Raw genomic sequence first — 56401 nt, 5'->3', positions numbered from 1 at the left:
CGTGCGGGTCGTGGCCACCGGACGGGTCACCGTGCGCCCGCTCCAGCTCACGCGGCTGACCGACGAACTGGTGATCGTTCCCACGCTCTCGGCCGCGCTGGATCCCGCGTGACCGGCCAGAGCGGGTTCGAGGACCTGATCGACGCGTTGCGCGGCACTTTCGTCGGCAGCGACGGCGAGCCGGTCGAAGTGAAGACGCTCCGGTTGGCCGACGCTGAGCGGCGCCGGTTGGCCGGCGGTGACCCGGACGAGGGGCTGGCACTGGTCGTTCCCGGCGGCGTGCTGCTGGACGAGCTGCTGCCCGGCGTGCCGGTGTCCGCGGCCGTGGGCGTCCTCACCCGCGGAGAAGGTGTGCTGATGTTCGCCACCGACCCGGTCGGTGATCGCCACCGGGCTCTCGTGGAGGGGGCCGGCCTGGTGACCGGCCCGGTCGCCGGGCTGGTCCGGGAACTGCACGCCGAAGCGTCCGTTCTGGACCTGCTGCATTCGGTGGGACGGGAGCTGACCGCTCAGCTCGACCTCGACCGGCTGGTGCAGAAAGCGACCGACGCGGCCACGAAGGCGACCGGCGCCGAGTTCGGCGCGTTCTTCTACAACCTGGTCGACGAACTGGACGAGTCCTACACCCTGTACACGATTTCCGGGGTGCCGCGGGAGGCGTTTTCCCGGTTCCCGATGCCCCGCAACACCGCGGTGTTCGGCCCCACGTTCGACGGCGTCGGCACGGTCCGCAGCCCCGACATCACCCAGGATCCCCGGTTCGGCCGGAACGCGCCGTACCACGGGATGCCGGAAGGCCACCTGCCGGTGCGCAGCTACCTCGCCGTCCCGGTGATCAGCCCGACGACCGAAGAGGTGCTGGGCGGCTTCTTCTTCGGCCATCCACAGGCGGACCGGTTCACCGCACGACACGAGTTCCTCGCCGAGGGGCTTGCCCGGTACGCGGCCATCGCCCTCGACAACGCGCGGCTGTACGAACGGGAACGGATCCTCGCCACCGAGCTGTCCCGCAGCATGCTGCCGGTCGTTCCCGACGTCAGCGGGGCGGATGTGGTGACGCGGTACCTGCCGGCGACGACCGGAGACAAGATCGGTGGCGACTGGTTCGACGTCATCCCGCTGTCGTCGGGGGCCACCGCGTTCGTCATCGGCGACGTCGTCGGGCACGGGGTCACCGCCGCGACCATCATGGGGCAGATCCGTACCGCCATCCGGTCCTACGCCCTGCTGGAGCTGGCTCCGTCCGAGGTCCTGCGCAACGTTTCCCAGCTGGCCGCGGGGCTGTTCGATGCCAGCTTCGTCACGTGCTTCTACGCCGTGCACGATCCCGGCCGGCGCAATCTCACCTACGCCAACGCCGGCCACCTCCCCGCTGTCCTCATCGAGCCGCATGGAGAGGTTCAGCAGATCGGCGAAGCGCTGGCCCAGCCACTGGGCGTCGGCAGCGAATTCCCGCAACGGATGACGGCGTTCCCGCCCGGGGTCGACTTGGTGCTCTACACCGACGGCCTGGTAGAAAGCCGCACCCGGGACCTCACCGTCGGTATCGAATGGCTGCTGGAGGGAATCACCCGGGTACGCGAAGCGCCCGACCGGGAGACGGCGTGGGACGAGCTGATCTCCGAGCTCACCCTCGGCCGCCACGACGACGACATCGCGCTCATCCACGTCCACCGCCACCTCGACCCCCCGGCGGCCGAATTCCACCAACGCGCCGACGCCACCGTCGACCAGCTCGCCGGGCTGCGCAGCGGCTTGACCCAGTGGGCGGCGGGACTCGGCATGACCGTCGAGCGCCACGAGGACCTCGTCCTGGCCAGTTACGAGGCCATGTCCAACTCCGTCGAACACGCCTACCGCGACGATCCGCGGCCCGGCGCCGTCGAGGTGCACGGCGAACGTCACCGTGGCCAGGTGACGGTCACCGTCACCGATTACGGCACCTGGAAGCCCCGGGATGCCACCGACACCCTTCGAGGACGCGGCCTTTCGCTGATCGAAGCGTTGGCCGACCACACCTCGACCATCCACCGGGACAACGGCACCACCGTGATCCTGACCTGGACCATTGACGACGCACCCGAGGGTCCCGTTACCGGGTGATCAGGCGACCTCACTCGTACGGACTACGAACACCGAGACTGGGGAGTCCCGCGGTGAGGCGGACCGTGAAACCGGTGTCGTCGCGGTGGAGGGCGACGTGGGTGCAGATCTGGTGGGTGATCCACAGCCCGCGCCCGCCGACGTGGCGGTCGGCGGGGAGCAGGCCGGCGAACGGGTCGTCGGGGCCGGGGCCGGCGTCGTGCACGGTGACGACCATGTGCTCGGTGTCGGCCCAGATCCGCAGGTGAACCGGTGGGCGGCCGTGGCGTAGGGCGTTGGTGACGATTTCGCTCACCGCGAGCACGAGGTTCTCGATCTCCGCGGCGGGTAGGCCGGTCTTGTCGGCGTCCAGGACGGCCCGGCGGGCGGCCGAAGGGTGCGGATCGGTCAGCTCGAGCAGCGGCGCGGTGCGCTGGATCGGGGAGGGTGTCATCGGCCGCGGGCCGGTCAGGAAGGTCAGCGGGTCGACGTAGTCGGCGTTGGGGTGGTGCCCGCCGCCGGGGGTGGCGAGGAAGGGGTGTGTACGGGCGACGTCCTCGAGCACATGGGGCGGAGTGGTGCGGCTGTCGTAGGCGCACATGCTGCGCAAGGGGAACTCGTCGTAGGCGTGGTTCACCGCTGCTTCGTAGCGGGCCCACCAGTCCCAGGAAGTGTCGATCGCGGCGCCCGGCACTTCGCCGACGATCCGGATGCCCGACGCGCCGTCGGCGACGAGGCCGGTCATCAGGTCTCGGTAGGACTTGATCGCCGCGGCGGGCCGGGCGTAGAGATCACCGGTGGCCAGGAAATGCGTTCCCGCGGATGCGGGCAGTGCCGCGCGCACCAGTTCGGCCCGGTCCGGCTCCAGGGACACGATGGTCGGTTCGCCCGCGGTGAGGCCGGCGTTCAGGAACGGCACCACGACGGCGAGCAACTCGGCGTCGGAGGCGTAGCGGATGGCGGCGTGGTCGTAGCCCCGCTGCGCGGTGTTCATGTCGGTGCTCGTCACACGCGCTCCACCCGGACATTGGTCACGTTCAACAGTTCGAGGACGCGGGCCGGGGTGGACAGCGACGTCCGCAGGACGACCGTCGTGTCGTGGTCCTCGGCGTAGTCCGCCACCGCCAGCAGGCTGCGGTGGTCGATGAACCGCAGCCCCCGGGCATCGATGGCGACCGGTCCCTCGGCGGGCCGCAGATCGGCGCGCTCGAGCGCCAACGGCCACAGCCGGTGTGCCACCATGTCCAGCTCCCCGTCCAAGGCGGCGGCACTGTCGTCACGGGGGTGGCCGTGCAGGTGGAACGGCGTCGACCCTTCGTCGGCTCGGGGGTGCATGCAGGCCAGTTGCGCGACGGCGTCGTCGCCGAGCTCACCGCGGTCGTAGCCGCACATCGCCGACATCGGATGGGTGGCCATGTAGCGGTCGACCAGGTACTCGTAGCGGGTGAAGGCGTCCAGCTGGGCCGGAGTGCGCACCAGCCGGGTGGCGTCGGCGGCGACCCGCAGGCCGGTGTACCCCGCGGCCAGCGCCTCCTCGGTCGCCGCGGCGTAGAGCCGCACCTGCGCGGCCGGGTCGACCACGATGCCGGTGGTGTAGGTCGAGTCCAGCGACGCGATCTGCACCGCCCCGCTCCGCAGGCCCTCGTCGATCGGCCCGGCTGCCCGCAGCTGCGCGGCGAGGACTTCCGGGGCGCCGGGGGCGGCGTAGAGGACGCGCTCGCCCGCGGCGAGCCCCTCGGCCAGGAACTCGCAGGCCCGGACGACGAACTCCTGCGGCTGCCGATAGCCCCGGCACACATGGCCGCGGGCCGGAGGTGGCCCGCTTTCTTGCCCGGTCGGCATCTCCACCACGTCCCCGAGTTTACGTCGCGGACGTCGCGTCGCTGCTCGCAGCAGGTGGCGTTGGTGCCCGGCGCGGTGTCCGGTGGTCACACCGGGTCATCGGAGGTGCCGGCCGGTGAGGCGGTGTCGGTGTCGGCGCCGTAGTCGGCGTGGCGTTCGGTGCGGTCGGTGCCGTGCCAGTCCAGGCACAGCACGGTGGCGTCGTCCTGCAGGTGACCGCGGCAGGCGTGCGTAACCGCCCTGGTCGCCGCCCGGACAAGCTCTCGGGTGTGCAGTCCGGCGGTCTGGTGGATCAGCGCGGGCAGGTCGGCGTCGGCGGCGTCGCGTTCGAACATGCCGTCGGTGAGCAGCACCAGCCGGTCACCGGGGCGCAGGTCCAGCCGCTGCACCCGGTATCGGTACGGCCGGACGCCGAAGAGCAGGTCGGCCTCCACCTCGACCGGCTCGACCCCACCGTCGCGCAGCAGCAGCGGTGCGGGATGCCCGGCGTTCACCAGCTCGACGCCTCCGGTGTGCAGGTCCACGCGCAGCAGCAGCCCGGTCGCCAGTGACACCTCGTCGCCGTGGTCGAGCAGGGCCTGGTTGGCATGCTGCGCCTGCTCGGCCAGGTCGCGACCGGCGCGGCGGGCGCCGCGCAGCGCACCGACCAGCAGGGTTGCGGTCAGTGCCGAGGCCACGTCGTGGCCGGCGGCGTCGGTGATCGACAGGTGCAGGGTGTCGCGGTCCAGGGCGTAGTCATAGGTGTCGCCGCCGATGTCGTCGGCGGGCACCAGGGCCCCGGCGATGGTGAACTGGGCCGCCTCGCAGCAGGCCGCCGAGGGCAGCAGCTGGTGCTGGATCTCCGCGGCCAGGCTCATCGGGGTGGTGCGCCGGCCGGTGTGGTAGCGGTCGGTGAAGCGGCGATCGGTGACGATGACGTAGGCCAGCGCGTGCGCGGCCTGCCCCAGCTGGGCCAGCACTTCGTCGTCGCAGAAGGGCACGGTCGCTTCCAGGACACCGACGCAGTCGCCGCGGTTGGTCACCGGCAGCACTGCCCGCACCCCGCTGTCGTTGTGCTCCTGCCACGGCTGCTGGGTGCGCAGCACCTGCTCGTAGACGCTGTTCCGCAGATCGAAGGGCACGGGCTCGCGTCCGTCCGGGTCCTGAGCGGTCGAGGTCAGCCGCACCAGGTGTTCCTCGACGAGGTCGACCAGCAGGAAGGAGACGTCGAAGGCGCCCAGCCGCTTCGCCAGGTCGCGCGCGACGACCTCGACCGATTCCACGGGCGGGGCGGTCTCGGCGGCCGCCAGCACATCACCCGGTCCCAGCTTCCCACCGTCCACGGCAACCTCCGACCACTCGGGATCCACCCAACCACAACATCACACCCGACCGGACGGAGGACCGCCGGCGACTGACGAGCAGGTTGCCGAGGACCGCAAGCGCATCGTGCCGGATGCGGTTCCGTGCCGAATTGCTGTCCGGGGCGTCGCGAACCGCGACGAGCGATACAGTGAGCATTCGATCTTCGGCCCAGTCCCCGCCGCCAACAAGTCCGGCGGCAGGAGCCGATGTGGCGTTTTCGGTGAGCACCTACCGGGCGGGAAGCACAGTGCTGCAGCTCGACGTGCACGGTGAAGTGCTCGGCGCAGCGGCTGAAAGGCTGAAGGCGCTGGCCATGGACGCGATCATGATGACTCAGCTCGACACGTTCGTGATCGATCTCCATTACGCCACTGCCATCGACTTCGCCGGAATGCGCGCCTTGCTCGCCGGCTACACCACAGCGATCGAACACGGCACGCGCTACCGCGCTCTGCACACCCACGGTCCGGTCCGGGATGCACTGCGGGCCGCCGGAGTTCTCGGAGTGCTTGCCGACAGCGAGGATCTCGGTGCGCTACTGCTGGCCGTGGTTCACTCCGGTTGGTGCTCCGTCCGTGAACGTTGATCGGGTTGCCGTGCGCACCCGTGTCGACCGTCATCCGGTCGGTGACCACGTCGATGAGGCGGAGACCCCGGCCACCGGAAGCCGACGGGACGGCCGCGGGCTGGTTCCGGCGGGATACCGCACCCGGTATCGGTCACGGTGACCCGGACCGTGTCGCCGGCCCATTCCGCGTACAGCCGTGCCCAGCTCTTCGAGACTTGACCGTACTGAAGGATCGATCGGCGCGCCCACGCCGGGCGCGACAGCGGATGCGCCCGGCTCCGTGGCGGGGTGCTCGTGCGTGCGCGGTTCCGGAGTATGTCGCTGCACGCTCTACTCCTCCCTCGTACGCTTGTGCCATGTTCGGTTCTCGCGGTGTCCAGAGTGGACGGAACCATCACGTCCGCGGCCGGCGGGGAACAACGGTCAGCTGGGCAGTGAAATCGGGGGGAGAGCGTCGGCCGAGTGGGGCGTCCGGTTCTGCTGCCTCTTAACTGCTTCACCCGGCAGGCGGTATCCCGCTGGTGTCGGTGAGCAGGTTGGCGATCAAGCGGGCGGCGAGGTCGCGGAGTTTGATGTTGTCGTTCTGGGATTGGGCGACGAGTGCCTGGAAGGCTTCGTCGGCGGGGATGCGGCGCGCGCCCATGATGACGCCTTTGGCCTGCTCGATGACGCCCCGGGTCTCGAGGGCGGTCTGGAGTTGCTGGGCGAGGTCGCGGGCGTGGCGGTAGCGGGCGAAGACCCGTAGCCCGGCTTCGGCCGCCGCGGTGAACAGTTCCAGTAGCTGCTCGTCGAGGTCGGCGAAGCCGGTGGTGTCGGTGCTGTAGCAGTTGACGGCACCGGCGTGTTCGCCGTCGATGACGATCGGTGCGGACAGGAAGCTGCCCATCCCGGCGGCTGCGGCGTCGGCGGCGAAGCGGGGCCACCGGTCGGCGGCGGCGTCGATGGCCACCCGCGTCACCCTCCCCGATGTCGCCGCGTCCAGGCACGGCCCGGCGCCCAGCCGGTACTGGTCCCGGTCCAGCTCGACGCAGACGGTGCTGGTTCCGGCGGGGGTGTAGGGCTCGCCGCCGCGCAGCAAGGTGATCGTGGCCGCGTCCACGCCCGGCACCGCGCGGGTCACTTGTTCGCAGACCCGCTGCAGCAGGACCCGCAGGTCCTCTTCGTCGGTGAGGGCGGCGGTCAGCGCTTCCAGCGCGCCGGTGACTTCGTCCAGTACCTGCGCCCGCGGCTGCGCGTCCGGCCGGGGGCCTTCGGTGGTGGTCATGGTGTCTCTTTCGCCTCACGGTCCAGCTGATCCTGGACTGCCGGCAGGACGCTATCCGGACATGGGTGACGCTACGCCGAGCATCTCCGGCTGGCCAGGTTCCCGCTCCTGGCGCCGCTGCTCACGGCATGTCAGTGAGTCAGCGCGGACCGTGACAGTTCGGCACGGTCGGAGGCGGGGTGTCCCGGCCGGCGGAGTAGCGTTCACGGTGGGCCCGTGTTCAGCAGAGTGGACGAGCCCGCCTCACGGAAGGTGGTGGACGTCGCATGCCCGACGTCACGATGACCGGGCGGAGCCGGCCCGCCGGTGGCCCGGAACGGCAACCGTGCGGCCCACGAGGGGCCACCACCACGCCGAGATGACTTCCCCGCTCCGGCACCACGGCCGGGTGATCCGGGCCGCCCGCGGTGACGGCGGGGGTCCGGGATGCGCTGTAACTCCAGGACACGGTGCTTGTTTCGCGACTGCGAGAACGGAAGTACCGCAATGACCACGATCCCCGCCACCACCCCCCTCGAGCGAGGCGAATTCGCTGCCGTCGAGATCACCGGATCCGCCGGAGGGCCGGTGACGCTGAGCGCGCGGGGTGAGCTCGGCGCGGACGTCACCGACCGGTTCGCCGCCGCGGCCCGCGCCACCGCCGAGCGGGCCCGCACGGCGAGCGAGGTGATCGTCGACCTGACCGCGGTGACCTTCCTCTCGCTGGAGTCACTGACCGCGCTCGTGAAATTGGCGCGAGGCTGCGACGTCGCCGGGGTGCCGCTGCGGATGCACCCGTCCCCCATTGCGCGGTCGAAAATCCGGCAGACCGGCCTGGACACCCTGTTTCCCCTGTCGCCGTAGTGCTTGCCGACCCTCATCGGCCCGGGGCTGCCCACCCGGGGCAACGTGCACCCGACGTCCCGGTTCGCTGGACCGCGCGCCCTGGTCAGGTGGGCTGTCCCGAGGCCGGGCGGGTGGTATCGCGGAGCCAGCCGAGGAGCGTTGCGTAGACAGCATCGTCCCGGAGCAGGCCGAAGTGGTTCATCCCGCCGAGCCAGGCGATGTCGGCCTCTTCCGGCAGATCACCGGCGTTCACCGGCGTCACGAGGAGGTCGCCGAACAACCGCCCCCACGTGCTTCCCTGCGTGCGCGACAGCGTCGCGGACACGAACAGGCGGCGAACGCCTGCCGGGGGTGCGGGCTCCGGTGGGCGTTCGGTTCCGGGGCCGCCGGCCCACTGCCGGTGGTGCAGGTAGCCGTGCGCGAGGTCTTGGATCCCGTCGCTGCGCAGCGCGAGCAGCCAGGTGAGGGGAGCGGTCACGGGTGATTTGCCGAGCAGGTCCACGAACTGGGCGACGCGTCGTTCGAGGGGCGCGCCGCTGTGCGGTGTGCCGAGGCAGACCAGCCGGGTCACCCGGGAGAGCCAGGGCGGGTTTCGTTCTTGTGCTTGGTACAGCGCGCTTCGAGCGACCAGACCGCCCATGGAGTGTCCGATGAGGACGACGTCGGTGACCGGTACCGGCCACGCCGCGATCAGCCGAGACAGCAGGGCGGCGAGGTCGCGCCCGTTCTCGGAGACGTGGTGGCCGGTGTTGTACCGCACGTGGACAGGAGTGACGCCCAGGTCGTCGGCGAGCCGCGACCCGAAGTCGGCCCCCGGTGCGGGGCCGCGGAACCAGCTGCGTTCGGTTTCGACCAGCCCGTGCACGAAAACGGCCAAGCTGCCGGTCGCTCCGGGGAAGGCGGTGGCGAGCGACCGGGAGTCCACGCCGACCGGCTGCCGGTCGGACCGGACGGTCATCTCGGCGCCCGCGCCGTGGCCGGACGCGGGCAGGCGGGCTCCGAACAGCCCGTGGGTGATGCCGGTCATGCGGTGCCCGGCGGCGGACTCGACAACCGAACCGGTCCAGTAGTCCCGGGCGAGGAGGGCGGGAAGCCGGGGGATCGCCGCCGCCACGGCTGCCCATCCGGTCAGCCGGCTCAACGCCCGATCTGGTGTTTTCGGCATCTGCTTCCCTTGTGCGTCGTCGCCGCAGGACCGGCCGACCTCGGGAAGTGGCTACCCTTCGCGCAGCCTGCTACGCGGTGCCGCGGCGGCCGGCGGGGTGATCTGCGGCGCACCCCGGGTCCGGGGAAGCGGCGGTTGCTCAGGGGGTGACGCGGGACGGGCGGGTCCAGCGCGCGAGCAGGACGGTGGCGTCGTCCTGCAGCGTGCCGTTCTGGTGGTGGAGGACGGCTTTGGTGAGCCGGCGGGCGGTCTCGGGCGGTGGATTGCCCGCGGCGGCCTCGCGGCGCAGGAAATCCAGGAGCCGTGGTTCGCCGAAGAATTCCCCGGTGCTGTCGCGGGCCTCGGTGATGCCGTCGGTGTAGAGGAGCAGCCAGTCCTCCGTTTCCAGGAACTCCTCGCCGACTTCGAGGTCGCCCAAGCCGAGGCCGAGCGGGAGGCAGCGGCCGGCGGCCAAGGGCTTCACGATTTTCCCGCCGCGCATGACGAGGGGATGGGGATGGCCGGCGTTGAGGTAGCGCAACCGTCCCGTGGTGAGGTCGAGTTCGACGAGGACGGCGGTTGCGAACGCGGCGTCGCCGAAGTGGCCGCTGATGGTTTCGTCGATCAGCCGGGCTTGCTCGAACAGCCCGTGGCCGGCCCGGCGAGCGCTGCGGTAGGCGGACAACGCGGCGGCGGCGATCAGGCCGCTGCGCAGGTCGTGACCGACCGCGTCCAGCACCATGAGGCTCGCGGTGGTTTCGGACAGCGCGTAGTCGAAGGCGTCGCCGCTGACGCTGTCGCGAGGTTCGACGACACCCGTCACGACGAAACTGTCGACGCCGGCGGTCAACGGCGGCAACAGCGACCACACCAGCTCCGCGTTGACCGTCCGCCGGGTCCGCAGCCGGACCCGGTCCAGGTCGTCCCCGTACTGCGACATCAGGACGACCATGTGTCCGAGCAGCATGGACAGCCACCGGCACTGAACCCGCAAGCCCGGGTCGTACAACTCGTCCGCCTCGTCGACCTCGACCTCCAGGACGCCGAGGCGTTCCGCCCCGTCCAGCAGGGGCACCCACAAGCGAGGCCCGCTGGGTGACTCCGACGGGAGGATCTGGATCTGCCGGAACGCACGTCCCGCGAGCGTGGTGTCGACGTCGAGCTCCGTACGCTCCGGCACCGGTCGCTCCGGCGCGGCATCCGGGAGGGGGTGGAGGCACCGCTGGTCGTAGTCGACGAGGTAGACGCCGATCCGCACACCGAGCGCGGTGGCGGCGGTGCCCACCGCCTTGGGCAGCCGGTCGGGTGGAGCGAGTTCGGTGCCCTCCAACAGCCGCACCAAGGCAGCGAACGGCGCGCTTCTCGGGGTGCTGTCCCGGATCTGCCGGCTGAAACCGGCCCGGTGCGTCCAGGTCAGCTCGTCCAGGCGTTCGTTCACCGCGAGGGCGAGGGTGTCGCGTTCCAGTGGCGGCAAGTCGGTCAGTCCGTGCAAGTACGCGTCGATCTCGATGAAGCCGGCCTCGCCGCCCACCCCGAAGTAGCGCAGCCACAGGTCCTCGACGGACAGCTCGGCCCGCTTGAACGCCAGAGCCAGGCTGCGTTGCTGCTCAACCGCCCGGTCAACCGGATGGTCGTTTTTCACGGCCGTTCACCGTTGCTCACGGCCGGCGTCGCCGTACAGGGGCGGCTGGTCATCGCAGCCGTCGCACCGTGGACTGGGCCAGCCGCTCGGCGGTGTGGCGGAGGGTGGTGCGCTCTTGCCCGGCCAGCTGAGCCAGCGTCAGCAGTGCTGCGCGTTCGTCGACGCGGTCACGGGCCATGACAATGCCCTTGGCCAATTTGACGATCTCTCGGCCACGCAGCGCTTCAGCGACCTGGGCGCTGGCGCGTTCGGCGTCCTGCGTGGTCCGCAGGTTGCTGATGAGCATGGCCGCCTGGGACGCGAACATGGTGAGGAGGTGTTCCTCCCGCTCTCCGTAGGAATGCGGCGGAACGGCATAGACCTTCAGCGCACCCAGCGGCTTGGGCCCGGCCACCATCGGCGCACTCAACGCCGAGCGCAGCCCCAGCTCGGCCGCCGGTCGTGACCAGGCCGGCCACCGGTCATCCTGCGCAAGATCGTCGACTCTCACGACCATCCGATCCGCCCATGCGGTCAGGCACGGACCGTAACCCAGCTGGTACTGTAACGCGTCGGCCCGCTCGACCACCTCGTCCGTGGCGGCCGCGGTCACCCGCTCACCGTGGCGGTCCAGCAGGCTGATTCCCGCTCCGGTCGTTCCCGGCACCATCTCGACCGCCAGTGCGGTGACCAGCCTCAGAGCCGTGTCCACCTTCTCGGACGACAGCAACAGACCGGACATGCGCGCGAAGACCGCCGCCAGCCGGCCCGAGGTCAGCTCTTCGAGCACCGGCGCGTCACTCGACGGCTCACTCGCATGCGGAATATCCGAGGTCATCTCCGGGTGCCTCTCTCCGCGCTCGGTCTTGCCGGCCCAGGCAACCTGGCTACCCGATCTCCAGCCGTTCAACCGACGAACCCGAGGTAGCCGTACGAGCGCCTCGCGATCTTGCGCCCAGCCGGGTTCACCGGCCGCGCCCGCCGCCGGCACCAAGGTGGTTGAGCTCCGCGCCGGCTGGGCAGTATTCCTCCTGCGGGGCTGGTGTCATGCGGGTTACCGGCCGCCGGGCCGCGCCAAGCGGGGACGCCTCGGTCGAGACTCCCGCCGCGACCGTCCCGCTCCGCTCTGCCGTCCAGGCAGCCGGCTCCACAGGGAAGCACCGGCCTGCCCGGCTTCCCGCACCGACGAGAGGCCACCGCATCTTCGCCACCACCAGCCGGGCTGAGGTATCGCCCGCGCAGCACGTCCGCACCCACATCGCGGTCGCCACGACGACCGACCACGCCACCGTCGCCGTCAGCGGGGAGGTCGACCTCTCGGTCACCCCACGCCTACGGGACCTCCTGGCCGAGGAGCTGCAGCTCGAGCCCGCCGCGCTGGTCGTCGACCTCAGCGACGTCTCCTTCTGCTCCGCCGGCGGCCTGTCGGTCCTGCTCGACGCCGTGACCACCGCCCACGCCCGCGGAATCCCGTGCGCGATCATCGCCACCCACCCCGCCGTGCTCCGCCCCATCCGGCTCTTGCAGCTCGACCGCGTACTGCCCGTCCACCACGACCGCGCCGATGCCGAGGACTGGCTGTCGCTGCTGCACCGACTCCGCTGACCCGGCAACGACCGCACAGGGCCACCACGGGGCCGCCGTCACCCGATGACTCGCCCGGCGCCACGAGGGCCGTGGCCGGTCACGTGCGGTCCAACGCGGCCGAGAGCGTGGGACGGATCACCAGTTCGTCCGTCAGGCGCGCGAGTTCGAGCGGTCGCAACGTGATCCGCCCGGTGGCCACGACCCGTACTGCCGTCGACGCCGCGAGGCGATCGGCCCGCACCAGTTCCGTCATCCCCGTAGAGGCCAAGAAGCTGACCTCGGTCAAGTCGATGACCAACAGCGAGGGGGCCAGCCGCTGCACGCGGTCGATCAATCGGCGAAGCTTCGGCGCAACGGCCAGGTCCAGCGCTCCGGTCACCCGCAGAACGAACGCCTCACCCACCTTCTCGAGTGTCACCTCATTCGCCGAGCCCGCGCCGTCCGCCGGTGGCTCCTCGGTCCCTGCGCCATCTGCCTCGGACATGCCGCAATTCTGCCTCGGGCCGGCAGTAGGTGCTCGGCAGCCGGCGAATCCACCGCACCGTTTCGGCGGTCGGGCTGGGCTGCCACGCGCGGGCTGAGCCGCCGGTCAGCGGGTGGGCAGGTCGATGTCGGTGTGGCGATCGGCGAGCGTGCGGGCGAGTTCGGCCAGCTTGATGTTGAGGTCTTGCGACGCCCTTCGCAGGATGTCGAACGCTTCGTCCGCGGAGATGCCGCGCCGAACCATGATGATGCCCTTCGCCTGGCCGATCACGTCCCGGCTGTCGATCGCCGTGCGCAGGTGCGTGGCCTGCAGTTCCGCGCGGGTCACGGCGCCGGTGGCGGCCAGGGCGAGGGAAGCGTGGGTGGCCAGCAGGAGCAGCACGTCGCGGTCGGCCTCGTTCAACCCGTTGCGGGAGCGGGAGTAGACGTTGAGGGCGCCGTGGGATTCCCCGCTGGGTGGCCCGCTGATGAGCGCGGTCGCGAGGACGGAGCCGAGGCCGAGCGCTGACGCGGCCGGGGCCCAGCGGGACCAGCGGGGCTCATCGGTCAGGTCCGGGGCGATGGCCACCGCCGGGCCGCCGGGGACGGCGGCCTCGACGCACGGCCCTTCCCGGAACCGGTATTGCAGCCGGTCGAGTTCGACGGCGACTTCGCCGGTCTCCGCGGGTGTATGGAAGTGTCCGCCGGCGTCGAGCAGGGTGAAGCTGGCCAGGTCGGCGGCCGGGACCATCAGCGTGGTGGCTTCGAGCACGCGCTGCAGGATGTCCTCGACGGTGGCCGCGGCGAGCAGGCCGGCCGTCAGCTCGGCGAATTGGCGGGCCAAGGGTCCGGGCCCCGGTGGCTCGAGGTCCGCGACGAACGTCGCTTTGTCCAGCTGCCAGTCCTGCTCACTGCCCATTGCCGTTCTCCCTAGGGTCGCCCTGGAAGACAGCTGCCTTCTCAACCATCGCGACGACCAACTTAGCCTGCCGGACCGTCCGGCCGCTACGAGCCGGCGGCCGCCCGGCGGCGACCTCACAGCGGGAGGCGGGTTTCGAAGTGGGGTGGCCGGGTAACGAGGGGGTAGGTCCGGATCCTCCCGTACGGGCTCCTTCGGATCTAGACCCCGCTGGCTCCAAACAAGGGGCCGGCGGGGTCGTCGCCCCAACCGGCCACCTCAGCAGACGTTCGTCCACGCCGCCGCCGAGTACCGGCGCCTCGGTTGTGGACGGACGCTGGTGGCGGCCGCGGTGGCTCGTGTCCCGCCCTACCGGTGGACGGCGCCTTGTCGGCGTGGTCAGGGAAAGGTGACTGACCAGCCGGCGCCGCAGCAGGACTCGGCGATCAGGTGGGTGCCGGGCCGGGGCATGCCGGGCTCTCCGCGAGGGCGTGGTGGATCAGGTCGATGATGGTGCCAGCCGTCTTGCGCGGGTCGTCGGCGCAGTCGACGACCGGACAGGCCAGCCCTGATCGTGCAGGAAGGTCGTGGCCGCGAGATAGCCGTTGCTTTCGTGGAAGCTGCTCCCGGCGGTGCGCGCGAAGCGGCTGTGTCCGCCGCGGGCGCGTAGCCGCCGCTCGACATCCGCAGGCGGAGCGCTGAGCGCGCACACGAGATCTGGCCGGTAAGCGCCGTGGTTGAGCGCCCAGACGACGTCGAGCGGGATGTCATCGAGTCGTTGCAGGACCAGCGACGATGCCACGTATCGGTCGCAGAGTACGACCTTGCCCTCGGCGAGTGCCGGGAGTATTTCGGTGGTCCAGCTGGTGGTGCCGGTCGGCCGCGCAGAGGCAGGCCAGGCCATGTCGCGGTAGGTGTCGGTGCCGCGCCGGGCCAGCTCACCCAGAGGAGTCCGGGACGGTTGGACCGCAGCGTGCACGGCAACGCCATCGGCTTTGAGCAGGCCGGCGACCAGCTCGGTGATCGTGGTCTTCCCGACTCCGCCGGCTCCCTCGAAGGTCACCAGCGTGCCGGGCAGTCGCGTCGTCATGCGACGGCCAGCGGCAGCGGACGGTCCCCTCGGCAGTGACGGGGCACAGCTCGATGTCGACGTCGCCGATGTGGCCACCCGCGGCGACGACCGCGGCCGGGCACCCTTCCCGCAGGCGGATTCGAGGCTGCAGGATGTGCATGTCGGGTTCGCGCCGACCTTGAACCGGTCGTGGAACCGGTAGGCGTCGAGGCGGTCGGCGATGTCGCGGTCGGTGTTGGGGAAGCGGATGTGGGCGATGTCGAGGTCAGGCCCGTCGGACGGGGCGGTCAGCTCGAAGATCTCCTGCATGTGAATGGCCCGTCTTCGCCAGTTTCCGCTGCGACTTCACACCGCGGCCCATGCTTCCGAGCGGGTTGAGCAGGACGTACCGAGCGCCGTTTTTCGCGGGCGAATGCGCACAGGCGCACGTATTCGTCGTTGGCGGCGAGGCAGTTGGGGGTGCACAGCAACCCTTGCGGCAATCCAGCGGTGGTCGCTGCGACAACCGCCAGGGCGCGGCGGTCGGTCACCTGAAGCTTCCGCAGCAGAGAGGAGACATGACTTTCCACAGTGCGGACGGAGATGAACAGCCGGGCGCCGATCTCGGCGTTGGTCAGGTGTTCACCGAGCGCAGCGAGTACCTCGGCCTCCCGCGCGGAGATGCCCACCTCGGCAGGCACCTCCCGATTGGCCACGTTCGAATTGTCCCTCGTCGGCTTGAGTCTGTCAGCCGATCGCCAAAGGACGTCGGCGGATGCCTAGCGGCGCGACATGACTCAAGGTTGGTGCCAGGCCACCAACGTTCGCTGATCGAGCAACCCCAGGAAGGAGCGCTATGGCTGGATGTTCCGAAATCACGTCGTTCCCGCCCTGACGGCCCGTGCGGTGGGAAGCCGTCGGAACCGGCTCGCAGCCGTTCTCACCGTTCGTGTCGGTCGTAGTCGGGCCCCCCACCATCGCCGATTGCAGCAGCGCGCTTTTTACGGTACGTGCTCTGCGAGCGGCGCTACCGGGCACGATGGCACCCTTGCCTGTCCGGGGAGCACGTCGATGGCCCGGTGGCTTCTTCGGCCGGTGGTGCGCTGACGGGGACGCGGACGCCTCGTGTGCCGAACTCGGGCTGGCCGGCGATTTCCCGGTCCGGGGTGAGCGTGGCTCCTTCCGGTGTAGGTGATTCGCCGGTGCCCGAAGCTGAACGCGATCTGCCGTCGCGGCGGGAGTCGGTGGGGGTTCCCGGCCGTCATGGTCGTCTCCTCGTACGCTGGTGCGTTCCACTCGAGGGTGGAGCGGCGGGCGCGCCGAGGTCCGGGGCAGACCGAACAGCCTAGGCGCGCTACGCCGGTTACCGGAGAGACCCCAGATGAAGGATTCGATGACCGGCGACCGGGATGACCTGCTGGGCGGCCGATTCTCCCGTCACGGACCCGCGTGGCCGGCGGGCATCGGTGTTTCGGTGGGGTCGGTAGGCGTGGGAGCGTCGGGCTCGTCGCCGCCGCTGTCGAGGCGGAACGGCGGGTACCGGTCGGTCATCAGCGCGGCGTAGACCGCGACGCGCAGGCCCCAGCGTTGGATGCCGACGATGAAGTCGAACAGCGGGCGGGGGTAGTGGCCGGTGAACGTCAGGGTGATCGCGGCGATCAGGACGAGCAGGCCGACGAGGCTGCCGCCCCAGGCCCAGCTGCGGTCGTCGAGTCCCCACGCCGCGCCGGTCGCGCCGCCGATGAGGATCGCGAGGATGAGGTAGTGCGGGATGGCCAGCAGCCACCACTTGACCAGTACGAGCCCGCGGGAGAGCCGCTCGGGGTACTCGACGCTCAGGGTGGCGGGGTAGCCGGGTTCTTCGCGGAGGCTGAACGGCGGGTAGCGGTCGGTGCCGAGGACGCCGTAGCCGTAGTAGGTCACCCGCCAGCTCCAGCGCAGTACTCCGACGTTGAAGTCGAAGATCTTCCGCGGGTAGCGGCCGGTGATCAGGATGGCGAAGAACGCGACGATGCCGAGCACCCAGAACGCGGCCCACAGCACGATGAGCACCAGCACGTGCGGAACGAGGAGCAGCCATTTCACCAGCCACAACCCGCGTGACACCGGGGTGTCCAGCACTGCCCGGACGCGCACCGGGTAGGACCGGTCCGGCGTGCCGGGAGTTCGTGGATCCGTATGGACGGTTCCGTTCATGTCCTCGCCTCAAATCTGTACGATGTACAATAACTGTACGCTGTACAAATGCATACCGATACGGGCTGCCGGGAGGAAAAGTGGACAAAAAGGGCCGCCCGGGGCGCCGGCGGACTCTGAGTGAGCAAGACATCCTCGACGCGGCACTCGCCCTGCTCGCCGAAGGTGGTGCCGACGCGGTCACGATCCGGGGGATCGCGGCTCGGGTCGGTGTCGCCCCCAACGCGGTGTACACCTATTTTCCGGACAAGGCCGCGGTGGTGCGAGGTCTTGCGGAGCACCTGCTCGGCCGGGTCGACCACGACCGGTTCGCCGATCCGTCGCAGAGCTGGCGCGACCGCATCCGGGCCTTCGCCCTCGAACTGCGAGCCGAACTGCTGGCCCATCCGGGATCGGTGCACCTCATGCTCAGTCATCCACCCGACGGGCCCCACACGCAGGCCGTGCGCGAAACCCTGCTGGCCATCCTGGCCGACGCCGGCCTGGGGCGGGCCGCCGCCGACGCGTCCTACCTGATCAACACCCACCTCCTGGGCTCGGTCGCCTTCGAAGTGGCCGCGCCACCGGACGACCCGGAAGCGGGAACCACTCGTTTCCGCTGGGCCGTCGACCGCCTGCTCGACGGCCTCGCCGCACACGTTGCGGCCGTTCGTGCCGAACGGTCGGCTCCGCGGTGACAGTGCGACCCGTTTCGCGGAATGTGCCCGCATGGGACTCCATTGTCTTCGGTGTCGCCGTCGGCCCCGCAATTGCCGTGTCGGTTCCGTAGAGTGTGCGTCCGTTCGGGGGATGGCGGTATTGATCCGGGCGGACGCAGGAGTTTTTTGGTGCCCGGGAAGCAGACGTCGAAACCGCGGCGGATGTGGATGGCTTGTGGTTCGCACAACTCAGTCACGTTGGCGCGCCGCGTCAAGGTGAGACATCGCTGAATTGCGTTCCAGGGAATGAAGTCATGAGAATTCGACAGGCTTGATTCCGTCGAGGGTTCGTCGCCGCGGTTGTCGCGGTCCCGGCCTTCTGGATGATCGCCCCGCCGGCCGCCGATGCCGCTGTCAACTGCGTCGTGGGTCCCGGTGTGACCCAGACCGACACGACCGTGACCGGAAGCCCCGGCAACGACACGATCGACTGCGGCGGCACGAACCCCGGCAAGACGATCACCGGCTCGGACTTCGACGACACGATCAACGGCGGGGACGGGAACGACACCCTCATCGGCGCTTCCGACGACGGCAGCCAGGACAGTCTCGACGGCGGTCTCGGTACCGACACCTGCCAGGGACTTGCACCCGACCCCGACATCCACGCCAGTTGCGAGAACACCGGCACTCCACCCACGACCGGCCCGGGCTCCGGTACGGCGAACGCAACCCAGCTGTGCACCGCGACCGGTGGCGTGTTGTCCCTCACCGTGAACCCGGTCGGCTACGTCTGCGTGTTCAACCCCCTCAGCTCCGTCAACCGCCGCGTCGCGGAGGCGAGCCGGATCTGCACCGGGTCCGGGGGAACGTTCGTGAGCCTACTCCCGCTGAGCTACGCCTGCCTCCTCCCGACGGCGTCGTAGACAACCCTGACCCTGCCGCCCGCACCGGGACGAACGGGATCGTCCAGAACGGCCGCGCCGCGGAGAGCGCGGCCGTTCGGTGTCGAGGGGCAGCAGCCGGGCGATCTGGGAGGACGCCCAGCGGTGCGGGTGGCGAGTTCGGCCGTCGTGAGGTGGTCACTGCCGTTGACCACAGACCTCCGGCCCTCGGCGGCCGCCCCGGTGCCGGAGCGGCCTATGCTGATCCAGCACGCCAAGTGGTTGCAGCACGCCGCGGACCTGCCGTGGCGGCGCTCGGTCGCGTCGCTCAACGTCCTGTTGACCTCGACCTGCTGGCGCAACGACAATAACGGTTTCTCGCACCAGGGGCCCGGCCTGATCGACATCGCCATCCCGCTGGCGCCCGCTGTCGTGCGCCTCTGGTTCCCGCCGGACGCCAACACCACCCTGTCGGTGGCGGAACACTGCTTGCGCAGCCGCGACCACGTCAACCTGATCGTCGCCGACAAGCAGGAGCACCTGCAGTACCTCGACCTCGCGGAAGCGGCCGCCCACTGCGCCGCGGGAGCGTCCACTTGGGACTGGCCGGCACCGAGACGTCCGACGGCGAACCCGACATCGTGCTCGCCGCCGCCGGTGACGTGCCGACCCTGGAGGTCCTGGCCGCGGCCCGGTTGCTCCGCGACCACGTCCCCTACCTGCGGGTGCGGGTGGTCAACGTGCTCGACCGGATGAGCCGCTACCACCTCGTCCTCGAAGCACTGCGCAGGTCCGCGCGGGTGCCCGAAGGCGGGGCGGCGCTGGCCGAGCTCTGTCACGCGATGTTGGCCCGCCACCGCGGCTACATCCGTGAACACTTCGAGGACATGCCGGGAATCCGGGACTGGACGTGGGCCGGCTGACCGGACAACGGTTCAGTGCGGAACGGGGGGCGCACCGCCCGGCGCCGTGAGGCCGTCGGCGGGGTCCAACCCGAGGATGGCGAGCAGCGCGGCGCAATCCTCGGCGTCGTCGGTCGCCGAGGCGACCACGCGGGCACCACGCCGGCGTTGCTCGCGGCTGAGGGCGAACGGGTCCGGCTCTTTCCGGGGGGCCACCTTCGGCTGCCTCATCGGTGTGGGGAAACGAGAGGTGCGGTTCGCCGGGGACCCGACGAGCCCGGTGTCGCAGTGATCATCACAGCCCTCCGCCCGGTCCGGTCACTTCGGGGTGGCACCGCCGAGGTCCGGGGCGGACACCACCGAGGATAACCCGGCCGGCCCGCTCGGGGCGTCGGCGAACGGGTGGGTCCCGCCGCCCTCGCTGCCTGGGCCATCGCGTGCACGAGCCTTGATCATCCCCAGCTCGCGGACGGCCGCTGTCGTCGCTCCTGAGTTCGGCGAGCGGCTCGGTGGGAGAGATCAGGAGACGTGCCCGCCTTCGGTCCCGCCCTTGTCGTCTTCGGTGGTGTCGTGACGGGGCCGGGGCGCCGCCGGGGGTTGCCGCGGCGGACGTTCTGGTTCCGGCGGGCGATTCCGGCGTCATGCCGCTGTCCCGTCCCGATCGTGATGGCCGATGTGGTGGGAAGCCGGGGACAACGCTGCCTCCGCCGTCGGCGCCCGAAATGCTCTCGGTACCCCGGATTCCACACCTGGCGCCGCGCGATCAGGGGGTTGCGCAACGATTCCGGCCGTGTCCCGGGCGGACGGCCGAACAGCACCCGCGGGCCTCGCCCGCGCCCATCGTCGACCGCAGTTCAGCGGCATCTCGGGACCGGCGGTTCGTCGGCTGGCTGCGCGGTCACGGCGATGATTTCTCGGTCGTGGACCCAGCGCACCGAGGCCGCGGGGCCGTCGTCGGCGATGACGGGGACACGGGTGCCTTCGGGGCTGAACTCGGGCCCGCCGACGAGGGTGCCGGTCCGCGGCGAGCGCGGATCCGGGCCGGCGTAGGTGACGCGCCAGTTTCCGACGCTGAACGCGATCTGCCGCCGAGGTGGCAGGGGAGCGACGTCGTCCGCGGGCGCGATACCGTCCGGGTTCCCGGCAGTCATCCATCTCCTCCTCGGCCGTGAGTGCGTTCCGCGCGGTGCGGGGAACGTCGGGCACGCCGAGGTCTGGGGCGGTCCGGAGAGCCTAGTCGCGTTGTGCCATTCACCAGAATTGAGACCCCCGGATGGGGGAGCCTCAAAGGAGGGTGACGGTTCCGGTTCCGGTCGGCGCGCGAGATCGGTTTGCCTTGCGGTGCTGTGAACCGTGGACCGCGGACGTCGCCGGGGTCGGCTCGGCAGCGAAAGTCGCACGCGTACGGCCCGGCTCCATCCCTCGGTCGGTTCATCCAGTGTTGTCTGCCCGGTTCCGCGGGAGAAAGGCCGCTGGTCATCTGCCGGAGAACTTTCGGCCTATTCCGTGGGTCTGCGGGGCCGGCAACCGTGCAGGACCGATCGGCGCCCTGCAGGAGCGTGGGGCGCGACGGCACTCGGGTATCTTGCATGGGCGCTTCCTGTCGTCGGGAATCGCCGATCGCCGAGCCGGGAAGTGCTGAGCAGGGTGTCCGCTATCCGTGACGAGTGGGGCGAGAACTCCCCGTTGGGCCGGCTGTGGGTGGCGGTGACCGCCTTGGCCGGGGAACGTGGCCGGGAACTGTCCGTCGAATTTGTGTGCGAGGTCGCCGCGGAGCGGTTCGGGGGCGCGGGGACCTGCCTGGTCGTGATCGGGACGACGGGTGTGGCGAAGCTGCGCAGCGCGAGCGGCGAACTCGGCCGCCGGATCCCCGAGATCGAAGTGACTGTGGGCGAGGGGCCGATCGGGGATGCTTTCGAGCTGGCGTCCCCTGCGGTTGTCACCGACCTCGGCACAGCCCAGGCGCTGCGCAGGTGGCCGTTGTTCGCGCCGCTTGCGGTCGAGGCGGGCGCACGGGCGTGCTTCGGTTTCCCGCTGGCCGTCGGCGTGGTGCGAGTCGGCGTGCTCGCCCTGCTGCACGGCACGCCGATCGCGCCCGAAGCGGCGATCCTCCGGGAAGCCCTGCTCTTCGCCGACCTCGTGCTGGCGATGCTGCTGGGGGAGCAGGTCGCCGCGGGTGGGAAGGTCCCCGGCCCGGCGGAGGACGAATTCCCGCTCGTGGGCCCCCAAGTGCATCAGGCGACCGGGATGGTCGCCGCGCAGCTGAACACCGATCCAGACACCGCATTCGCCCGGTTGCGAGCGCGGGCCTTCGCCGACGGTCGTCGCCTGTCCGAACTCGCGGCCGACATCGTTGCCCGCCGGACGCGGTTCGACCCCGACCCGGACAACCGATGACCGGGGCCGGTGGCCGTAGACTGCACGAGTGGAAGGACGCAATGCGTGAAGCCGGGCTGATCGACACCCTCGTCGAGCTGGCCGATACGCTCACCGGCGACTTCGACCTGATCGACTTCCTGCATCTGTTGGCGGGCCGGTGTGTCGAACTGCTGGACGCCGAGGCGGCTGGCGTCCTGCTGGCGCGCCCGCACGGCCGGCTCCAAGTTGTAGCCAGTGCCGACGAAGCACCGGAAGTCATGGAACTGTTCCAGATCCAAGTCGAGGAAGGTCCGGGACACGAGGCGTGGCTCACCGGCGTGCCGGTGAGCCACCCGGATCTCGCCGCCGGCGACACCCTGTGGCCCCGGCTTCGGGAAATAGCGGCTACAGCGGGGTACGCGGCGGTCTACGCCGTCCCGATGCGGCTGCGTGAGGAAAACGTCGGCGTCCTCTGCCTGTTCAAAAGCGCCGCCGGCGAGCCGGACCAGGAGTCGGTGCGGGCGGCGAAGGCGATGGTCGACGTGGCCACGATCGGCCTGCTTCAGGCGCGAGTGGTCCGGCAGCATGAAATCCTCGTCGAGCAGCTGCAGACGGCGTTGAACAGCCGGGTCGTCATCGAGCAGGCGAAGGGCTTCGTGGCCGAGCGCCTCGGGGTCGATGTCGCCACGGCCTTCGACCTGCTGCGAGGTTACGCGCGGGCGCGCGGCCGCCGGCTCACCGAAGTAGCCGGCGAGGTCGTCACCCGTTCGGCGAACGTACGAGATCTGACCGATGGCGCAGGCACGACCGATTGAACGCGCCGAGGTCGGCTTCTTGAATCCATTTCGCCGATGCACGTGAATCTTCCCGACCCTGTGAGACAGATGGATCTTCCCGGATGCCGCTGTGCGACGAAGACCGCGTCTCGAGGAGCCGAACGGGTCGGACGCCATCGCTCCCGCCGCCTGCACGTGCGAACGTGAGTGTCGGAAAGCACGACGAAAATGATGTTGCCGGGCTCGCGGGAATTTGCACGCGCAGCGCAGAGAGTGCAATTGATCGCCGTAACCATTGTGAGACAACGGTTCTCAATTCTTGGACCGTTCGGCGGAGTAACGATCTGTGCAAGCTCACTAATCTCTCGGTGAAACTGTGTCTCGTCCCGGACCCCGGCGATGCACGCCGCTTGGGAAGATCCGGGAGGCCGCGTCGTGGGTGTACGCCTGCAAGTCGTGTCAACGCAGGGCAGGGACCATCGAGATGCTTGGGTCCGACGGTGGGCGACGACGTGCGCCCGCGCGGTCCGGCGACTCCAAACGTCGGCTTCCGGCGCACAGCCTGGGAAGAGTCCGGGGTGAGCGCCGAGGACCAGCGGCTTCCCGAGCCGGACCACCGGGTGCGACCAGGCGGCCCCAGCGGCGAGCCCGGGCTGGGCACCGCGCTGGCTCTGACCGGCTTCCTCGCTGCCACGAAGATCGTGGAAGCCGCCACCGGGGTCGTGCTGTCGGCGGCCGGGGTGCTCAGCGGCGCGGGCGTCCCGCCGGGGCGTGCGGGTGCTGCGCCCGGCGGAGAGTGAGCAGGCGACCATGACCGTCCCGGCAAACCCGGTCACGATCGGGCGGGCGCGGCGGATTATCGGTAAGCTCTATGAAGGCCCAGAGGGGTGGCCATACTCCGGGAAGCGGTCGCCACTTCGGCGGGGTCGGTCGCCCGGGAGTCCGCTCGACGCGGGATCCCGGACTGGCGTTCCCTGTTGTCGAAGACGGAAGTCCGGGTGGCCCGGCTGGTCGGCGCGGGGCTGAGCAACCAGGAAGCGGCGCGGCGCCTCGGGGTCAGCGTGCGAGCGGTCGAGCACCTGACAAGCACCTACCGCAAGCTCGGCCTGCGCGGCCGGACCGAACTCGCGGAGGCGATGGGGACCGCGCCGGCGACGGGGTTGACGACGGCACCCGGAGGTTGACCGTCCGATGGTTCTTCGACAGTCCCGCGCGAGCGGCGGGTCACACTGACCCTCACCAGAGGCACCGGCTTCGCGTTCGGCGTACGGAGGACTTCGTGGTAGCGGGCTGGCTGGGATGGGACTGGGGCAACGTGCCGGCCTGGACCGGTACCGTGTTGACGAGCGGTTCGCTGGCGACGGCGGCCTTGGCCTATCGTCGCAGCGTTCGCGACAAGGAGCGTGAGCAGGCGGGCAAGATTGCTGTCTGGACGTCGCCCGGCGAGGGCGAGGAGCGTCGGTTATTGATCGCCAACCACAGTGATCTCGCTGTTTACTCTCTTACGATCAAACCGTTCGAGGCCGAGATCATCACCTTGACGAGGCTCGAGCCCGGTCAACCCGAAGAACGCTTACTACCCGGCTACGATCGGGCGATCCTGGGACGTAAGCATGCATTCCGGTTCGGCAGTGGTCCCGTGGACGCCACCCTGGCGGTGGATCGGATCGCCGAAGAACCGCTGCCGGAGATGACTTTTCGCGACGCGGCAGGACACTGGTGGAGGCGCAACGGGCAAGGCAAGCTTCTGAATTCGAGGCCCCGGGAGCCGATCACTCCCTCTCTGGGAATCGACCTTTTCGGAGTCAATGTCGCGGTCTTGGCATTTGATTCGGGAGACCGAAAATGGCGGCTCGGGCGGAACCGACAACGTCCTGACGACTTCATAGGCGCACGTATCTACGAAGCTGTCAATGCGTTGAGCAAGCTGCTTCACCGCCAGCTCCGGAAGCGCGATGGCGAAGGAGTAAATACCGAGGGCGCAGCCGCCGCTGATGAAGATGCTGCCGGGGTTGAGGCCGGTGTGCAGCCAGTGCCCGCTGGCGAGCAGGGCCAGGTCGGTAGCGTCAATCAGGAAGAGACAGCGTTGTTCGATCACGGGCGGCGGCAGGCCCAGTAGCCGGGAGGTTGGCGCCGGCGCACCTACGGCCCACCTACGGCTCAGCCGCTATCGCGTGATCGCCCAGCGGAAGGCGACGTCACCGCGAGCCCGTGCGCGAGCTGCCGAACGGCCAGACTCGACTACGTCCACGGCTGCCGACTACCGGTGGCTCGGCTGCGGCTGCACGCTCGTGGCGGCCGCGGTAGCGCGGGCGTCGTCCTACAAGTGGACGGCGCCGCTGCCGGACGAGCCGGTTGGGCAGTCGTTCCGTGCCCGGATCGCCATGCACCGGCCCGGTCAGCGATGCGCCCACGCGGTGCAGCTGACGTCAAGCAGTGAGTACCAGAGGAGCTAGTGGGAGACGGTCGTCGAGGAATTCCTGCAGGAGGTGTGGCAGCTCAGCCGGCAGGAGCTTGTCGCGGCAAGTTGAGAGCGCGGCGGCCGACCACCAGCGGCGCTCGATGAGGCCGGCGCGCTCGTTAGCGGAGTGCCGGAGGGCGCCCTGCGGCGCGTCGTGGTCGGTGCGGGCGAGGTAGATGTGGTCGAGGCGATGGTGTTCGCGGCCGCGGTAGGTGAAGCGGCTTTCGCGGGTCCACAGCTTGCGGCAAGCGCGTCTTTTTTGCCTATACCACCGCGCCAGATGGCGAGACGTGGTGGTTCGTGAATATTCCGCTCCGCGCGAGTAACGGGTATGACATCGCCTCGACACCGAGGTGGCACGCGGGCCGGATGATCGTCATCGGCGACGCGGCCCACGCCGCCGCGCCGAACGCCGGCCACGGCGCGTCGATGGCAATGGAGGAAGGGCGCTTGGTGGAACGGCGGTGTGGGGTGCAATCCCGGCTACTACGGTCCGGCGTAGCCGCTCATTCGTGTGAGCAAGTCGCTTGCAGTCCATGTGGTGCGGTTTGCGCGTTTTTGATAGATCTGCTCAACGATCGCCAGAGAGGATGAACAATGGTGTAAGGTTGGTTATCGGTGATGGCGATCATTCTGTTTTCGACGAGTTTGGCCAGCTGCTCAGGAGACACCCGGGAGACGGCGTCCAGCCCGTTGCGTTGCGACGTGTCGCTGCGGCCGGATTCGTAGGTCGGCCACTCGAGGATGAAGCTGGCCCGGCAGCGTTGGTCGCGGTTTTGGCGCTGTTCAGTGGCCGCTTGGAGCAGGCGCTCGATATCGCTGACGCCCTGTTTGCCACGAGCGCCATCGAGATACACCACTCGAACGCAGGCAACAGGCTCCTGATCTGCGCCATCGACCGTGCGGGTGCTCGTTTCTCACCGCACCTCAACCGCGCGCTCGAGGCGGACAGCCCCGTCGCGGTGAGGGCTGGCCACATCTGGGCCAACGCCTTCTTGAACGGCCGGTTACCGGAGGCATGCCTCTCCGATGTCATCAGCTTGCCGATCTTGGCTCAACAGGGGGCCGCGCAAACCATGGCCACGGCGCCGCATCTTGCTCCCGACGCGCTCGTGCGGCTATTCGATGTCGACGACCCAGATGTCCGCAAAGCCGCCGCCGCGGCGATCCGAGTCCTCCACGAACCCGACTCTGCCTCGATCAGTGAACGCGTCGTGGCGGCGTTCGCGGCCAGCCGAGCCTTCCCGGACAACTTCGGTGACCTCTTCCACGAGCTCGAGCGAAGCCTGAGACTGCTGCCCTCGACCACGATCATCGCCTGCGAACGCGCCGTTGAGCACGCTGGCGTCGATCTCGGTGATCTAAGCCGGGCCGCCGCTGCCATCAGCCGTGACATCGTCACCGTCGTGCTCCGGCGCTACCGGCAAGGCGACGCGGCGATGCGCGTCAGATGTCTCGACGTCGTGGACAAACTGGCCGATCTCGGGGCGTACGGGCTGCCGGAGGCGCTTCAGCACGAGCGCTGACGGGCGGGGTGCGCGGCCTGGTGAAGTACCTCTGGTGATCCACCTGTTCGGGGGACGCTGCTGGGGCACTTTTGGTGACCCCATTTCGCAGCCGTCGGCGCGGTGCCCCAGTTTTGCCCTAGCTACTCGCCGGTGTCGATCAAGGGCGTGCTGGTCCGGGATGGCCGAGTCGTGTTGATGCATAACGAGCGCGACGAATGGGAGCTGCCGGGCGGCCGGATCGAACCCGGCGAGACCCCCGAGCAAACCGTCGCTCGCGAGATCACCGAGGAGTCCGGGCTACCGGTCGACGTCGAAGAGATCCTCGATGCCTGGGTGTACCACATCGCCGTGGCCGCGAAGGACGTGTTCATCGTGACCTACGGCTGCACCACGACCTCCAGCGTCGCGCCGGTCCTCAGCCATGAGCACAGCCGAATCGGCGAATTCCTGGAAGACGAGGTCTCCGAGCTGCCAATGCCAGAGGGGTACAAGCGGTCGATCGCCACCTGGTTCGACCGGCTCCGCGCCCGGCAAGCGGCCCAGTAGCGTCCCTCGCCTGGGCCGCTCAGCACGCTGTGCCACCAGCAACGGCCAGGACTGGTCAGGCGGTGAGCGCCAGGGGAGAGGTGGGGAAGTGATCGTTCAGAAGCGCTTGCAGAAGGTCAGGTAGCTGAGCAGGCAGCAGCTTGTCCCGGCAAGCGGCAAGGTCGATTGCTGACCACCAGCGGCGCTCGATGAGCCCGGCGCGCTCGTTGGCGGTGTGCCGGAGGGCGGTGCGCGGTGCGGTGTCGTCCGTGCGGGCGAGGTAGACGTGGTCGATGCGGTGGTGCTCGCGGCCGCGGTAGGTGAAGCAGCTCTCGCGGGTCCAGAGCTTGCGGCCGATCTCGTCCAGAACCAGCCCGGTTTCCTCGGCGATCTCGCGGCGGGCGGTGTCCTCGAGCTCTTCACCGGCGTCTTGGCCGCCGCCGGGGAGTTCCCACCAGTGGTGATCGGGGTTGTCCGGATCGCGGGCGTGGATGAGCAGGACCTCGTCGGCGGGGTTGAGGAGCAGGACGCGGGCGCCGACCCGCAACGTCGGGTCGCTGGCGACGGTCATCCGGTGGGGCCCCTTGTGCTCGGCGGCTGGTGCGGCGGCCGGGCACGAGCCCTCTGGCTAGAACAGCGTTACCTCGCGGTCCGCGGCCGGGTCGGAGGTTATCAGCGGCGCGGTCGCGGTGAGCGTCAGCTGGACGGCGAGTCCTGAATGGTCCGTGAGCGCGGGGCTCCCCGAACGGGTGTCGTGGACGTACGTGCAGCTGGTGAGGTGGGCGAGGAGCGGAGTGGAGGCGTGAGCGTGGTCGTAGCGGTAGCCGAGTTCGGCGCGGCGGGCCCAGCTGTGCTCGATAGCGGTCGGATGCAGCGCGCGGAAGGCATCGGTGAGGCCGTGCCGGTGGGTCAGTGCGATGTAGAAGGCGGTCTCGAACGGCGCGAACTGCCCAGGGTGCGGTGGCACGTGCCCGGGTTCCAGGACGTTGAGGTCACCCAGCAGGAGAACGGCGGCGTCGTCCCTGGTGGCTTCGTACGCCTGGTGGAATGCCTCGATCCACGCGCGCTTGCGAGTCGTCTTAGCTTCGGTGGCGTCGCGGGACGGGACGTAGGCGCCGACGATGCGCAGCGGCCCGTCGTCGGTGTCCAGCACGATGCCGGCCAGCCGCGCGGGCAGGTAGGACATCGCCGCGCCGATGGGGTCCACCGTGCACTCGAGCCTGGAGAGCAGCATGACGCCGCGTTCCTTATCGGAGTGCTCGGGGAAGGTGACCGACCAGCCGGCGTCGCGGTAGGACTCGGCGATCAGCTGAGTGCCGGGCCCGGAACCGGTCTCGGTGAGCACGAAGACGTCCTCGTCGCGGCGGGCGAGCCAGTCGCGCTGGCGGCGGGCTCGCTCCAAGGCGGGGTTGCCGACGTTGAGGGTGAGGACGGTCAGGGGCATGCCGGGCTCTCCGTGAGGGTGCGGTGGATCAGGTCGACGATGGTGCCAGCCGTGGCGCGGGGATCTTCGGCGCACTCGATCATCTCGACGGGCCAGCCCTGGTCGCGCAGGAAAGTCATGGCCGCCAGGTAGCCGAGGGTTTCGCGAAAGCTGCTTCCGGGGGTGCGCTCGAAGCGGCTGTGTCCGCCGCGGGCGCGGAGGCGCTGTTCGACGTCCGTGGGTGGAGCTTTGAGCGCGCACACGAGGTCGGGGCGGTACACATTGTGGTTGAGCGCCCAGACGACATCGAGCGGGATGTTGTCGAGCCTCTGCAGGACCAGCGACGATGCCGCGTACCGGTCGCAGAGCACGATCTTGCCTTCGGCCAGGGCCCGGAGGATCTCGCTGGCCAGTTGGTGGTGACGGTCGGCCGCGCAGAGGCAGGCCAGAGCCATGTCGCGGTAGGTGTCGGTGCCATGCCGAGCCAGTTCGCCCAGCGGGGAGCGCGACGGCTGGACGGTGGTGTGCACGGGAACGCCGTCCTCTCCGAGGAGCTTGGCGACCAGCGCAGTGATCGTCGTCTTGCCGACGCCGCCGGGGCCTTCGAATGCCACCAGCTTGCCCGGCAGCCGCGGCGCGCTCATGCGACGTCCAGGGGCAGCAGCCGGTGGGTCTCGGCGGTGATCGGGCACTGTTCGGTGTCGACGTCGCCGATGCGTCCGCCCGCGGCGACGACCGCGGCGGGGCAGCCTTTGCCACATCGGGGTTCGAGGCTGCAGGACGTACAGGTGGGATTTGCGCCGACCTGGAACCGCTCGCGGAACCGGTACGCGTCGAGGCGGACGGCGAGGTCGCGATCGGTGAAGATGTTGCCGACGATGAAGTCGGTGTCGGGGTGGCGAGAGATCGGGGTGCGGGCGGCGAAGACGAGGTAGGGGCAGACGGTGACCTCGCCCGGAGTGAAGACGTAGATGATCGTTCCGGCTTCACAGCCGGCGAGGGGCTTGCCGTCGGTGTTGGGGAAGCGAATGTGGGCGATGTCGAGGTCGGGCCCGTCGAACGGTGCGGTCAGCTCGAAGATCTCCTGCATGTGCATGGTGGTCTTCGCGAGCTTCCGCTGGGACTTCACGCCGCGGCCCATGCTGCCCAGCGGGTTGAGCAACACGTAGCGGGCGCCGTTCGCGCGGGCGAACTCGCACAGCTGCACGTACTCCTCGTTGGCAGCCAGGGAGTTCGGCGTGCACAGCAGCCCCTGCAGGAGGCCGGTCGCGGCGAGCTTGCGGACGTTGGCCACGGTCACGTCGAACGAGGCGCGGTCGCCGCGGAACAAGCCGTGGGAGTCGGCGGCGAACCCGTCTAGCGAGACGTTGACGTGCACCCCGGCGGTGGCGAGCTGCCGGATGAGCGTGTCGTCGAGCTCGGTGGCGTTCGTGCAGATGCCGACGTCGATTCCGGCGTTGCGGAAGGCGTGCACGATGCCGAGGAAGTCCGGGTGAACGGTCGGCTCGCCGCCGGTCAGCGTCACCCGGCGTACCCGGGCGTCGGCCAGCCGAGGGACGACTTTCTTCACGACCTCGGTCAGCGGCATGTCCTTGCCGTGCTTGGTCGCGGAGACGAAGCAGTGTGCGCAGCGCAGGTTGCATCGCTCGGTGATCTGGACGAGTGCCTTGCGGTACGGGGTGTCGACGGTGGTGCGGAAGTAGCAGCTCGACGCCTGCTCGTCGACGGCGATCGGACGGACGGTCATCGTTGACTCCTTTGAAGATGATGCGAACGGCTGTGGCTAGGTCGAGTCAGTTGCGCCCGACTCTTTGTTGCCACAGTGGAATGCCGCGCTGGTGCCGGACGATCGCGTCGCAACGTTCGCACTGACGGGGGATGCGCTGACGCTGTCGCTGGCTCAACGGCAGGAATGCCGCGACGCCTGTGACACCGCAAAGCATGGTGATCGCCTCGCCCGCGGCGGGGATGCTTTCAAGGCGTGCGTGGTGCCACACCCCGTCCATCACCGGGTGGATCATGAGGGGATCGATGTAGATCAGCGCGGCTGTCATGACACTCGGTCCCACGGGAAGCCGCCCAGCGCGTCGGCTGTGGCTGACTTGCTGAGTGCCTCGCGCTGAAGAGTTTCTGCGGTACCCGAGTACTTATCGAGCAGCGGCTTCTCGGTTAGGTAGGCGTTGCAATGAACGTTCTTGAACGCTACCGCCATCGACGTTCGTCGGCTCTCGTAGAGAGTGAAAGCCTGAGGCAGGTTCAGTCCTTTCGCCTTCGTCGGCACGATTCGGACGCTGACATGGTGCAGACCCGCCACCGTTCGGAGGTGTCGAACCTGCTCTTCTGAGCCAGCTTCGCTGCTCACTGCACGTAAGGCTTCCTCACCGATGAGGAAGAGATAGCGGCGAGGACCCTTCAGCATCACTTGCTGGCGAACGGCACGCTCAAGTGGTTCAAGTTCTCCGCTGCCGGGCGGCTCCTCGTCCCTGTCCGGGTCGCGATCGAAGTGTTGCCGAAGCCGAAGTTGATCGGGAAGGCAGAAGGGGGACCATTCGACCACGCGGTCCGATAATTGCTCGTATGTCCACATCAGACTGAACGCCTGCGTTTCTTCACATGCGATGAGGTTGTCGTCACAGACCTGTTTGGCCAGTTTGATGAGTTTCTGGTACTCGACGCCGCTAATCCCGAGGAAGCCGAGAATGTGAGCGACATCGGGTGCATGCGGGACGTGGGTTCCCAGCTCCAAGCCGGACAGGCGCGCCGGTGACATGCTGAGCTTGTCAGCGAGGCGGCGCAGTCCGATCTTCCGCCGTTCGCGTTTCTCGCGGAGGTTGGCGCTGACGAGCAGCGCAGCAGGGCGGCGGATGGTTGGCAAAGACATGGTTGATCTTCCTGCTGGTGGTCGTGGTAGTTCTGCGGTCGCAAGCGAGGGGTACGGCCCGGTTATCGCCAGCGCTCCGGTAGCGGTCGCGGAGCGCCGAACTTCGGCCAGAAGGCTTCGAGTGCCAGCCTCGCCGCTTGGAGGTCCATCTCGGTCAGCTGCTCGCCGTGTTCGCGCGGTCGCCTGAGCTGCCGGAACGCGGCCCCCACACGGGTCGCGGCCTCCGGTTGGAGAGCTGCAGGCAGCGACGTTCCCTCCGATGCGGTAACCCGAATGCCGGGGATGGCACCTGATTCGTAGGGGACCTTGTTGTCACTGTGTGCCACTGCTGTTGCTTGCATGGGTTGAGCGTGCAGCGGAAGGTTTCGGCCGCAAACGACGTCGACGTATGAGTTTCAGCAGGTAGGAGTCGCGTGGCACCGGATCCATACATCCGGAGGATGAAATCCGGCACTGTGTTGTGTTCGATCGAATACACTGCGTGTCAGGTAGTGGGTAGGAAGGGAACGACCGTGCAGATGCCGACGAGAAGGTGCGAGAAATGCGGCGCGCGCCTGGCTCGTGACCGCGTGAGCAACCACTGCGGACCCTGCATCCGCTTGTTGATCGCGAACGAGGCGCCACCCCAGCCGGACACTTTCTGGGCTGCGGAAAGCATCAGCGCTGCGCTGAAGGCTCGTCACTTCGGCCGGCTCTTCGCCGCCTACCGCAAGGAATCCAACCCGCACGTGTCCCAAGCCGCGCTCGGCCGGTGGCTCGGTCTGACGCAAGCGCAAGTCAGTCGCCTGGAAGCGCCGGGCGCCCGCCCTCCGAGCAACCTGGTGAACCTCGAACGCTGGGCGAAGGCCCTGCAGGTTCCCCCGGCGCTGCTGTGGTTCAACGTTTCCCATACCGTCGAGGAATTGGCCGGCGCAGGCGACGACATTAGCCTCGGAGGCGTGCAAAGGCGACAGTTCTTCAAGACCGCAGGTGTCGGTGCCACGGCGATCGGCGCGTCATTGCTCGGCGCCGGGCCGGCCGTCGCGGCCAGTCTGCCCAAGCCCCGCAGCACGGACGTCGAGATCGTGCGCGACATGACGGCGACGTTCCGCCGTCTGGACAATCGATTCGGAGGCGGACACAGCCGCGCGACGACGACCATCACGAACTATCTGACATCGACCGTCACGCCGATGCTGAAGGACACGACCAGACGAGCTGCGGCACGGGAAGAACTGCTCGGTGCGGCCGCCGAACTGCACCAGGTTGCCGGCTGGATCGCGTTCGACGTCGGCAACGCCGCGGAAGGACAGCGGCGCCTGCGCGACGCGTTGAAGCTGTCGCAGGACGCGGGCGACGATGCGCTCGAGGCCGAGATGCTCGCGGCGATGAGCCATCACGCCGCATTCAATGGTGCTCGCGAGGTCGCCGTCGACATGGCGCTCGCCGCGAGGCGTACGTCGAAGAGGTCGGGTCTAGCCGCTCTGCAGGCGGAGGCTGCGGTGCTCGAAGCGCACGGCCACGCGCTGCAGGCCAACCCCTCAGCTTGCTTCGCGGCTCTTCACGAGGCCGAACGCGCCTTCGAACGCTTCTCACCCGGCGCCGGACCGGCGTGGCTCAACTACTTCGACAGCGCGTATCTCTCGGCGAAGTTCGCTCACGTGTTCCGAGACCTCGGGTCCGCGGCTGAAGCTGAGCAGTTCGCTCGCCGGGCCCTGGGAATGGACGACGGGTACGAGCGAGGGAGGTTGTTCAACACCGCGTTGCTTGCGTCGACGTTGGCCGACCAGGGCCGTGTTGACGAAGCGTGTGCGGAGGCCACCGTCGCGGTGCGCATGAGCGAGCAGGTCCGGTCGATCCGAGGTGGTGCCTACCTCGCCGATGTCGGTCGTCGACTCAGCCCCTACCGCGCCGATCGGCGGGTGCGTGCGCTCTACGCGCAAATGGAGGACGCCGGCGTGCCGACCCCGGTTCAGCGGTAGAACGCGAGGACGTGGAGCAAGGCGACCTGTGACGCCGCGCCGACGATCTCACCCTTGGTGATGCGGTCACGGACCGAGTCGAGCGGTATCCAGGCCACCCGCTCGGCCTCGTTGATGTCTTCGGGCTCGCCGACATACTCCGCTCCGCGGGCCACGAACAGCAGGTTCTCGGCGTCGGCGCTGCCGACGGTGGGCTGCATCGATCCGAGCGGCTCGACGTTCAGCGGCCGCCATCCGGTCTCTTCCTCGACCTCGCGGACAGCGGTCGCCGCGGGGTCCTCACCGGGGTCGACGTAGCCGCCAGGCAGCTCCCAGACCCACCGGTCGATGATGAACCGGTGCCGCCACATCATGAGAACGCGGTCTTGGTCGTCGAGGACAGCCATCATCGCGGCTTTGGGCATGCGGAGCACGTACTGCTCGAACTTCACGCCGTCCGGTAGCTCGACCGAGGCAATGCTGAGGCGGAGTCGGCGAGTGTCGTCGACGACTCGCTCGCCGTGGATCGTCCAGCGTGTCAGCTCTTGCCCGTTCGATTCGGTGGCCACATCACGAGATGTTACGGCGTTGGTCCCGGGTGCGCGCTGTCTTCGATGGCCCTGCCTCTCACGCCGCCGGGAGCTCGATGGGCTGACCTCTGACGATCATCACTCGAGGTTGGCGGAGGTTGGCCAGGTCAGCGAGCAGGTCGTCCAGCGGGACCAGCAGGTCCGCTGATAACCCTGGTGTCAGCTGGCCGGCCTGCCGCCGAGCTCGGCGCTTCCGCGCTCGTCGTCGCCAGCTCGACGACGTGACCGCTGTCGACGCCGAGGTGCTCGTAGAGCTGGAGAGCTCCGGCGTAATCGTCGAAGCCTGAGCTCGTCGCGCTGGCGTCCGTGCCGGGACCGTCCGCCTTCGCCCGCCCGCAGGCAGTTGCGATGGTCAATCGTGGCGACGCCCGTCTCGGTGGCCGCGGCGATCGCGTGGGAGCCGTCGGGTGTGCGGCGACCGGTAGCCCGGCCTTCGCTGCCTCGTCGACGACGACGGCCAGCTGGCGCTCGGTGACTTGGCTGCCCCGCACCAACGGCGAGTTCGAGGTGATCGTCTTGCGCCCGCTTACGGGTGAGACGCGGACGGTCCATCGAACGCATGTTCTACGATTTGATAGCTTGGCCGTGCGAGGTTGGGACGCTGAGCCTGGAGGTTGTTGTGGCGTGGTTGCTGAAGGAACGAGCTTCCGGTCGCGAGTGGCGAGTCGGCGACAGCGACCTGGCGTGGGAAGCCGGCGGCTACGACTCCGCGCGCTTCGAACTCCACGTCCTCGACGAGGAAGTCATCGGCACGCCAGACGGCGTGCCAGCAGGTGTGTTGACCCACCGATAAGGCAATCTTCCGCACTGATGTGCGGAACCTGGGCTCGGTCATAGCCGGTCGGATCAGGCGAAGCGGCGCGGGAACAAGTTCGACGGGTCGTACCGAGCCTTGGCCTCGGCGAGCGCCGCCTGTGCCGTACCGAGGTGACGTGTCCAGTCGGCGCCGGTGAACGGGATGGCCCCGGTCGGGTAACTGGTGCCGCCCACGCTGACGGCGGTGTCGTACCACCGTCGGTTTGCGGCCATCATTTCCTCGGCTTTCGCCGCGTCCGCCGCGAAGCGAAGCCCGGCGACCAGGTAGACCGTGCTGGCTTCGGGGAGCCGGAAGAGCGGGGTGCCGAACGCCGCGGTGGTCATCGGGTAGATGAGGATCAGCCCAGACGCGCCCAGGCCGGCCTGCTCGAGGTCGGCCATGATTTCGCTCGTGAACGTATCGAGCTCCGCGTCGGGCAGCAGCAAGTTGGGCCACGGGTGCGGGGCCTGCCATTCGCCGGTGCCCTCGAGGTACGTCACGGTCTCGTCGAGGCGGGTGGCGAACTCCCAGTAGCTCAAGTCCTCGATCTTGTCGCGGGCGGCCACGAAGCCGATACCCGTAACGAGCACGCCATCGTCGGGCTCGCGGGGTGGCGTGTAGTACGAGGCAACGTCCAGCATGTACACCCAACCGTCCGGGGTCGGCAGGATCTCTCCCTGCAGGAAGTCGAATCGGCCGTCGGCGAGCAGACGGCGCTGGCTGGCGAGCAGCTCGTCGATGGTGGGGTAGTAGACCTTGACGCGTCGCACGCGCGCGGGTGCCGGGATCAACGGCAGGGTGGCTCGCGCGATGACGCCGCACTGACCGAAGCCTCCCAGCACGGCGTGGAACAGGTCGGGTAACTCGGTCGGTGAGCAGCGGCGGAGTGCGCCGTCGGCCGTGACGACATCGAGCGCGAGCACGTTGTCCGTCTGGACCCCGTACCGATGGCTGGTACCGCCGATTCCGCCCACCGACAGCGTGCCTCCGACAGAGATTCCCAGGTAGTCGGTGAGGACCCGTGGAGTCAGCCCGCGCTGGAGCGTGCGTGCGAGAAGCGCGTTCCAGGTCGCGCCGGCGTCGACGGTCACCTCGTCTTCGGTGAGATCGTGAACCTCGTTCAGGGCGGTCAGGTCGATGACCAGACCGTCGAGCGCTTGCGCCTGTCCCAAGCTGGTGTGGCCGCACCCGCGGGGAACGACGGCGATGTTGTTGGCCGCGGCAACGGGCAGGACGGCCTCGATGTCGGCTGTGGACCCGGCGCGGAGAACCGCGAGCGGCGGGCGCTTGACGATGCCACCGAAGTCGGCCGCCGCGAAGGCCGTCGCGGCGGGATCGGTGACCATCGTGCCGTCAAGGCTCAAGTGGGAAAAGACGTTCGAAGTCAATGCGTTGTCCCGTCTTCCAGGTTGGCGATGCTGGCGCGCACAACGGCTTCGGCGGGATCGCCCCGCCGTTCGAAGATGGTCGCGGCCTCTTCGAGCCGACAGCGCGCCATGGTGCTGTTGCCGCGGGCAATCCATGTTCGTGCGAGAGCCCAGAGGGTGTCGGCTTGTCCCTTGTCGTCGTGCGCGGCCCGTTGGACGGAAAGGGCTTCTTCGAGCCGGTGCAGCGCGTCATCGAGCATTCCGGCGGCGAGGTAGGTCGTTCCCAATTGGTAGAGCGAGAGACCTTCGCCGTACTTGTCGTCGATGGACCTGCAGAGGGACAGTGCGCGGTCGGCGTACCGGAGCGCGTCTTCGGTGTGCTTCTCTGCCCGGCAAAGGTCGGCGAGATGTACCAAGGCCACCGATTCGGCGTGCTGGTCGTTCTGGTCGTGGTGGATCACCATACCGCGCTCCAGTGCGCTCTTGGCCATGCTGACGTCCTCCATGTCCGCATACGCGAGTCCGATGCCGATGTGGCACCACGCCGATCTGGTCGGTTCCCCCTCGTTCTCCAGCAGGTCCAGTCCTCGGCGAAACGCATCGCGGCCGCTTTCCGGGTTTCCCAAGCCGAGTGCGACGAGGCCGAGGCCGGTCAGCATGTCCGCCTGCAGACAGGGGTCGCCGAGTTTGGCCGCGGCCTCCAAGCCCAGGTGGTAAGTGCGTTCCCAGATCGTCCACGGCTTGCGGAGGTGGAAGTAGGAAAAGAGCGCTTGCGAAAGCCGGCAGGCAAGATCAGGACGCCCGATCCTGAGGGCAAGCCCGACCACCGCCGGAAAACTGGCCAGTTCCCGCTCGCACCAGGCGAACGCCTCGGCGTAGCCAGGTAGCGCAGTATCGGAGGTCGGCGGCCGGAACGGCTCAAGGGCGCGCCCGGCCGCGGCGGCGGTGTCGAGGTACCACGACAGTTCCCGTGCTTGAGCTCGCTCTATCTCTTGGGCGGCGTCAACGGCGAGGGCCTGCTCGGATGCGTAGACCCGGAGCAGATCGTGCAGCCAGAAGTGATCCCGGCCGGCCTCCTCGACCAAGTGGCACGTGGCGAGTGCGTGAAGAAGCCGCGCTGCCTTGTCCAGCGGTATGTCGGCGAGCGCCGCGGCCGCAGGAACACTGATCTCCTTACCAGGGTGCAGGCCGAGCATCCGGAACATCCGCGCTGCCGCCGTCGGCAGCGCGCGGTAGGACCAGGAGAAGACCGCCCGGACATCGGCGTCCTCGTCCGACGCGAGAGCGGCGAGCCGTTGACGCTCTTCGGCGAGGTCTTCAGCAAGCTCGGACAGCCGGATGGGATGCGCGGCGATCCGTTCCGCGGCGACCGCGACGGCGAGCGGGAGGTGGCCGCACCGGTCGAGGACGGCTTGCGCCGCCGCCGGCTCATCGTCGACCCGCGAGCCCACGATTTCCTGCAGCAAACGGAGCGAATCGTCGGAGGTGAAGGGGGCTAGAGCCAGCTGTGCTGCACCCGTGCGCACGGCCAGCCCGGTGAGCGTGACCCGGCTCGTCACCAGGACTGTGCTGCCGGCCGCGCCGGGGAGCAGGGGACGTACTTGATCCGAAGAGACCGCGTTGTCGAGCACGACCAGGATGCGGCGATCGTGTGTCATCGTGCGAAACAGCGCGGCTCGCTTCTCCTCAGTAGAAGGTACGTCCGCGGGAGTAAGCCCTAGGGAAATCAGGAAGTCTTCCAGGATTTCGGCGGGGCTCGCCGGTGATTGGTGTCCTGAGTGGCCGCGCAAATCCGCGAACAGCTGGCCGTCTGGGAAGCGGTCGATCTCCCGATGGGCCCAGTAGAGGGCAAGGGTCGTCTTTCCGACTCCAGGTGGTCCGTGGACGGTCGCGATCGACAGCCGGTCAGCTTTCTCCGAGACCGCGTCGAGAGCCGACAACTGAGCGCGTCGCCCGACAAACCGGCCTGGGGCCGCCGGCAGCTGTGCGGGACGCGTTACCGCGGCTTGCGAATCACTCTGGCGTGGACGCGGAATCAGGGCCAGCAGTTCGCCGTCAGCTTCGAGTGCGTTGTCGCAAGCCTCAGCCAGCTCCGTGGTCGCGGCACGACGGCCATGCTCGACGTTGGCGAGGTGAGCCCGGCTGTAGTGAGTGCGAGCGGCCAGTTCCGTCAGTGAAAGCCCGCGAGCGATTCGCACATCCCGAAGGCCGGATCCGAAAGTCTTTCGCCTCTCAACTTCCGATCCCCGTGTTTCATGTTTCTTGTACATGAAAACAGAAACCCCCTGGTAATCGCGGTCGCTCCAGCAGATCCTGAGATGGAAGCACCGAGCGACGGATACGTACCCCTCGGCAACGAGGGTAGCGCCGCTGGAGCTTCGAGACAGGCAAGTCGCGGGACGCCGCGAGCAAGATCGTCCGCGAGGTGGACGGTCGAGTACTGAAAGTGATCATCGCTCAGTCTGTGACACCAGACGGGTGACATCACGAACGGTGCGCCGTGAGCGCTTCGTGACGGCCCCGCCTCGCTCTTCGGAAGTGCCACCTGTCCGGTCGGACTGACACCTGTGTGGACGTCTGGCTGTCTTGAGCCTCTTTGGAGAATGAAATGTCCATTTCAATGCATCTTCAGCGCGCTTCCGTTATCGGAGCGATCGTTGTGTCACTAGGTTGCTCCGCGGCGATGGAAGCAGCCGCTCTACCGGAGCCGGAAAGGGTTGAAATCGCTGGTTGTGGCTACATCGGCGGAGGTGAGTACACCCATTGCGACAACGGTTCCGGGTCGACCGTGATGCTCGACGTTCAGGACATTTTCTTCAATCTGTATCACTACTGCGTCGGGCCCGGGACCACGAACCTCCAGTCGGTGATCCGCTGGCGCGTGATCGGCGCTTGGTGGAACGGTGGAGTGGGGTGCGGCCCGGGGTACTACGGCCCAGCGTGATGGCACAGTGCGCGACTCCTTCGTGCGAGAAGATCGTAGGGCGGTCGTTGCCGCTCCTGCCGACGAAGGAAGCTCGGTCGTCGGTGAAAGTCAGGCAGCGACCGCGAGCATCGCCGTCATCCCTGTGAGAAGGCACGGTCCGAACGGCACGGCTCGGCTCGCTCTATTGCGAGGTAGGAGCAGGAGTGCCAGCGCGATGAGCGACGCGAGCACGATCGCGCCGGCCAGCTCGGCCCAGCCAAACCAACCGGTCATCAAACCGACCACGGCCGCGAGGCCGATGTCTCCGGAACCGACACCGCCTTCGGTCAGAACCGCGAGCAGCAGGTAGAAGCACGCTCCCGCAAGCATCGCCCACAGCGCACGGAGTCCGGGACCGGGGTCGGAACGTGCCAAGCACAGGAATGCGAGACCGAGCGCAGCGCCCACCAGCTGAGGCACGACGACTATTCGAGGTAACCGATGTTCAAACCAGTCGATGATCGACAACGGGACTCCGAGCACCAGTACGAAGGCGTAGACCGGCAGCTCCCCTCGGGAGCCGACACGCCAGGCGAGGATTCCGAGTGCCAATGCGGTGAGGAACGCGCCAAACCACCACGACGACGCGATCTGCGCCGGTCGGCTGGAGAACCGCTTGGTGATCACGCTTCCCCCGGCCCCGAGGCCGAAGCCCGCTACCGCGCTGATGATGGCCGGCCAACCGTTCACAGCGGTGCCGCCGAGTTGTCGCTGATGCAGCTCCCCATGAAGCAATGCTGGCCAGCTCGTTGGCCGACTGCACTGCTCGTCCCACCAACGAGTGAATTTCGGGGGAGGTGGCGTCGGCGACATGACGGTCAGCTGATCATTCCCAATGGAGGGGACGTCATGAGTCTGCGTCACGGTGCCATCGGTGCCTCTTTGGTCTTGCTGCTTGGAGCATGCAGCTCCGCCACGCCGAGTGGGCCACCGATGCCTTCAAGTACCACGGCGGCAACGAGGAGTGTGCTACCGCAGCCGGTAGACGAAGCGAAAGAGCGCGCGGTGGCTGCCTACCTCGGCATGTGGAGCGACATGGCTGACGCCGCCGTGACCTCGGACTGGCAATCACCGAAGCTGGCGTTGAACGCCACGGCCGACGCACTGTCGAGGATTTCCCGCGGTCTGTACGCCGACCACTACAACGGACTCGTCACCAAGGGAAAGTTCCTTCTTCCGCGCGTCCGCCGTCGCTGCCTCTGACGCTGCCGGGGCGCAGTCAGTACTGACGTCGGAGTCCGGCACAGGCGAAGGATCGCCTTCTCGCGCGTCAGGTTCAGCGGTGGGATCTTCCGTGCCCTGATCTTCCGTGTCGGCAGCCGCTTCTTCGGTCGCGGCGACTTCGGCGGTCTCGTAGCTCTGGTCGTCGTCGCGCAACGTCCACGCGACGGGGACCGACTGGTCCTTGCCTGTAGTCCGGGTCACCAGTCCCTCAGCGGCCCAGCGGGACAGGAGTTTCGACGCCGTGGAGCGTCCGACTCCGGCCGCGCTGGCGAGGGCCGTGGTTGTCGCGCCGGGATTGGCTTCCAGCGCACGTCGTACCTTCGGCTCCGCGGTTTCGGGCTGGGCGTCGGTCGATGAGGTGTTCTTGGTTTCGGGCATGACAAACTCCGGTTCGGGAGAAGCGGTGGATGGTCATGCCCCGGCCGGGGCGTTCGCCCGCCGGTGCGCAATCCGGTAGCTCGGGCTACATGTCTATGGACGCTCCGTGTACCGCTTCATGTCAAGCGTTCGTCCAAACAAGACACATGTATTGCCCAGATGTGCTTCCGTCTGCTGTGCTTTGTGGTCGGCTTGGTTGCGCCGACATTGTCGTCACCGGCGTGGCGGTAGGGCTTCACCTTCACGGCTTGCCCGAAGTCCGGCGCGTCGATCATGTTGCCGCGCCGATGTTGAGCCCGACGTGTTGAATGTGCCCGGCGGTGGCGTAGAAGACGAGGTCGCTCGGCTGGAGCGGCGCGTCGGCGGCGGGCACGCGGGTCCGGCGGCGTGCTGCTCGCGTGACGTCGGCGGCAACGAGATGCCGGCAGCGCCGCAAGGAGCTAGAAGGGCATGTTCCAAGACGTGCCGACGAGTCCGACCGAGTTCTCGATCCCCGGCTCGCCCGACCGCGCATCCAATCGCGGACCAGTCGATGTCGTAGTCCGCCTATAGCGCTGGAGTTATTACATGTCGTCCGGTGAAATTTCGGTGGTTTGCTCGGCTGGCGCCCCTGGTGCCGCTGCGGGACTAGTTTTTCGCGTACCTACTCGCTCTCGCTGGAAGTGAGTTGTGCAGACCAAATAGATCGACGCCAAGACCACCAGGCAACCGACAATCCACCCCAGGTAGCCAAAGAACGTTCTTCCGTCTGTTCTTAGAACGGGCTTGAAGGACAGGGCGAGTGCTAGCGCGCCTACGCCGGGGAATGCGAGAAGGAGAGGGAAAACCCACGTAACGAGGCGATCTTCTGGCGGATTTTTGTCCAACCATTGTTCCCAGCCAAGGCCGAGATTTTTAGTGTTAAGCTTCGTGGTGATGTACTTAGCCGCTCTGCTTACGGCACTTCTTTGCGCCATGAATCGACCGAGTGTAATGTAGGACAGCAGTGGGATTGCAAGCAGTAGTCCCGATGCGGCAGTACGCCCCAAGACGTACGCAAAGATTGCACTGGCGGAAGTCAGTTGGAAAATAAGAAGTTGAAGCATATTTCTATCCCGCAGAAGGATTTCCGCTCGCAATGCGGTAAACTCAGCGAGTGGTCCACTGTGTGCAACCGTGGAATCTTCTGTGTCATCGTCCTGTGGCGATTGTGGGCCGGTCATGGCCATGGCGACATCACCTACAAAATGTAGACCTCGACAGGTCGCTGGGAAAGTCTCGTGCTGTTGCAATCGATCTACGGAATGGTTGCGTTACCGACTTGGTTGGACTTCACCCGATGGAGGGAGGGTGCATGTGAAGCGATCGAATTCGGACATTGGCTCGACTGTTCCAGTGGCAGCGGAGGTTTGAGCAACGCCGGGCGGTTGTATCGCGCGAATCGGTGAGGCAGATTCGCTTTGGCGCACTAGAGAGTTAGTGCTTGGCGGTTGGCCTGGTAGCGCCGAGGTAGTCGTCTCCGGGATACCGGTATGCCTCCACCTGGACGGGCTTGCCGAAGTCGGGGGCGTCGATCATGTTGCCGCCGCCGATGTACAGCCCGACGTGGTGGACACGACCAGCTGTCGCGTAGAAGACGAGGTCGCCGGGCACAAGCGGCGCGCCGGCGGGCACGCGCGGTCCGGCCGCGTACTGCTCGCGTGACGTCCGCGGCAACGAGATGCCGGCAGCACCGTAGGCGGCTCGGGTCAGACCGCTGCAGTCGAAGCCGGCGTCACCGTCCTCGGGACCGTTGCCGCCCCAGACGTAAGGCAGCCCTCGTTGCCCGCAGGCGTAGTTGATGGCGGTGAGCGCGGCGGACGTCGGCGCGGTGATGGAGCCGCAGTCCCCGCCGCCGGTGTGCTCGCAGGTCACTCCCGCGACCGCGGCCACGATGGCTTCGGCGTCCGCCTGGTGCTGGCCGTAGGCATCGGGTGTCCCAGAGCGCTGGACGGCCTGGGCGGCGTCGTTGAGGCTCATCTGCTGCCATCCGGGGACGGTCTGCAGATGCCGGTAGAACTGCGTCGCCGCGTAGGTGGAGTCCATGATCTGCTGGGGCGTGCCCCAACCTTGGGACGGGCGTTGCTGGAAGAGGCCCAGGCTGTCCCGGTCGCCGTGGTCGACGTTGCGCAGCGTGGATTCCTGGATGGCGACGGCGATCGCGATGACCCACCCGGGCTCGGGGACCTGCAGCTGCTTGCCGACCGAGGTGATGATCGCCGCGTTGGCGAGCTGGTCGGCCCCGTAGCCGGGCACTCCGTCGGAGGTTGCGCCGGCGGGCGCGCAGGTCGTGCTTCCGGTGCCGGTGAGCGAGGTGACGACGGCTTGCGGCACGGCGCTGAGCAGCACCGGGAGCATCGCGAGCACGACGGCGACGCCGACCGCGATCTTCGATCCCATGACGCACTCCTCGCGTGATCAGGCCCCGGGCCGACGAGTGCGGTTGGGTGTGGCGTCCGGCGGCACCGGAGACGGCGTCGGCAGCCGGTAGGCGACGGCTTGGCCGGACGTCGGGCCGCTCGCGTCGTCGGGGCCGGAGGACGCGGCCGGCGCGAGGGCCGGCCAGGCATGCGTCAGTTCGCTGAGCCCGCGCCTCGGCGACGTAGCCCGATTCGATGACCTCGCGTTGAGCGGGAGCCAGACCTCGTCGGCCGGGCTCGGGCACGCCGTGCTCGGCTCGAGGAGGTCGGCCGGCGCGGTGGCGACGGGGACGTCGGCGCTCTGGTCGAGGTCGGCGTGGATCCGGGCGAGTGCGGTGCGGGCGCTGGCTTCGCGGCGGCTGGTCGGTAGCCAGAAGAGGACCGGGGTGGCGATGCCGGTGGAGTCGGCGAGCCGGGCGTAGGCGAGCAGCTTGCGGGCGAGTTTGCTCAGCGACTCGCTGCCGGTGTCGTATTCGAGGAAGAACTCGAGTTCGCCAGTCGGGCTGGTCCAGCGGCCGTAGGCGTCGGGGATGACGAGGTCGCCGAAGTGGCGGGCGCAGCGGGCCTCTGACCACCAGGCCGTGACCCCCTCACCATCTCGGACAGGGTCACGGCGTCGGCTGCGGGCGATGAGGGAGGTGAAGAAGTCGCCGACGCCGACGGTGTGGGCGAGGCGCTGGTTGTGGGCGATCGCCATCGCGCGGTCGTGCCGGTAGCCGAGGTCCTTGACCTCCAAGCCGTGCTCGGCGGCCAGCACAGCGGCGCCGGCGGGCCCGAGGACGTAGTGCATCGGCGCCGAGCCGAGCTGGCGGAAGGGCTGGAATCGGCTGACTGCCCGCCAGAGATACAGCTCGCGCAGACGCTGACGGGTCGAGCGACCGGAGGGGAACGCGGCGTCCTGGATCTGGGCGGAGGTCAGGACGCGGTGCTCGAAGAGCAGGGCCAGCAGCCATTTGTCCCGGGCGGTGAGGCGGGCCGCGAGCGCCGCCTGGTGCTCGACGGAGCCGGCCGCGCGTGCGGCCACCCGACCGGGGAGGTGCTGGCGAAGCTGGTGCTGGCGTGTCGTCGTGGTGATCAAGGGGCCTCCGAACTGGACGTCACAGGTGGGCGCGGCGCGGGTCGGTCTTGCGGTCTCGCGTCGGCCGGCTCGGCGGAGCCGCGGCGCCGGCGGGCCTCGACGGCGAAGGCCTGCTCTTGCGGAGGGCAGCGCGGATCTCCTTGGCGCGGCCGGGAACGGCGGGGCGCATCGGGGTGGTGGTCATGGTGAACGGCTCCGTCTCGGCGCCGTGGGCGACGAGCCGGGCAGCGACGTGGTAAACGCCGAGATGGGCGAGGTCGTGTTCGGACAGCCGCGGAGCGGTGTGCCGGGCAAGCTCGCGGGCGTCCTCGGGAGAGGCGTTGAAGAAGATCTTCGACCTCGCGTTGGTGGAGATGCCCTCCTTCAGCTCGCGGGGGAGCTGGCCGAGGTGCTGGTGCGCGAGCGTCATCGCGAGCCGGAAGCCGCGGGCCTCGGCGAGCATGTCCTCGATCGGATAAGGCAGGTTGAGGAAGTTGTGGCACTCGTCGATGACCAGCGACGCGTCGGGTCGGTCGCGCTGGGGGACTCGGGCGCGACCTGTGGTGGCTTGCCAGGTGCGCGCGACGACCAGGGATCCGACGAGCCGGGTCGTCTCGTCCCCGAGCGAACCTTTGGGGATCCGGACCAGGCAGATGCCGCCCTCGTTGAGGACGTGATTCATGTCGACGGTGGATCGGCCGCCGGCGATCGCGTCTTTGACGAACGGGCGCAGCAGGAAGGCGCGGAGCTTGTTCATCAGCGGGGAGATGACCTGGCTGCGGCTGGACTCGGTGAGCTCGTCGTACCACTCCCAGAACCCCGCCAGGACCGGATCGGTCAACCCGCCGGTGATCCGCGCCCGGAACGCCTCGCTGGTCAAGAGCTTGGGCAGGTCGGCGAGGGTGGGCACGCCGTCCTGGGCGCGCAGGGTCAGGCAGGCAGCGCGCATGAGGTCGTCGGTGCGCGGACCCCAGAACGCGGAGTAGACGCGACGGAACACCGAGACGAGGTTGTCGACCTCACGGTCGGTCTCCCCGCCTTCCAGCGGGTTGAGACACGGCGGGCGTTGCCGAGAATCGGCGTCGAAGAGCACGACCCGCTCCGCGGCCTGGCGGGGTAGCCGAGAGAGGACGTCGGTGACGAGGTCGCCCTTGGGGTCGACGAGCACGACGCCGCGGCCGGCATCGGCGTCGTCGAGGATCAGATTCCCGAGCAGCGTCGACTTTCCCGACCCGGTAGCGCCAAGCACGTGCAGGTGATGACGGGCATCCGGCACGCGCAACCCGATCGGCCGCGCGTGGCCGGTGTCGGCGACGCCGAGCGGTTTGACCTCCGGGCCGGGGACGGCGATGTCCGGTGGCGGGGCGACGGCTTTGGCGCCGGCCCGCTCGATGCCGGGGATCTCCGCGTCGACCGGTAGGTGCGCGATCGCCGCGAGCTCGGGGACGGAGAGCAGATCGCCGCGGTCGAGGCGCCGCGAGGCGAGAGCCTGGGCGGGGTGGTGAAGGCGGCTTCGGGTGTAGTGGTTGTGCTCGGTGTAGGCGGCGAAGCTGGCGGCCAGGGCGTGGGCACGACCGCGCGCGGTGTCCCGAGCCCGCCGCACCTCGGGTTCGGGGGCATCGGCTGGCAGGTGGGTGGTGACGGCGTAGCGGACGACGGTCTCGTACTGGGAGCCGCGCTGCTTGCCGACGATCGCCCGGTTCTGCGCGGAATACTCCAGCGACAGCTGCGGATTCTGGCTGATCCGGCGGGCATCGCGCGTTCGCGCGGGTCGGGTCACCGCGCCACCGGGCGTGATCAGGTCCAGGATGCGGCCGCCGAGCCGGCCGGACGCGCCGGCGTGCACGCGCCGGGCGGCACGCCGCGCCCGGCCCACCCGCCGGCCGGTCACCGGCCGGGCGAGAACCTGCACGCTGGCGTACTCGTCGCGGCCGAGGCCGACCGGCGCGCCCAGCAACCCACGGATCAGGTCGGCGTCGAACCCGGTCCGGATCGGCAGCGCCTCGGTACGGGCGAGCCTCAGCTGGCCGCCCACCGTGACGGCCCGTACGTCTTTGGGCTCGGGCAGCGGGGCGTCGGCGGGGACGGCGCGGGTGTGCGTGCCGGGCCACGCGGCTTCGATTGCGCGCTCGACCAGACCCGGCGGGATCACGCCCGGAACCCACAACCGCAGGGTGACGCCGCGCTCGGAGAACCGGTACTCCCAGGCTAGGTGCGGCTGACCGGTCAACCATCGCCGCCAGCTCGGCCGCAGCAGACCGACGAGGTTGGCCCACAGCAGCGCACCGCCGGCGGGATCGACGGTGGGCGGCGCGAGCACGGTGACGCACCGCGCGTCGGCGAGCAGCGCGGCATGGCACCAGGCGCGCCACCAACGCCGGCTGACGGACAGGCCCGCGGTCACGATGGCCAACACCGGAAGGGCGATCGGACCCCAGCGCACCGCCACCTCGAGGACGTCCGCGAGCAGCTGGTGCACCGCGCTCCACGGATCGGTCAGGTAGCCGCCGATCCATCCCTGGTGCAGGATCACGAGTCGACCTCCGTGCCGACCGGGCCGAGGTCGACGACCTCGTCCACCGCGGGGTCGCCGAAGTCCTGGGCGATCTCGGCGAGTTCGGCGGGATCGGTCGTGACGAGGACGTTCTCGGTCGGCGAGGCGAGCGCCTGGAAGGCGACCCACTCGGTGCCGGACCCGAGTAGGCCTTGGCCGCGGTCGGCGGTGAGCAGGAACTGGCGCTGGCCTTCGGACAGGTTGAACGTCGCCGCGATCTGGTCGATCGCCTGCGGGGACTGGCGCAGCAGCACGCTGGTGGCGGCGTTGGCCACGATCGCTCGGCCGAGTTCGCTGTGCAGGACGTCGTCGATGTCCTGGGTGGCGACCGTGAGCCCGGCCCAGTGTTTCCGGAAGGTCTTGGACATCCGGTAAAGGAACTTTGCGCCGTCGGCGGACTGCATCAGCAGCCACGCCTCGTCGACGACCACCAGCCGCCGGCGCCGGTCGGCCGGGTTGGACACCCGGCGCCAGATCGCGTCGAGGGTCAGCAGGGTGCCGATAGCCTTGAGCTCGTCGGGCAGGTCCCGCAGGGAGAACACGACGAGGTGGCCGTCGGGCGCGGTGGTGGTCGGGCCGGAGAAGAGGTCGGCGAAGGCGCCGTCGACGAACGGGTGCAGCCGTGCCGCGAGGTCTCCGGCCGTGGAGTCGCCGCCAGCCGCCAGGACGTCCCGCAGGTCCCGCATCAACGGCGCTGGCCGCGTCCAGGTGCGAGGGTCGGTGGTGATGCCGGCGTTCGCGTAGGTCGTCGTGAGGGCGGTGTCGAGGACGGCGCGTTCGCCGGCGGTCAGCTCGGCGCCGAGGCACACCGCGAGCACGGTCTGCAGGAACAGCGCCCGCCGGGTCAGCGCGTCCTGTGGCGCGGTCCGGCGTCCGGCCGCGGTGACGTGGATCGGCAGGTCGAAGGGATTGAGCCGGACACCGCCGGCACCGAGGTGAACGTAAGCGCCGCCCACCTGCGCGGCGAGGCGGGCGTATTCGTCTTCGGGGTCGACGACGAACGCCTGGATGTCCCGGTACAGGCTGCGCAGGGTCTCCAGCTTGACCAGGTAGGACTTGCCCGAGCCGGACCGGCCGAGGACGACGGCGTTGTGGTTGTCGCAGGCGAACCGGTCCCAGTGCACAAGCCCTTGGGAGCCGACGTTGTAGCCGTAAAGCACACCGCTCGGCACGGACGAGGTCGGATCGACCGCGGGCAGGTCCGGTGATGTGAACGGAAACGCGGCGGACGCAGCGGCAGTGTCGAACGTCCTCTTCAGACCGAGCGAGTCCAGCCCGAGCGGCAACGTGGTGACCCAGCCCTGCAACGACCGGTACGTGGCCGGTTTGGCGTCCAGCAGCAACGACGCGCACAACGACCGCAGCGCCGACACCTCCTCGGCGAGCGACTCCTCGTCGGGTGCGTGGATGGTCAGGTAGAGGCCGAACTTGAACAGGCGGCCTTCGCCGCGGGCGATCCGCCGCGACAGGTCGGCGGCGTCGTCGGCGGCCGCGTCCAGATCGGGGTCGTCGAGCTGGTCGTGCCGGGCATGGTGGCGCCGCGAGGACTCCAGCCGGGCCCGCTGCTTCTTCAACCCACTGGCCGCGGTGACCGGATCGACCGGCTGGACGTGCACGGAGACGTCGAGCCGAGCCGGGTAGGTCAGCAACGGCGCGAGCCAGCCCGGGTAGACCTCCTGCGGGTAGCCGGTAACCCCGAACGAGGCCACCCATTCGTTGCCGACTTCAAGGTGACGGTTGCCGATCGACAACGCGTCCGGCGTGAACGCCTCGGCTGTCGAGCTGCGGTGCTGCGTCCTGGACATCGCGGTCACCGGGCTTCGTCGTCGTAGAGGTCGGCGCTCGATACGGCGGTGACGATGTCGCCGGCGCCCGCGAGCGTCGCGGAGGGCGGGAGGAAGGTGTCGGGGTTGCATGCCGCGGCCAGCACCCCGGTGGCGGTAGCGGCGTCCAGCGCGGTGACGGCGATCCCGGCCGCGGTGAGCAACTCGACCGCCTCGGTGAGGCGCCGGACGAGCCGCTGCTCGGCGGCCTGGCGCGCGGCCGGATCGATCGCGCGGGGTGTCGGGTCGCGTCGCAGACGTCCCAGCGCCGAGCTGACGCTGCCACCGACGGCCGGACGGGTGGGTTCGCGCAGGACGAGCAGGACTTGGCGGCGCAGGAGGTCGGCGTGCTCGGTGAGCTGGGCGAGGTAGTCCGCGTGGTCGTGCGCCGCGGCTTCGAGCGCGGGGTGGGGGAGCCCGCCGGCTCGGGCACGCAGCTCGGCGATCTGCGGGCCGAGGTCGAGCCGCTCGGCCCGGACCAGGAACTGCACAGGCGCGGTCAGCGAGTGCAGGTAGCGGGCGAACGAGCCGACGAGGGCTTCCTGCTCGGCGGGTGTGCGCAGCGAGAAGTTGACCGTCGAGCAGGCGGCGATCACCGCCAGGCCATCAGGCCCCAGGTCCACGACGCCCGCGGCCGTCCCGCCGTCGACGCCCCGGGCGGGGAGTTCCAGCGGCGTCGGCGCCACGTCATCCCGCGAACGGCTGCTGGCGAGCCAGTCCGGAACCGGCTGCACGCCTTCGGGAGCCGACACCTGATGGCGCGGGGTGAACCGCTGCCGGACCGCGGCCACGAGGAGGCGATCGAGCGGGATACCGTCGCGGCGGCCGAGCGCGACCACCGTGACCGCCAACCCGACTGGCACCGCGAAGGCCAGGAACAGCGGCAGCGGGATGAAGGTGCGGGTGGCGTTGTAGAGGGCGTAGAGCAGTAAGCCGGTGACGCCGAGGATCGCCAGTTGCCGGGCGGTCAGCGGGCCGAGGACACGGTCGGGCCGGTCGACGTCGGCGGGAATGCGCACGGGATGGGACATGACGTCGCGACCTCACTTCGACTTCGGTCGGCGCCGCCGTGGCGGCAGGCTCAGCGGCAACGGCAGTTGCGTGCCGGTCGGGTTCCGCGTCGGCGCTGGTGGCGTGAGCGGAGTGGGTTTCGGCTGGCGACGGAGACCCAGCGGGAGCGGGTACTGCCCGGACACGAGCGGCCGGTTGCCGCTGAAGGCGTCCGGCGCGGCGCGGCGGCGAGCGCGGGCCGCGCGGTTGATCTGCCCGGACGGCGTGATCAGGCCGGGCCCGGTCTGCGGCGCCCGGTTGGTAAGGCCAGCGGCGTTGAGGTCGTCGGCGAGGCTGCGCCGAGCAGACCGCGCGGTCTGTGGCGGCAGGTGGATCGGCAGCATGCCTGGGCTCGGTGGGATCAGCGCGTTCGGCAGCTTCGCGGGCGGGCGGGCATTGCGGTTGATCCGCCCGTCGGGCATCAACAGCCCCGGTTGACGCGGCGGCCGAACAGGTACTGGGTGCGCGAGGTCGTCGGCCAGGGTGCGACGCGGCATCCGGTCGGGCTCGCGCCGCACGGTCATCGGCAACCCGAGTTGATCGGCCGGCAGCGCGTTCGGCAGGTCCTTCGGCGGCAACGCGCGTGGGTTGGCACGCAGAGCCGGTTTGCCGTCGCGCGTGTGTGAGGTGAACAACGACAGCTGGCCGGCAATCGGCGTCCTGTCGAGCGCGCCGGTCCTCGGCGGCTCGTCCCACCCACGGCGCGAGTTCCGCACTGAGCTGGTCGTGCGTCGCAGTCGCATGGGCAGCATGAACTGTCCCGATCGGGTCGCCGGCGGATCAGGTGGCGCACTTGGCCTGCCGGCGCGTGGGCGTCCAGCTGCGCGAGCGCCCCCGGCGGCGCCGGTGAGCAGACCCATGGTCTTGTAGGCGATCACGCCGCGCGCGATCCGCCCGAGCAGCGAGGGACGGCCGGAGCGCAACGGGGCGAGGAACCAGAACGGGATTTTGATCAGCACGTACATCAGCGCGATGCACAGCAGCAGGTTCATCAGCGACGAGAGCGACGGACCGAAGATGGTGAACCCGCCCGGTGCGAAGAACACCCGCACGGTGACAACGAGCGTCAACGACTGACCGACCTGGATGAACAGCACCCCGCCGGAGCCTTTCCACCAGAGGTAGGCGATGCCTTCGGTGTGGGGAAGGGCGTGGAACATCAGCACGATCGGCGCGGCGGCGACCAACAGGATCGTCACCATCACCCGCACCACGAAGACCACCAGCAGGACCAGCAGCATCGCCACCAGGACCAGCCCGAGAATCCCGAGGAAGATGCCGCCGCCGTGCAGGGAGCCCTGCACCATCGTGATCAAGCTGCGCGTCATCTGCGCCGGATCGACGCCCTCGCCGAGCACCGCGGCCGACAACGCGTTGGCGACCTGGATGCCCTTGGTCATCAGGAACAGCGAGAGCGTCCCGGCGAGAAAGCCCACGACGAGTCGCGGGGCGAGTTCTTTGACGGTGTAGCGGGCCTGCAGCGTCTGGTAGCCCATGATGATCAGCCCGGCCAGCAGCACGAGGACCACGTAGGCGGTGAGCAGGATGTGCCACGAGCCGACCCACACGGCGCCCAGACCGGGCAGCTGATCCGGTTCCGGGGTCGTCAGCAGCGTCTTGCCGAGCAGGTCCAGCAGCGGGTTCATCCCGGCGGCGACGACCGCGGCAAGCAGCGCGCTCGCGGCGACGACCATGCAGCCGGTGAGGTCGGTAAGTCCGCATTCCGCGGCGTCGCCGCCGGCCCCGTCCGGGGCCTCTGCCGGCGGTGGCGTGCTCGGCACGAGCGTGGACGGCTGCGGGATGCAGTTCGGACCCTGACACGGCGAGCTGGTGGCCGGCGCGCAGCCGGGATCCAACGCGCCGGGAAAGCACGACGGCGGAGTGGGCAGCGCGGTGATCGGCGGCAGGGGAGTCCCCGGAACCGGCGGGGCCGAGCTCGTGCTCGGAAGGTGGCATGCCGGTTCGGCAGAACTCGGCGCGCACCCCGGGTTGGGCGGCAACGGCAGCGGTGGCTGTGCTGGCTCGAGCTGGACTGTCGCTGTCTGCCGCGGACCTGCGGCGGCTGTGTTGGACGCGATGCCGCCGAGCACGGTAGCGAGCAACGTCGCCAAGACGGCGAGCCAGAGCAGACGGCGACGTGACGGCCGAACCGAATTTTCGGGGGTGACCATGCGACGTGAGGCGCGGGCGGACATCGTCACACCCCGCCGACGATCGTCTTGAGGATTTCGACGACCAGCGGCGCGAGGGCGGCGAGCCCGAACCCGATCCCGGCGGCCTTGAACGCGCCTTTCGCCTTCTCGATCTCGCCGGGGTCGTTGGACGCCATCAGGTAGCGCAGCCCGCCGATAGTCAGGAAGACGAGCGCGACGCCGGCGAGGATGCCCATGATCCACGAGCGGATGTTCGACAGGACCTGATCGACGGACTGGGCGAGCGCGACGTACTGCACAGTCTCCGCGTGCGCCGCGGAACCACCGAGCAACAGCGCGGCGACGGCCAGCGTGCACCCGAGCACCATGACCGAGCGCCGAGACGATCGCGCTGGAGAGGTCGGAGCTTTCAGCACAGAACCGGGGCCGCGGCAGCTTGTCACGCGAGCGGGAACTCGAGCCGTCGCGTGGTGTCCGGGCCGGTTCGGTGGCCGGCGGTCGGGTGTGCGGTGAGCGGGGCGGTGCGAGATCAGTCGCATGAGGACGCCTCCTGAATGGCGCCCGGTTCCGACGTGGACCGGGAGGGGCGAGGGCGGGCGGGCACTCGCGTCCCGCGGTCACCAACTCCGGATTTCGGCGGCCGGGGAGACACCGGACGCCGCGTCTTCTCGGGCTCGCAGGCGCCGGAGCGCCGCCTCTTCCGGCGCGTTCCCAGGTCGCTCTCGCTAAGGGTGCTGAGGTAATCGGCCAGCCTGCGCTCGGCGCGGTGCCGGGCCTGCTGCGTCGCCTTATACGTTTGGCCGCGGGCCTGTGCCGCGTCGGCCAGCGACAGCTCACCGAACCTCGTGTCGCCGATCAGCGCGGCGTCGGCGACGGTCAGGACACCGGCGTCGACGGCGGCGAGCAGAACAAAATCGGGGTGTCCGCCGGCGTGCTCCGGCCCGGGCGCGCGAGCGCCGAGGTCGGCGACCGGGGCCGCGGCGTCGAGCGCCTCCCGCAAGGCGCGGTGGCCGGCGCGGTAGGCGGCCCAGCGCAGCCGGACGAGGATCGCCGGCCGGGTGAGGTCGACGTCGGTGAGCGCTTCGAGGAAGCCGGTCAGCACTGCGGCGTGGATGTCGTGGGCCTCGCCGCGGAACCGGTTGGTCAGCTTGGCCGCGACCGGCAGCAGCACCGGGAGGGCCAGGCCGACGCACGCGACGGTCCACGTGCCGCCCTCGGCACGGGACCGTGTCACGAGTGCTGTCCACACCGCGTCCCGGGTCTGTTGTGGACATCCTTTCGCGACGGTTAGTCGGCCCACTTCGTCCAGCGGCACCAGTCGCGGCGGCAGCTCGGAAATTTGGCGGCCGTCGAGGGCAACCGGATGTGGTCCGGTGACCAGCCAGGCGAACGCGGTGCGGGCGGTATCGAACACGCCGAGCTCGCCACGCGGACGCGCTGGCGACGTGAAAGCGGGATGGTTCGGTGACGAGGGCTGGTCCATGACGGCACTCCTAACGAGCGGAAGATGACGTCGCCAGGAAGCCCGCCGGGGCGCCTCAAAACCGCTTCAAGCCCAGGTCAGAGACGTGACGAAGCCGCTTCAAAGCCGTTTCACGCCCGCACCTCGCCCTCGAATTTCGAGGGTGATCCGGCAGTAGACCTGCTCGGACTTCGCCACAGAGGTTTGTCCGCCGGGCGGAACACGGATTCGGCGCGACGGTGTCTCTTGCCGACCTCGTTCCCGGAGTTAGCCGGCGACCGCGCAGAAGCCGCCGACTCGATCGGTCGGTGACCCGCCTCCGGAGGTTCCGCTCGTGACTCGACGCCCAGTGACTTCGACCAACAGGCCATCCAATCGAGACGACTCGACCCGTCCACCGCGCACTCGGCCCGCCAACGGCATCCCGTACCCGGGTGCTCCCGATCCCGTCGGCACGAGCTCCCGCACTCGCCGCTCCCCGAAGAGGGTGGCCGCCACCCGAGAGCTGGCGCCGATTCCATCGACGGTGTGGACGATGGGGCCCGACCCGATCCACCCGGCAGCCACTTGGCCGGTGCCGATCATCGAGACCATCACGAGCAGCTTTTCGGCATCCGGCGCTCGAGTCCTGCTTGCGCCATGGCCGGCCGTAAGGCAGGCGGCGAGTCGCGGCGCCGGCGAACTGGATGCCGCGCTCGACGCCGTGCACGCGCTTGGTCGCTACCCCGCGATCAGGAAGCTCGGACAGCCGACCACGGACAAAGCGGCCATGAGCGACGAGGCGAACTCAACCTCGGTGCTGGCTGGCGAGCGCGTCGACTTGGTCATCACCTCGCTGCCACCGGATCGCGGAACCGACGGCTCGGCGGAGACGCTGGCGATCGCGGCAGCGCAGGCCCTCACCTTCGGCGGCATCCTCGCGGTCTACACCCACAGCGACTGGTCGACCGGCCGGTTGACCGACCCGTCAGGCCCGATGATCGCGGCCGCGCAAAACGCCGACCTGCTCTACCTCCAGCACATCGTCACCCTGCACACCGCCATCCGGAACGGTCGCCTGCAGCCACCCATCGGGACAGATCGAGTCGAACCGGCTCCCGGCGGCGGAGAACTCGCCGCGCCGATGACGCACGCGCGAGCGCACGGCGATGTCCTCGTCTTCGCCCAAGCCCACGCTGATGCCACGCAGCCCGAAGACCTCCGATGATCAGCGAACCGAAAGGCAGGTGCACCGCCATGGCCACCACGCAGCCGAACACCACGTCGTCCTCGGTCGACGAGCCGACCATGCCGCTGTCCCGCGCGTTCATCGACGCCCTCGACACCACCCCGCCCGCCGACGCGCCGACGGACTTCGGTGAGCTGCCGGTGTCGGTGTGGGCGACCGCGCAGACCTCGCCAGCCGCGCAGCGCAAGGGCCGGTACGTGCCGGAGTCCACCGCGCACCCGGCCAAAATGCTGCCCGCCGTCGCCGCGCACGCCATCGAGCACTACACGGAACCGGGGGAGGTGGTGCTGGACCCGATGTGCGGAATCGGCACCACGCTGGTCGAGGCAATCGACCTCGACCGCCGCGCGGTTGGCGTCGAGTACGAGCCACACTGGGTCGACATCGCCCGCGCGAACCTGCGCTTCGCCTGCAAACGGGGCTACGACCACGACGGCCAGGTCGTCCGCGGCGACGCACGCCAGCTCGAGACCCTGCTACCCGTCGAGTACGTCGGCCAGGTCGTGCTAGTGGTCACCTCGCCGCCGTACGGCCCGTCAGTACACGGCCTCGTCAGCACGAACCGGGAGGCTGGAGTCGACAAGGTCAGCAAGCGCCACTACCGCTACGGCAGCGCACTCGACCGCGGCAACCTCGCCAACATCGGACACCACCGCCTGCTGGCCGGCTTCACCCGCATCCTCACCGCCTGCGCCCACGTCCTGCGCCCAGGCGGCCACGTCGCGATCACGGTCCGACCGTGGCGCGAGCACGCCGAGCTGATCGACCTGCCCTCCCAGGTCATCGCCTGCGGCGCCGCAGCCGGCCTGGTCCCGGTCGAGCGATGCGTCGCCCTGCTCGCCCGTGTCGCTGACACCGAGCTGGTCGCACGCGGCAGCTTCTTCCAACGCGACTTCATCCGCAAGCAGCGCGACGCCGGCCTGCCGCTACACCTGATCGCGCACGAGGACGTCATCGTGTTCCGCAAAGCCGCTAGCCTGCTGGTCGACGATGCGTCTGCCTCGTCAGCCGAGTCGCCGGACGATGCGGCGCTGGGCAGGCGAACGGCATGATGGCCGTGCTGAGGCCGGTCACTGTGCCCGATCGCCATGGCGGCTCGCCACGCGCCGCGAGTTGGCTCCGGCCAGCGAGTCGCCCTCGGCTATGCCGGAGTGATCGTCGCGGCGAATCCGGTTCGAGCGTCGCGTAGACCAGCGAGGCGTTAAACCCTGACTCGCGTATGGAGAGTCCATGGGTCGCGCACAGAGCAGGCCGGTGCAGAACGCTACCGGGTAGTTTGTCTTGATCGGAGTACTTTCCGCCCCCTGACGCCGAAGGGTTCCGTTCGAGGTGAGACAGTCGTCTTCTGAGCGACGCGCGGACTCCCGCAGCGGCTGCTTCGAGGAAAAGGGAGGGTGCGGCCGGTGCGCAGCGTCACACTTGTGACTCCGGTGTCCTCGCGTGGAGGCCGGCGTTTCGAGCCGCAGGCCGAGTTGGCTTTGCATGAGCTGGCTGAGACGGCAGCTGCGACGCTCCCGGGCGTTCCGAACGACATTCTTCTTATTCCGGAGATGCCGAGTCCACTGGGCCTTCCTGACTTCATCGCATTGGCTGGGGGGCAGGAGTGGCTGCGAGACCGCCGAGCGGCAGGTGTTCAACCGATCCTCGCAGAAGCTGACTGCCTAGTGCTTTCAGTCCTTCACTCAGGGCAGCCACTGTCGGCGACGACGGTAGCGCGCCGGGTTGCATGGTCCTGGTCTCAACTAGAGCCAGTCCTGATCCGCCTTGAGCGGGCCAACGCCATCGAGGTCACTTCGGGAGGAGCGCATCGGATCAACCCGGCTCTGGTTCCCCGAGGTTCCCTCTTCGCCCTCGAAGCAAAGGTAAAAGACTGGCGAAAGGCTGTACTCCAGGGGCGTGCGTACCGAACGTGGGCTAACAACTACGTTGTGCTCCTGGGTGACGTCGGACCGGTTGCTGAAAAACGGGCTGCCGAGTGCGTCGAACGGGACCGTGCGGGCCTCTTCTCTGAGGCCGGTTGGATCGTGCGTCCGCGCGCGCGACGTCCTGCGCCCGCCAAGCGACTTAGGGGCTTTGAGCACCTGTACGCCGCAATCGCGTTGTCACATCCAGCCTTCTGAGGCCATGAATAAGTCG

Annotated in this window: 55 protein-coding genes and 2 pseudogenes (2 of these 57 cut by a window edge); 22 read left to right on the top strand and 35 right to left on the bottom strand. The window is 69.0% G+C overall.

Annotated features, from left to right (window positions below; all coding sequences use genetic code 11):
- Positions 1–112, top strand: partial view of an STAS domain-containing protein gene (locus AB0M93_RS25030; RefSeq protein WP_364276690.1) — the final stretch only. Its footprint begins 275 nt before the window's first position; the window shows 112 of its 387 coding nt (coding positions 276–387); its start codon lies beyond the left edge, outside the window; its stop codon occupies positions 110–112.
- On the top strand, positions 109–2103 hold the full coding sequence (locus tag AB0M93_RS25025) for a SpoIIE family protein phosphatase (protein WP_364276688.1): 1995 nt from the start codon (positions 109–111) through the stop codon (positions 2101–2103). The genes AB0M93_RS25030 and AB0M93_RS25025 overlap by 4 nt, the downstream gene beginning before the upstream one ends.
- 10 nt (positions 2104–2113) lie before the next feature.
- Here the strand turns inward: AB0M93_RS25025 and AB0M93_RS25020 are convergent, their stop codons facing one another.
- From AB0M93_RS25020 to AB0M93_RS25010, 3 genes are all read right to left on the bottom strand, one after another.
- Complete coding sequence (locus tag AB0M93_RS25020) at positions 2114–3091, bottom strand: sensor histidine kinase (protein ID WP_364276686.1); 978 nt, start codon at positions 3089–3091, stop codon at positions 2114–2116.
- The gene (locus tag AB0M93_RS25015) at positions 3088–3924 is read right to left on the bottom strand and encodes an MEDS domain-containing protein (RefSeq protein ID WP_364277072.1); all 837 of its coding nucleotides are present in this window, start codon (positions 3922–3924) and stop codon (positions 3088–3090) included. The genes AB0M93_RS25020 and AB0M93_RS25015 overlap by 4 nt, the downstream gene beginning before the upstream one ends.
- Before the next feature lie 86 nt (positions 3925–4010).
- Positions 4011–5246, bottom strand: a complete 1236-nt coding sequence (locus AB0M93_RS25010; RefSeq protein ID WP_364276684.1) for a PP2C family protein-serine/threonine phosphatase — start codon at positions 5244–5246, stop codon at positions 4011–4013.
- Between the two features lie 269 nt (positions 5247–5515).
- Here AB0M93_RS25010 and AB0M93_RS25005 point away from each other — a divergent pair, with 269 nt between their 5' ends.
- Positions 5516–5854: an STAS domain-containing protein gene (locus tag AB0M93_RS25005; protein ID WP_364276682.1), complete on the top strand. Its 339-nt coding sequence runs from the start codon at positions 5516–5518 to the stop codon at positions 5852–5854.
- A 478-nt stretch (positions 5855–6332) separates the two neighbouring features.
- On the opposite strand, the gene AB0M93_RS25000 is transcribed toward AB0M93_RS25005, so the two are convergent.
- Complete coding sequence (locus AB0M93_RS25000; protein WP_364276681.1) at positions 6333–7100, bottom strand: GAF and ANTAR domain-containing protein; 768 nt, start codon at positions 7098–7100, stop codon at positions 6333–6335.
- Between the two features lie 486 nt (positions 7101–7586).
- Between AB0M93_RS25000 and AB0M93_RS24995 the strand changes: the two genes are divergently transcribed.
- The gene (locus AB0M93_RS24995; protein WP_364276679.1) at positions 7587–7943 is read left to right on the top strand and encodes an STAS domain-containing protein; all 357 of its coding nucleotides are present in this window, start codon (positions 7587–7589) and stop codon (positions 7941–7943) included.
- An 85-nt stretch (positions 7944–8028) separates the two neighbouring features.
- On the opposite strand, the gene AB0M93_RS24990 is transcribed toward AB0M93_RS24995, so the two are convergent.
- The 3 genes from AB0M93_RS24990 to AB0M93_RS24980 form a co-directional block, all read right to left on the bottom strand.
- Entirely contained in the window at positions 8029–9090 is a 1062-nt protein-coding gene (locus AB0M93_RS24990; RefSeq protein WP_364276677.1) for an alpha/beta hydrolase, read from the bottom strand.
- Positions 9091–9229: 139 nt separating this feature from the next.
- The gene (locus AB0M93_RS24985; protein WP_364276675.1) at positions 9230–10711 is read right to left on the bottom strand and encodes a PP2C family protein-serine/threonine phosphatase; all 1482 of its coding nucleotides are present in this window, start codon (positions 10709–10711) and stop codon (positions 9230–9232) included.
- A gap of 49 nt (positions 10712–10760) precedes the next feature.
- Entirely contained in the window at positions 10761–11480 is a 720-nt protein-coding gene (locus tag AB0M93_RS24980; protein WP_364276673.1) for a GAF domain-containing protein, read from the bottom strand.
- Between the two features lie 257 nt (positions 11481–11737).
- On the opposite strand from AB0M93_RS24980, the gene AB0M93_RS24975 reads away from it, so the two are divergent.
- Positions 11738–12295: an STAS domain-containing protein gene (locus AB0M93_RS24975; RefSeq protein WP_364276671.1), complete on the top strand. Its 558-nt coding sequence runs from the start codon at positions 11738–11740 to the stop codon at positions 12293–12295.
- A gap of 79 nt (positions 12296–12374) precedes the next feature.
- Here AB0M93_RS24975 and AB0M93_RS24970 read toward each other — a convergent pair whose 3' ends face one another.
- The 5 genes and pseudogenes from AB0M93_RS24970 to AB0M93_RS24950 form a co-directional block, all read right to left on the bottom strand.
- Positions 12375–12761, bottom strand: coding sequence for an STAS domain-containing protein (locus AB0M93_RS24970; RefSeq protein WP_364276669.1), 387 nt, complete (start codon positions 12759–12761; stop codon positions 12375–12377).
- 105 nt (positions 12762–12866) lie between these two features.
- Positions 12867–13658, bottom strand: a complete 792-nt coding sequence (locus AB0M93_RS24965) for a GAF and ANTAR domain-containing protein (protein ID WP_364276667.1) — start codon at positions 13656–13658, stop codon at positions 12867–12869.
- Between the two features lie 478 nt (positions 13659–14136).
- A complete protein-coding gene (locus AB0M93_RS24960; protein WP_364276665.1) occupies positions 14137–14727 on the bottom strand; it encodes a dTMP kinase in 591 nt (196 codons plus the stop codon).
- Positions 14728–14996: 269 nt separating this feature from the next.
- Complete coding sequence (locus AB0M93_RS24955; RefSeq protein ID WP_364276663.1) at positions 14997–15404, bottom strand: helix-turn-helix transcriptional regulator; 408 nt, start codon at positions 15402–15404, stop codon at positions 14997–14999.
- Positions 15405–16188: 784 nt separating this feature from the next.
- Positions 16189–16884, bottom strand: a pseudogene (locus AB0M93_RS24950) (DUF4389 domain-containing protein); the annotation flags it as partial.
- 80 nt (positions 16885–16964) lie between these two features.
- On the opposite strand from AB0M93_RS24950, the gene AB0M93_RS24945 reads away from it, so the two are divergent.
- From AB0M93_RS24945 to AB0M93_RS24930, 4 genes and pseudogenes are all read left to right on the top strand, one after another.
- Positions 16965–17561, top strand: a complete 597-nt coding sequence (locus tag AB0M93_RS24945; protein ID WP_364276661.1) for a TetR/AcrR family transcriptional regulator — start codon at positions 16965–16967, stop codon at positions 17559–17561.
- Positions 17562–17959: 398 nt separating this feature from the next.
- A complete protein-coding gene (locus AB0M93_RS24940; protein WP_364276659.1) occupies positions 17960–18448 on the top strand; it encodes a hypothetical protein in 489 nt (162 codons plus the stop codon).
- Positions 18449–18664: 216 nt separating this feature from the next.
- Positions 18665–19095: pseudogene (locus AB0M93_RS24935) on the top strand (phosphoketolase); the annotation flags it as partial.
- A 63-nt stretch (positions 19096–19158) separates the two neighbouring features.
- Positions 19159–19329 carry a hypothetical protein gene (locus tag AB0M93_RS24930; protein WP_364277070.1) on the top strand — a complete coding sequence of 57 codons (171 nt, stop codon included), beginning with the start codon at positions 19159–19161 and terminating at the stop codon, positions 19327–19329.
- Between the two features lie 12 nt (positions 19330–19341).
- Here AB0M93_RS24930 and AB0M93_RS24925 read toward each other — a convergent pair whose 3' ends face one another.
- Positions 19342–19539 carry a hypothetical protein gene (locus tag AB0M93_RS24925; RefSeq protein ID WP_364276657.1) on the bottom strand — a complete coding sequence of 66 codons (198 nt, stop codon included), beginning with the start codon at positions 19537–19539 and terminating at the stop codon, positions 19342–19344.
- A gap of 623 nt (positions 19540–20162) precedes the next feature.
- Positions 20163–20459, bottom strand: a complete 297-nt coding sequence (locus AB0M93_RS24920) for a hypothetical protein (RefSeq protein ID WP_364276655.1) — start codon at positions 20457–20459, stop codon at positions 20163–20165.
- Positions 20460–20955: 496 nt separating this feature from the next.
- On the opposite strand from AB0M93_RS24920, the gene AB0M93_RS24915 reads away from it, so the two are divergent.
- The 8 genes from AB0M93_RS24915 (at position 20956) to AB0M93_RS24880 (ending at position 26957) form a co-directional block, all read left to right on the top strand.
- Positions 20956–21705: a GAF and ANTAR domain-containing protein gene (locus AB0M93_RS24915; RefSeq protein WP_364276653.1), complete on the top strand. Its 750-nt coding sequence runs from the start codon at positions 20956–20958 to the stop codon at positions 21703–21705.
- Positions 21706–21746: 41 nt separating this feature from the next.
- Positions 21747–22481 (top strand): GAF and ANTAR domain-containing protein, encoded by a 735-nt coding sequence (locus AB0M93_RS24910; protein ID WP_364276651.1) that lies wholly within the window; start codon positions 21747–21749, stop codon positions 22479–22481.
- A 539-nt stretch (positions 22482–23020) separates the two neighbouring features.
- Complete coding sequence (locus AB0M93_RS24905; RefSeq protein ID WP_364276649.1) at positions 23021–23242, top strand: hypothetical protein; 222 nt, start codon at positions 23021–23023, stop codon at positions 23240–23242.
- A 177-nt stretch (positions 23243–23419) separates the two neighbouring features.
- Positions 23420–23626 (top strand): LuxR C-terminal-related transcriptional regulator, encoded by a 207-nt coding sequence (locus AB0M93_RS24900; RefSeq protein ID WP_364276648.1) that lies wholly within the window; start codon positions 23420–23422, stop codon positions 23624–23626.
- A 95-nt stretch (positions 23627–23721) separates the two neighbouring features.
- A complete protein-coding gene (locus tag AB0M93_RS24895) occupies positions 23722–24561 on the top strand; it encodes a hypothetical protein (RefSeq protein ID WP_364276646.1) in 840 nt (279 codons plus the stop codon).
- Between the two features lie 642 nt (positions 24562–25203).
- Positions 25204–25497, top strand: coding sequence for an FAD-dependent monooxygenase (locus AB0M93_RS24890; protein WP_364276645.1), 294 nt, complete (start codon positions 25204–25206; stop codon positions 25495–25497).
- Between the two features lie 203 nt (positions 25498–25700).
- Complete coding sequence (locus AB0M93_RS24885) at positions 25701–26429, top strand: hypothetical protein (protein ID WP_364276643.1); 729 nt, start codon at positions 25701–25703, stop codon at positions 26427–26429.
- A gap of 138 nt (positions 26430–26567) precedes the next feature.
- On the top strand, positions 26568–26957 hold the full coding sequence (locus AB0M93_RS24880) for an NUDIX domain-containing protein (RefSeq protein WP_364277068.1): 390 nt from the start codon (positions 26568–26570) through the stop codon (positions 26955–26957).
- A 55-nt stretch (positions 26958–27012) separates the two neighbouring features.
- On the opposite strand, the gene AB0M93_RS24875 is transcribed toward AB0M93_RS24880, so the two are convergent.
- From AB0M93_RS24875 to AB0M93_RS24850, 6 genes are read right to left on the bottom strand one after another with little or no spacing between them, the layout of a single operon-like run.
- Positions 27013–27507 (bottom strand): NUDIX domain-containing protein, encoded by a 495-nt coding sequence (locus AB0M93_RS24875; RefSeq protein WP_364276641.1) that lies wholly within the window; start codon positions 27505–27507, stop codon positions 27013–27015.
- A gap of 57 nt (positions 27508–27564) precedes the next feature.
- The gene (locus AB0M93_RS24870) at positions 27565–28380 is read right to left on the bottom strand and encodes an endonuclease/exonuclease/phosphatase family protein (protein WP_364276640.1); all 816 of its coding nucleotides are present in this window, start codon (positions 28378–28380) and stop codon (positions 27565–27567) included.
- Positions 28371–29003, bottom strand: a complete 633-nt coding sequence (tmk, locus tag AB0M93_RS24865) for a dTMP kinase (protein ID WP_364276638.1) — start codon at positions 29001–29003, stop codon at positions 28371–28373. The genes AB0M93_RS24870 and tmk overlap by 10 nt, the downstream gene beginning before the upstream one ends.
- Positions 29000–30106 carry a radical SAM protein gene (locus tag AB0M93_RS24860; RefSeq protein WP_364276636.1) on the bottom strand — a complete coding sequence of 369 codons (1107 nt, stop codon included), beginning with the start codon at positions 30104–30106 and terminating at the stop codon, positions 29000–29002. Before AB0M93_RS24860 ends, tmk begins: the two co-directional genes overlap by 4 nt.
- Before the next feature lie 46 nt (positions 30107–30152).
- The gene (locus tag AB0M93_RS24855) at positions 30153–30413 is read right to left on the bottom strand and encodes a hypothetical protein (protein WP_364276634.1); all 261 of its coding nucleotides are present in this window, start codon (positions 30411–30413) and stop codon (positions 30153–30155) included.
- Positions 30410–31240, bottom strand: a complete 831-nt coding sequence (locus AB0M93_RS24850; protein ID WP_364276632.1) for a Scr1 family TA system antitoxin-like transcriptional regulator — start codon at positions 31238–31240, stop codon at positions 30410–30412. The genes AB0M93_RS24855 and AB0M93_RS24850 overlap by 4 nt, the downstream gene beginning before the upstream one ends.
- A 518-nt stretch (positions 31241–31758) precedes the next feature.
- Here AB0M93_RS24850 and AB0M93_RS24845 point away from each other — a divergent pair.
- Entirely contained in the window at positions 31759–33201 is a 1443-nt protein-coding gene (locus tag AB0M93_RS24845) for a helix-turn-helix domain-containing protein (RefSeq protein WP_364277067.1), read from the top strand.
- Here AB0M93_RS24845 and AB0M93_RS24840 read toward each other — a convergent pair.
- Positions 33192–33749: an NUDIX hydrolase gene (locus AB0M93_RS24840; protein WP_364276630.1), complete on the bottom strand. Its 558-nt coding sequence runs from the start codon at positions 33747–33749 to the stop codon at positions 33192–33194. The two genes, AB0M93_RS24845 and AB0M93_RS24840, sit on opposite strands and share 10 nt — an antisense overlap.
- A 580-nt stretch (positions 33750–34329) precedes the next feature.
- Between AB0M93_RS24840 and AB0M93_RS24835 the strand changes: the two genes are divergently transcribed.
- Positions 34330–34563 (top strand): hypothetical protein, encoded by a 234-nt coding sequence (locus tag AB0M93_RS24835; RefSeq protein ID WP_364276628.1) that lies wholly within the window; start codon positions 34330–34332, stop codon positions 34561–34563.
- Between the two features lie 53 nt (positions 34564–34616).
- On the opposite strand, the gene AB0M93_RS24830 is transcribed toward AB0M93_RS24835, so the two are convergent.
- Positions 34617–35954, bottom strand: coding sequence for an FAD-binding protein (locus AB0M93_RS24830; RefSeq protein WP_364276627.1), 1338 nt, complete (start codon positions 35952–35954; stop codon positions 34617–34619).
- The gene (locus AB0M93_RS24825) at positions 35951–38203 is read right to left on the bottom strand and encodes a tetratricopeptide repeat protein (RefSeq protein WP_364276625.1); all 2253 of its coding nucleotides are present in this window, start codon (positions 38201–38203) and stop codon (positions 35951–35953) included. Before AB0M93_RS24825 ends, AB0M93_RS24830 begins: the two co-directional genes overlap by 4 nt.
- Before the next feature lie 338 nt (positions 38204–38541).
- Here AB0M93_RS24825 and AB0M93_RS24820 point away from each other — a divergent pair, with 338 nt between their 5' ends.
- Positions 38542–38877: a DUF6355 family natural product biosynthesis protein gene (locus AB0M93_RS24820; RefSeq protein WP_364276623.1), complete on the top strand. Its 336-nt coding sequence runs from the start codon at positions 38542–38544 to the stop codon at positions 38875–38877.
- A 90-nt stretch (positions 38878–38967) separates the two neighbouring features.
- On the opposite strand, the gene AB0M93_RS24815 is transcribed toward AB0M93_RS24820, so the two are convergent.
- From AB0M93_RS24815 to AB0M93_RS24765, 11 genes are all read right to left on the bottom strand, one after another.
- The gene (locus tag AB0M93_RS24815; protein ID WP_364276621.1) at positions 38968–39525 is read right to left on the bottom strand and encodes a prepilin peptidase; all 558 of its coding nucleotides are present in this window, start codon (positions 39523–39525) and stop codon (positions 38968–38970) included.
- Between the two features lie 441 nt (positions 39526–39966).
- Complete coding sequence (locus AB0M93_RS24810; RefSeq protein ID WP_364276619.1) at positions 39967–40500, bottom strand: MarR family transcriptional regulator; 534 nt, start codon at positions 40498–40500, stop codon at positions 39967–39969.
- 563 nt (positions 40501–41063) lie between these two features.
- Complete coding sequence (locus tag AB0M93_RS24805) at positions 41064–41708, bottom strand: hypothetical protein (RefSeq protein WP_364276617.1); 645 nt, start codon at positions 41706–41708, stop codon at positions 41064–41066.
- Between the two features lie 247 nt (positions 41709–41955).
- Complete coding sequence (locus AB0M93_RS24800) at positions 41956–42918, bottom strand: C40 family peptidase (protein ID WP_364276615.1); 963 nt, start codon at positions 42916–42918, stop codon at positions 41956–41958.
- A gap of 18 nt (positions 42919–42936) precedes the next feature.
- Positions 42937–44016 (bottom strand): replication-relaxation family protein, encoded by a 1080-nt coding sequence (locus AB0M93_RS24795; RefSeq protein ID WP_364276613.1) that lies wholly within the window; start codon positions 44014–44016, stop codon positions 42937–42939.
- A gap of 19 nt (positions 44017–44035) precedes the next feature.
- Positions 44036–46525: a DUF87 domain-containing protein gene (locus AB0M93_RS24790; protein WP_364277065.1), complete on the bottom strand. Its 2490-nt coding sequence runs from the start codon at positions 46523–46525 to the stop codon at positions 44036–44038.
- Positions 46525–48354 carry an ATP-binding protein gene (locus AB0M93_RS24785; protein WP_364276611.1) on the bottom strand — a complete coding sequence of 610 codons (1830 nt, stop codon included), beginning with the start codon at positions 48352–48354 and terminating at the stop codon, positions 46525–46527. The genes AB0M93_RS24790 and AB0M93_RS24785 overlap by 1 nt, the downstream gene beginning before the upstream one ends.
- Before the next feature lie 5 nt (positions 48355–48359).
- Positions 48360–49403 (bottom strand): PrgI family protein, encoded by a 1044-nt coding sequence (locus AB0M93_RS24780; protein ID WP_364276610.1) that lies wholly within the window; start codon positions 49401–49403, stop codon positions 48360–48362.
- A gap of 12 nt (positions 49404–49415) precedes the next feature.
- Positions 49416–51116, bottom strand: coding sequence for a hypothetical protein (locus AB0M93_RS24775; protein ID WP_364276608.1), 1701 nt, complete (start codon positions 51114–51116; stop codon positions 49416–49418).
- A gap of 503 nt (positions 51117–51619) precedes the next feature.
- Positions 51620–51943, bottom strand: coding sequence for a pilin (locus AB0M93_RS24770; RefSeq protein WP_364276606.1), 324 nt, complete (start codon positions 51941–51943; stop codon positions 51620–51622).
- A gap of 161 nt (positions 51944–52104) precedes the next feature.
- Positions 52105–52809 (bottom strand): sigma-70 family RNA polymerase sigma factor, encoded by a 705-nt coding sequence (locus tag AB0M93_RS24765; protein WP_364276604.1) that lies wholly within the window; start codon positions 52807–52809, stop codon positions 52105–52107.
- An 802-nt stretch (positions 52810–53611) separates the two neighbouring features.
- Between AB0M93_RS24765 and AB0M93_RS24760 the strand changes: the two genes are divergently transcribed.
- Together AB0M93_RS24760 and AB0M93_RS24755 are read left to right on the top strand one after the other, a co-directional pair.
- Positions 53612–54244, top strand: coding sequence for a hypothetical protein (locus tag AB0M93_RS24760; RefSeq protein ID WP_364276603.1), 633 nt, complete (start codon positions 53612–53614; stop codon positions 54242–54244).
- A gap of 29 nt (positions 54245–54273) precedes the next feature.
- Positions 54274–55317: a DNA methyltransferase gene (locus tag AB0M93_RS24755; RefSeq protein ID WP_364276601.1), complete on the top strand. Its 1044-nt coding sequence runs from the start codon at positions 54274–54276 to the stop codon at positions 55315–55317.
- Between the two features lie 1050 nt (positions 55318–56367).
- Here the strand turns inward: AB0M93_RS24755 and AB0M93_RS24750 are convergent.
- Positions 56368–56401: the 3' portion of a hypothetical protein gene (locus AB0M93_RS24750; RefSeq protein WP_364276599.1), read on the bottom strand. 1115 nt of this gene lie beyond the right edge of the window; 34 of the gene's 1149 nt are visible here — the last part of the coding sequence; its start codon lies beyond the right edge, outside the window — the gene reads right to left on this strand; it ends in the stop codon at positions 56368–56370.

Origin of the sequence: Amycolatopsis sp. NPDC051102 (assembly GCF_040682815.1) — a bacterium.
GTDB lineage: Bacteria > Actinomycetota > Actinomycetes > Mycobacteriales > Pseudonocardiaceae > Amycolatopsis.
This window is presented reverse-complemented; position numbering and strand designations above follow the sequence as displayed.

Excerpts from the sequence above, each read along its gene's own strand:
- AB0M93_RS24910 (WP_364276651.1), top strand. The coding sequence starts at position 21,747 with ATGCGTGAAGCCGGGCTGATCGACACCCTCGTCGAGCTGGCCGATACG.
- AB0M93_RS24920 (WP_364276655.1), bottom strand. The coding sequence starts at position 20,459 with ATGACTGCCGGGAACCCGGACGGTATCGCGCCCGCGGACGACGTCGCT.
- AB0M93_RS24845 (WP_364277067.1), top strand. The coding sequence starts at position 31,759 with ATGCCGACGAGAAGGTGCGAGAAATGCGGCGCGCGCCTGGCTCGTGAC.
- AB0M93_RS24875 (WP_364276641.1), bottom strand. The coding sequence starts at position 27,507 with ATGACCGTCGCCAGCGACCCGACGTTGCGGGTCGGCGCCCGCGTCCTG.
- AB0M93_RS24970 (WP_364276669.1), bottom strand. The coding sequence starts at position 12,761 with ATGTCCGAGGCAGATGGCGCAGGGACCGAGGAGCCACCGGCGGACGGC.
- AB0M93_RS25015 (WP_364277072.1), bottom strand. The coding sequence starts at position 3,924 with ATGCCGACCGGGCAAGAAAGCGGGCCACCTCCGGCCCGCGGCCATGTG.
- AB0M93_RS25000 (WP_364276681.1), bottom strand. The coding sequence starts at position 7,100 with ATGACCACCACCGAAGGCCCCCGGCCGGACGCGCAGCCGCGGGCGCAG.
- AB0M93_RS24805 (WP_364276617.1), bottom strand. The coding sequence starts at position 41,708 with ATGGCCATGACCGGCCCACAATCGCCACAGGACGATGACACAGAAGAT.
- AB0M93_RS24785 (WP_364276611.1), bottom strand. The coding sequence starts at position 48,354 with ATGTCCAGGACGCAGCACCGCAGCTCGACAGCCGAGGCGTTCACGCCG.
- AB0M93_RS24925 (WP_364276657.1), bottom strand. The coding sequence starts at position 19,539 with ATGAGGCAGCCGAAGGTGGCCCCCCGGAAAGAGCCGGACCCGTTCGCC.
- AB0M93_RS24960 (WP_364276665.1), bottom strand. The coding sequence starts at position 14,727 with ATGACGACGCGACTGCCCGGCACGCTGGTGACCTTCGAGGGAGCCGGC.
- AB0M93_RS24995 (WP_364276679.1), top strand. The coding sequence starts at position 7,587 with ATGACCACGATCCCCGCCACCACCCCCCTCGAGCGAGGCGAATTCGCT.
- AB0M93_RS24755 (WP_364276601.1), top strand. The coding sequence starts at position 54,274 with ATGGCCACCACGCAGCCGAACACCACGTCGTCCTCGGTCGACGAGCCG.
- AB0M93_RS24770 (WP_364276606.1), bottom strand. The coding sequence starts at position 51,943 with ATGGTGCTCGGGTGCACGCTGGCCGTCGCCGCGCTGTTGCTCGGTGGT.
- AB0M93_RS24965 (WP_364276667.1), bottom strand. The coding sequence starts at position 13,658 with ATGGGCAGTGAGCAGGACTGGCAGCTGGACAAAGCGACGTTCGTCGCG.
- AB0M93_RS24930 (WP_364277070.1), top strand. The coding sequence starts at position 19,159 with ATGAGCCGCTACCACCTCGTCCTCGAAGCACTGCGCAGGTCCGCGCGG.
- AB0M93_RS24990 (WP_364276677.1), bottom strand. The coding sequence starts at position 9,090 with ATGCCGAAAACACCAGATCGGGCGTTGAGCCGGCTGACCGGATGGGCA.
- AB0M93_RS24835 (WP_364276628.1), top strand. The coding sequence starts at position 34,330 with ATGTTCTACGATTTGATAGCTTGGCCGTGCGAGGTTGGGACGCTGAGC.
- AB0M93_RS24800 (WP_364276615.1), bottom strand. The coding sequence starts at position 42,918 with ATGGGATCGAAGATCGCGGTCGGCGTCGCCGTCGTGCTCGCGATGCTC.
- AB0M93_RS24775 (WP_364276608.1), bottom strand. The coding sequence starts at position 51,116 with ATGGTCGTCGCCGCGAGCGCGCTGCTTGCCGCGGTCGTCGCCGCCGGG.
- AB0M93_RS24850 (WP_364276632.1), bottom strand. The coding sequence starts at position 31,240 with ATGTCTTTGCCAACCATCCGCCGCCCTGCTGCGCTGCTCGTCAGCGCC.
- AB0M93_RS24780 (WP_364276610.1), bottom strand. The coding sequence starts at position 49,403 with ATGTCCCATCCCGTGCGCATTCCCGCCGACGTCGACCGGCCCGACCGT.
- AB0M93_RS24975 (WP_364276671.1), top strand. The coding sequence starts at position 11,738 with ATGCGGGTTACCGGCCGCCGGGCCGCGCCAAGCGGGGACGCCTCGGTC.
- tmk (WP_364276638.1), bottom strand. The coding sequence starts at position 29,003 with ATGAGCGCGCCGCGGCTGCCGGGCAAGCTGGTGGCATTCGAAGGCCCC.
- AB0M93_RS24855 (WP_364276634.1), bottom strand. The coding sequence starts at position 30,413 with ATGACAGCCGCGCTGATCTACATCGATCCCCTCATGATCCACCCGGTG.
- AB0M93_RS24825 (WP_364276625.1), bottom strand. The coding sequence starts at position 38,203 with ATGTACAAGAAACATGAAACACGGGGATCGGAAGTTGAGAGGCGAAAG.
- AB0M93_RS24820 (WP_364276623.1), top strand. The coding sequence starts at position 38,542 with ATGTCCATTTCAATGCATCTTCAGCGCGCTTCCGTTATCGGAGCGATC.
- AB0M93_RS24860 (WP_364276636.1), bottom strand. The coding sequence starts at position 30,106 with ATGACCGTCCGTCCGATCGCCGTCGACGAGCAGGCGTCGAGCTGCTAC.
- AB0M93_RS24810 (WP_364276619.1), bottom strand. The coding sequence starts at position 40,500 with ATGCCCGAAACCAAGAACACCTCATCGACCGACGCCCAGCCCGAAACC.
- AB0M93_RS24870 (WP_364276640.1), bottom strand. The coding sequence starts at position 28,380 with ATGCCCCTGACCGTCCTCACCCTCAACGTCGGCAACCCCGCCTTGGAG.